The sequence below is a fragment of the Desulfofundulus luciae genome (assembly GCF_030813795.1).
GTDB lineage: Bacteria > Bacillota > Desulfotomaculia > Desulfotomaculales > Desulfovirgulaceae > Desulfofundulus > Desulfofundulus luciae.
Genome location: NZ_JAUSUX010000021.1, coordinates 1 through 47,573, shown reverse-complemented (window position 1 = coordinate 47,573; position 47,573 = coordinate 1). Strand labels below are relative to the sequence as shown.

52 protein-coding genes are annotated in these 47,573 nt (G+C 55.9%); 8 read left to right on the top strand and 44 right to left on the bottom strand.

Going from position 1 to position 47,573, the window contains the following annotated elements:
- Window positions 1-280: hypothetical protein (locus J2Z49_RS11570; RefSeq protein ID WP_307403115.1), on the top strand; the 280-nt coding region annotated here is incomplete at its 5' end.
- A gap of 152 nt (window positions 281-432) precedes the next feature.
- Here the strand turns inward: J2Z49_RS11570 and J2Z49_RS11565 are convergent.
- Window positions 433-696, bottom strand: coding sequence for a hypothetical protein (locus J2Z49_RS11565; protein ID WP_307403114.1), 264 nt, complete (start codon window positions 694-696; stop codon window positions 433-435).
- Between the two features lie 233 nt (window positions 697-929).
- On the opposite strand from J2Z49_RS11565, the gene J2Z49_RS11560 reads away from it, so the two are divergent.
- A complete protein-coding gene (locus J2Z49_RS11560) occupies window positions 930-2,126 on the top strand; it encodes a sensor domain-containing diguanylate cyclase (protein WP_307403113.1) in 1,197 nt (398 codons plus the stop codon).
- Window positions 2,127-2,770: 644 nt separating this feature from the next.
- On the opposite strand, the gene J2Z49_RS11555 is transcribed toward J2Z49_RS11560, so the two are convergent.
- The 8 genes from J2Z49_RS11555 to mtnP all read right to left on the bottom strand — a co-directional run bounded on the left by J2Z49_RS11555 (window position 2,771) and on the right by mtnP (window position 9,966).
- Entirely contained in the window at window positions 2,771-3,097 is a 327-nt protein-coding gene (locus J2Z49_RS11555) for a type II toxin-antitoxin system PemK/MazF family toxin (RefSeq protein WP_307403112.1), read from the bottom strand.
- On the bottom strand, window positions 3,081-3,254 hold the full coding sequence (locus J2Z49_RS11550; RefSeq protein WP_307403111.1) for a hypothetical protein: 174 nt from the start codon (window positions 3,252-3,254) through the stop codon (window positions 3,081-3,083). Before J2Z49_RS11550 ends, J2Z49_RS11555 begins: the two co-directional genes overlap by 17 nt.
- A gap of 283 nt (window positions 3,255-3,537) precedes the next feature.
- Window positions 3,538-4,713, bottom strand: a complete 1,176-nt coding sequence (locus J2Z49_RS11545; protein ID WP_307403110.1) for a class I SAM-dependent rRNA methyltransferase — start codon at window positions 4,711-4,713, stop codon at window positions 3,538-3,540.
- Between the two features lie 4 nt (window positions 4,714-4,717).
- Window positions 4,718-6,022 (bottom strand): amidohydrolase, encoded by a 1,305-nt coding sequence (locus tag J2Z49_RS11540; RefSeq protein WP_407650088.1) that lies wholly within the window; start codon window positions 6,020-6,022, stop codon window positions 4,718-4,720.
- A gap of 81 nt (window positions 6,023-6,103) precedes the next feature.
- Window positions 6,104-6,787, bottom strand: a complete 684-nt coding sequence (locus tag J2Z49_RS11535; RefSeq protein WP_307403109.1) for a class II aldolase/adducin family protein — start codon at window positions 6,785-6,787, stop codon at window positions 6,104-6,106.
- 39 nt (window positions 6,788-6,826) lie between these two features.
- The gene (locus J2Z49_RS11530) at window positions 6,827-8,080 is read right to left on the bottom strand and encodes an adenosylhomocysteinase (RefSeq protein ID WP_307403108.1); all 1,254 of its coding nucleotides are present in this window, start codon (window positions 8,078-8,080) and stop codon (window positions 6,827-6,829) included.
- A gap of 36 nt (window positions 8,081-8,116) precedes the next feature.
- Entirely contained in the window at window positions 8,117-9,163 is a 1,047-nt protein-coding gene (mtnA, locus tag J2Z49_RS11525) for an S-methyl-5-thioribose-1-phosphate isomerase (RefSeq protein ID WP_307403107.1), read from the bottom strand.
- A gap of 17 nt (window positions 9,164-9,180) precedes the next feature.
- Window positions 9,181-9,966, bottom strand: coding sequence for an S-methyl-5'-thioadenosine phosphorylase (gene mtnP / locus J2Z49_RS11520; RefSeq protein ID WP_307403106.1), 786 nt, complete (start codon window positions 9,964-9,966; stop codon window positions 9,181-9,183).
- 219 nt (window positions 9,967-10,185) lie between these two features.
- On the opposite strand from mtnP, the gene J2Z49_RS11515 reads away from it, so the two are divergent.
- From J2Z49_RS11515 to J2Z49_RS11505, 3 genes are read left to right on the top strand one after another with little or no spacing between them, the layout of a single operon-like run.
- Window positions 10,186-10,494, top strand: a complete 309-nt coding sequence (locus J2Z49_RS11515) for an ArsR/SmtB family transcription factor (protein WP_307403105.1) — start codon at window positions 10,186-10,188, stop codon at window positions 10,492-10,494.
- A 17-nt stretch (window positions 10,495-10,511) separates the two neighbouring features.
- A complete protein-coding gene (locus J2Z49_RS11510; RefSeq protein WP_307403104.1) occupies window positions 10,512-10,718 on the top strand; it encodes a hypothetical protein in 207 nt (68 codons plus the stop codon).
- 12 nt (window positions 10,719-10,730) lie between these two features.
- Entirely contained in the window at window positions 10,731-10,973 is a 243-nt protein-coding gene (locus J2Z49_RS11505; RefSeq protein ID WP_307403103.1) for a hypothetical protein, read from the top strand.
- 34 nt (window positions 10,974-11,007) lie between these two features.
- On the opposite strand, the gene J2Z49_RS11500 is transcribed toward J2Z49_RS11505, so the two are convergent.
- Both J2Z49_RS11500 and J2Z49_RS11495 read right to left on the bottom strand, forming a co-directional pair.
- Window positions 11,008-11,439, bottom strand: a complete 432-nt coding sequence (locus J2Z49_RS11500; protein ID WP_307403119.1) for a CBO0543 family protein — start codon at window positions 11,437-11,439, stop codon at window positions 11,008-11,010.
- Between the two features lie 266 nt (window positions 11,440-11,705).
- Window positions 11,706-12,158, bottom strand: coding sequence for a hypothetical protein (locus tag J2Z49_RS11495; protein WP_307403102.1), 453 nt, complete (start codon window positions 12,156-12,158; stop codon window positions 11,706-11,708).
- A gap of 268 nt (window positions 12,159-12,426) precedes the next feature.
- On the opposite strand from J2Z49_RS11495, the gene J2Z49_RS11490 reads away from it, so the two are divergent.
- Window positions 12,427-13,521, top strand: coding sequence for an NAD(P)/FAD-dependent oxidoreductase (locus tag J2Z49_RS11490; RefSeq protein ID WP_307403118.1), 1,095 nt, complete (start codon window positions 12,427-12,429; stop codon window positions 13,519-13,521).
- On the opposite strand, the gene J2Z49_RS11485 is transcribed toward J2Z49_RS11490, so the two are convergent.
- On the bottom strand, window positions 13,480-14,595 hold the full coding sequence (locus tag J2Z49_RS11485; protein ID WP_307403101.1) for a GerAB/ArcD/ProY family transporter: 1,116 nt from the start codon (window positions 14,593-14,595) through the stop codon (window positions 13,480-13,482). The two genes, J2Z49_RS11490 and J2Z49_RS11485, sit on opposite strands and share 42 nt — an antisense overlap.
- Window positions 14,596-14,725: 130 nt before the next feature.
- Here J2Z49_RS11485 and J2Z49_RS11480 point away from each other — a divergent pair, with 130 nt between their 5' ends.
- Window positions 14,726-15,826, top strand: coding sequence for an NAD(P)/FAD-dependent oxidoreductase (locus J2Z49_RS11480; protein WP_307403100.1), 1,101 nt, complete (start codon window positions 14,726-14,728; stop codon window positions 15,824-15,826).
- 36 nt (window positions 15,827-15,862) lie between these two features.
- On the opposite strand, the gene ftsY is transcribed toward J2Z49_RS11480, so the two are convergent.
- From ftsY to J2Z49_RS11405, 15 genes are all read right to left on the bottom strand, one after another.
- Window positions 15,863-16,774 carry a signal recognition particle-docking protein FtsY gene (ftsY, locus tag J2Z49_RS11475; RefSeq protein ID WP_307403099.1) on the bottom strand — a complete coding sequence of 304 codons (912 nt, stop codon included), beginning with the start codon at window positions 16,772-16,774 and terminating at the stop codon, window positions 15,863-15,865.
- A 2-nt stretch (window positions 16,775-16,776) separates the two neighbouring features.
- The gene (rnc, locus tag J2Z49_RS11470) at window positions 16,777-17,508 is read right to left on the bottom strand and encodes a ribonuclease III (RefSeq protein ID WP_307403098.1); all 732 of its coding nucleotides are present in this window, start codon (window positions 17,506-17,508) and stop codon (window positions 16,777-16,779) included.
- Window positions 17,509-17,521: 13 nt separating this feature from the next.
- Window positions 17,522-18,763 carry a beta-ketoacyl-ACP synthase II gene (gene fabF / locus J2Z49_RS11465; RefSeq protein WP_307403097.1) on the bottom strand — a complete coding sequence of 414 codons (1,242 nt, stop codon included), beginning with the start codon at window positions 18,761-18,763 and terminating at the stop codon, window positions 17,522-17,524.
- Window positions 18,764-18,841: 78 nt separating this feature from the next.
- Window positions 18,842-19,072: an acyl carrier protein gene (gene acpP, locus J2Z49_RS11460; RefSeq protein WP_013823343.1), complete on the bottom strand. Its 231-nt coding sequence runs from the start codon at window positions 19,070-19,072 to the stop codon at window positions 18,842-18,844.
- A 49-nt stretch (window positions 19,073-19,121) separates the two neighbouring features.
- Window positions 19,122-19,865, bottom strand: a complete 744-nt coding sequence (gene fabG, locus J2Z49_RS11455) for a 3-oxoacyl-[acyl-carrier-protein] reductase (RefSeq protein ID WP_307403096.1) — start codon at window positions 19,863-19,865, stop codon at window positions 19,122-19,124.
- A 1-nt stretch (window position 19,866) separates the two neighbouring features.
- Window positions 19,867-20,805: an ACP S-malonyltransferase gene (fabD, locus tag J2Z49_RS11450; RefSeq protein ID WP_307403095.1), complete on the bottom strand. Its 939-nt coding sequence runs from the start codon at window positions 20,803-20,805 to the stop codon at window positions 19,867-19,869.
- Window positions 20,802-21,755, bottom strand: coding sequence for an enoyl-[acyl-carrier-protein] reductase FabK (gene fabK / locus J2Z49_RS11445; protein WP_307403117.1), 954 nt, complete (start codon window positions 21,753-21,755; stop codon window positions 20,802-20,804). The genes fabD and fabK overlap by 4 nt, the downstream gene beginning before the upstream one ends.
- A complete protein-coding gene (locus J2Z49_RS11440; protein ID WP_307403094.1) occupies window positions 21,733-22,788 on the bottom strand; it encodes a beta-ketoacyl-ACP synthase III in 1,056 nt (351 codons plus the stop codon). Before J2Z49_RS11440 ends, fabK begins: the two co-directional genes overlap by 23 nt.
- On the bottom strand, window positions 22,788-23,798 hold the full coding sequence (plsX, locus tag J2Z49_RS11435; RefSeq protein WP_307403093.1) for a phosphate acyltransferase PlsX: 1,011 nt from the start codon (window positions 23,796-23,798) through the stop codon (window positions 22,788-22,790). The genes J2Z49_RS11440 and plsX overlap by 1 nt, the downstream gene beginning before the upstream one ends.
- Complete coding sequence (fapR, locus tag J2Z49_RS11430) at window positions 23,795-24,373, bottom strand: transcription factor FapR (RefSeq protein WP_307403092.1); 579 nt, start codon at window positions 24,371-24,373, stop codon at window positions 23,795-23,797. The genes plsX and fapR overlap by 4 nt, the downstream gene beginning before the upstream one ends.
- A 192-nt stretch (window positions 24,374-24,565) precedes the next feature.
- Complete coding sequence (gene rpmF, locus J2Z49_RS11425) at window positions 24,566-24,742, bottom strand: 50S ribosomal protein L32 (protein WP_307403091.1); 177 nt, start codon at window positions 24,740-24,742, stop codon at window positions 24,566-24,568.
- Window positions 24,743-24,768: 26 nt separating this feature from the next.
- A complete protein-coding gene (locus tag J2Z49_RS11420; protein WP_307403090.1) occupies window positions 24,769-25,305 on the bottom strand; it encodes a YceD family protein in 537 nt (178 codons plus the stop codon).
- A gap of 141 nt (window positions 25,306-25,446) precedes the next feature.
- Window positions 25,447-26,496, bottom strand: a complete 1,050-nt coding sequence (locus tag J2Z49_RS11415; RefSeq protein ID WP_307403089.1) for a phosphotransacetylase family protein — start codon at window positions 26,494-26,496, stop codon at window positions 25,447-25,449.
- Window positions 26,497-26,508: 12 nt separating this feature from the next.
- Complete coding sequence (acs, locus tag J2Z49_RS11410) at window positions 26,509-28,611, bottom strand: acetate--CoA ligase alpha subunit (RefSeq protein ID WP_307403088.1); 2,103 nt, start codon at window positions 28,609-28,611, stop codon at window positions 26,509-26,511.
- A gap of 245 nt (window positions 28,612-28,856) precedes the next feature.
- Window positions 28,857-29,588 carry a tRNA lysidine(34) synthetase gene (locus J2Z49_RS11405; RefSeq protein WP_307403087.1) on the bottom strand — a complete coding sequence of 244 codons (732 nt, stop codon included), beginning with the start codon at window positions 29,586-29,588 and terminating at the stop codon, window positions 28,857-28,859.
- A 249-nt stretch (window positions 29,589-29,837) separates the two neighbouring features.
- On the opposite strand from J2Z49_RS11405, the gene J2Z49_RS11400 reads away from it, so the two are divergent.
- Window positions 29,838-30,755, top strand: a complete 918-nt coding sequence (locus J2Z49_RS11400; RefSeq protein ID WP_307403086.1) for a selenium metabolism-associated LysR family transcriptional regulator — start codon at window positions 29,838-29,840, stop codon at window positions 30,753-30,755.
- A 184-nt stretch (window positions 30,756-30,939) separates the two neighbouring features.
- On the opposite strand, the gene J2Z49_RS11395 is transcribed toward J2Z49_RS11400, so the two are convergent.
- The 17 genes from J2Z49_RS11395 to J2Z49_RS11320 all read right to left on the bottom strand — a co-directional run bounded on the left by J2Z49_RS11395 (window position 30,940) and on the right by J2Z49_RS11320 (window position 47,433).
- Window positions 30,940-32,664 (bottom strand): NADH-dependent [FeFe] hydrogenase, group A6, encoded by a 1,725-nt coding sequence (locus tag J2Z49_RS11395; protein WP_307403085.1) that lies wholly within the window; start codon window positions 32,662-32,664, stop codon window positions 30,940-30,942.
- 16 nt (window positions 32,665-32,680) lie between these two features.
- Window positions 32,681-34,474: an NADH-quinone oxidoreductase subunit NuoF gene (gene nuoF, locus J2Z49_RS11390; RefSeq protein ID WP_307403084.1), complete on the bottom strand. Its 1,794-nt coding sequence runs from the start codon at window positions 34,472-34,474 to the stop codon at window positions 32,681-32,683.
- Window positions 34,475-34,493: 19 nt separating this feature from the next.
- Window positions 34,494-34,850, bottom strand: coding sequence for a (2Fe-2S) ferredoxin domain-containing protein (locus J2Z49_RS11385; protein ID WP_307403083.1), 357 nt, complete (start codon window positions 34,848-34,850; stop codon window positions 34,494-34,496).
- Window positions 34,825-35,403, bottom strand: a complete 579-nt coding sequence (locus tag J2Z49_RS11380) for an ATP-binding protein (protein WP_307403082.1) — start codon at window positions 35,401-35,403, stop codon at window positions 34,825-34,827. The genes J2Z49_RS11385 and J2Z49_RS11380 overlap by 26 nt, the downstream gene beginning before the upstream one ends.
- 18 nt (window positions 35,404-35,421) lie before the next feature.
- Window positions 35,422-35,904 carry an NADH-quinone oxidoreductase subunit NuoE gene (nuoE, locus tag J2Z49_RS11375; protein ID WP_307403081.1) on the bottom strand — a complete coding sequence of 161 codons (483 nt, stop codon included), beginning with the start codon at window positions 35,902-35,904 and terminating at the stop codon, window positions 35,422-35,424.
- Between the two features lie 116 nt (window positions 35,905-36,020).
- Entirely contained in the window at window positions 36,021-36,416 is a 396-nt protein-coding gene (locus J2Z49_RS11370) for a DRTGG domain-containing protein (protein ID WP_307403080.1), read from the bottom strand.
- The gene (locus J2Z49_RS11365) at window positions 36,400-37,737 is read right to left on the bottom strand and encodes a [Fe-Fe] hydrogenase large subunit C-terminal domain-containing protein (protein ID WP_307403079.1); all 1,338 of its coding nucleotides are present in this window, start codon (window positions 37,735-37,737) and stop codon (window positions 36,400-36,402) included. The genes J2Z49_RS11370 and J2Z49_RS11365 overlap by 17 nt, the downstream gene beginning before the upstream one ends.
- A 78-nt stretch (window positions 37,738-37,815) precedes the next feature.
- Window positions 37,816-38,229, bottom strand: a complete 414-nt coding sequence (locus J2Z49_RS11360; RefSeq protein ID WP_307403078.1) for an ATP-binding protein — start codon at window positions 38,227-38,229, stop codon at window positions 37,816-37,818.
- 17 nt (window positions 38,230-38,246) lie between these two features.
- Window positions 38,247-38,582, bottom strand: a complete 336-nt coding sequence (locus tag J2Z49_RS11355) for a DRTGG domain-containing protein (RefSeq protein WP_307403077.1) — start codon at window positions 38,580-38,582, stop codon at window positions 38,247-38,249.
- Window positions 38,583-38,931: 349 nt separating this feature from the next.
- The gene (gene hydG / locus J2Z49_RS11350) at window positions 38,932-40,344 is read right to left on the bottom strand and encodes a [FeFe] hydrogenase H-cluster radical SAM maturase HydG (RefSeq protein ID WP_307403076.1); all 1,413 of its coding nucleotides are present in this window, start codon (window positions 40,342-40,344) and stop codon (window positions 38,932-38,934) included.
- Complete coding sequence (gene hydE / locus J2Z49_RS11345) at window positions 40,341-41,405, bottom strand: [FeFe] hydrogenase H-cluster radical SAM maturase HydE (RefSeq protein WP_307403075.1); 1,065 nt, start codon at window positions 41,403-41,405, stop codon at window positions 40,341-40,343. The genes hydG and hydE overlap by 4 nt, the downstream gene beginning before the upstream one ends.
- Window positions 41,406-41,409: 4 nt before the next feature.
- Complete coding sequence (gene hydF, locus J2Z49_RS11340; RefSeq protein WP_307403074.1) at window positions 41,410-42,693, bottom strand: [FeFe] hydrogenase H-cluster maturation GTPase HydF; 1,284 nt, start codon at window positions 42,691-42,693, stop codon at window positions 41,410-41,412.
- Entirely contained in the window at window positions 42,690-44,129 is a 1,440-nt protein-coding gene (locus J2Z49_RS11335) for an aspartate ammonia-lyase (protein ID WP_307403073.1), read from the bottom strand. Before J2Z49_RS11335 ends, hydF begins: the two co-directional genes overlap by 4 nt.
- 129 nt (window positions 44,130-44,258) lie before the next feature.
- Window positions 44,259-44,510: a TM1266 family iron-only hydrogenase system putative regulator gene (locus J2Z49_RS11330; protein ID WP_307403072.1), complete on the bottom strand. Its 252-nt coding sequence runs from the start codon at window positions 44,508-44,510 to the stop codon at window positions 44,259-44,261.
- Between the two features lie 389 nt (window positions 44,511-44,899).
- A complete protein-coding gene (locus J2Z49_RS14860; protein WP_407650087.1) occupies window positions 44,900-45,022 on the bottom strand; it encodes an SWIM zinc finger family protein in 123 nt (40 codons plus the stop codon).
- A gap of 443 nt (window positions 45,023-45,465) precedes the next feature.
- Entirely contained in the window at window positions 45,466-47,103 is a 1,638-nt protein-coding gene (locus tag J2Z49_RS11325) for a hypothetical protein (protein ID WP_307403071.1), read from the bottom strand.
- Window positions 47,104-47,184: 81 nt separating this feature from the next.
- On the bottom strand, window positions 47,185-47,433 hold the full coding sequence (locus tag J2Z49_RS11320; RefSeq protein WP_307403116.1) for a transposase: 249 nt from the start codon (window positions 47,431-47,433) through the stop codon (window positions 47,185-47,187).
- Window positions 47,434-47,573: the final 140 nt, after the last annotated feature.

Below are 47,573 nucleotides of genomic sequence, written 5' to 3'. Positions count from 1 at the left end.
CAAGTCCTTAAGCGAACTGGAAGCCATTCAGCAGGCCCAGATGGCCCGGGTGCTTACTGAGGCCTACCTGCAGGGCGGTTTGCTGGCCCTGGTGGCCAGGGCTTTTTGCGCCGCCCTTGCCGTCAGGTGGCCGCCGTTCTTGCCGGGGAAAAGCCACTCCCCGGAAAGGCCCGAAAGATACCCGGCCAGGACACGCCTAGCCGTAGCGTTCAGGGGCACCTCCCGGTACTTGCCGCCCTTGCCACGCCGCACACCACGTGGCCGGAACGCTCCCGGATAACCACGTCCGCAGCCCTCAAGGACACCGCCTCCGAAACTCTAAGCCCGTCAGGGCGGAAAACGGGATATTTTGCCCCAAAATATACTTTCAATGTCCTGAAGAAAAGGGGTTTTTCAAGGGATGGACTCAGGGTGCAGGGTGTGTTTCACCCCCTAGCCTTTGCTGCGTTTCCCTTTACCCCGGTAAACCAGCCCGCTTTCAACCACCGCCCGCTCCACTGCGTCCTTCTTCTGCGGGTCCCACAGCCCGTTTTTCGTCCGGGTGTGGAAGTCTTCCGTGCTGACGCCGCACCCCGTGCAGCGGCAGTAACCCAGGGCGGGGTCGTACCCGTAGGGCATGGTCCGGTCGCAATAGGGGCAGAAGAGTTCCACCGGCCCCTGCCTCTGGCTTTTTCTTTTCTTTATGGTCCTGTCCATGACAAACAGCTCCTTTCGCAGCTTTACCTTAAAAAAATAAGAACCCTGCCGGTACAGGCAGGGTTCTTCCGGTTTTTTGTGGTGCTGTTTAAAATTTTGTCCATATAAAGCAGGAGATTCCGTTTTTTTGTCGAATAAAGTCCCCCCGTAAAAAGGTGAGCGATGAACTGCGGTCTGTAACGTGGGCGCTTGGACCGGAGTGAGCCAGTAGCGCAACCGCCGCCTGCCAGTTTGTGTTAAAACAGGGAGGGGGCTTTTTATTTATGCAGTCTTTTGTACACCATTCAGAAAATTACCAGATTCTCAAATCCCTTCACAGCCTGGTTCAAAACATAACTGAAAATCAGAAAGAGTTTTGTCAGAAAGTTGCAGAAATCAAGGACAATCACTACACGCTGGTAAAAAGCTACTACGAAGAATCGCAAAGACTGATTAAAATGTTGAAAGAGACGGCATTCCTGTGCTCCCTAATGTTCAGCATTGAAGACGAAAAGAGCATCTGTGTCAGCGCCATAAACATCCTGCGCAAATTACTCCAGGAACCGGTAACAATCAGGATTTTATGCGCTTCCAGCAGCCGTACCAAGTTGGAAACCGTTGCGGAAGAGAAATCTGCCGCACACGACATCAAAAACGTATGCTCGAAAAGCCCGCTCAACTGCATCGCAATTAAAACGTGCCGCCTTATAATCTACTCACCGCTGGAAAGCACCGTCCCCTGCCCGGAAATGCTGGACTCACCCGACCAGTACACGTATGCCTGTGTCCCGCTGGTCGCGGAGGGCGTGGCATTCGGCTGCATAAATATTCTCTTTGAACACGACACTAAGATGGACCGGTTGAAAGAGAACATAGATTTGATTAACATTCTAGCGGGCTATGCATCGTTGGCAATATACAATAACCGGCTCATCAAAACCGTGAAAAGAGAGGCACTGACAGATAAACTAACCGGTCTTCCCAACCGGCGTTTCGGTATGGAAGCCCTGCAAGGCGAAATCAACCGGAGCAAAAGATACGGCCATGTATTCTCTGTCGCTATGCTGGACATCGATAATTTCAAGCTGGTGAACGACAACTACGGCCACACCGAAGGCGACAAAGTGCTCACGCTGATGGCTGACCTGGCCCGCAAGTGTTTGAGAAATGTGGACCTGGTTGCCAGATTCGGCGGAGAGGAATTTTTAATTATCCTCCCGGAAACCGACATCAAGAGGGCATGCGCGGTCGTCGAACGATTCTGCAGGGTATTTAATGAAGCCAGTTTAACCGATGTCCTGTGCGCAAAGAACCTGACTCTCAGCGGCGGCATCGCTCAGTTTCCGCACGACGGAGAAGACGCCCTTTCGCTGTTAAAAAAAGCGGACGAGAGGCTCTACCTGGCCAAAAGCAGCGGGCGCAACAGGATAGTTGCCGATAAGCTGAACTAAATTCCCGGCTTTCAAGGGAAACCTATCGCACCCGGTTTTGTGTTCTAACGAAGTGAATAAACCGCAGGTACCCGGACAGCACTCCGGGAAAAGAAGCGGCGACCGGTGGTTCAGTTCGACGGCTCTCGCAAAACCACACAGCGATTAAGACAGAAGGCCCCACCAAGAAAACAAAAACACCCGGCAAGGGTCACTTATCTCTGCCGGGTTCAAAATTCTTATTGAAGCAGGAGGCGGGTTAACCAGGGCTCATATCCTGGAAACGATTTCTGCCGCCTGCTCCGGTGTTTCCGCGTCAAGCAATTCATCGTAAAGGAGTTCCAAGGGAGTGTAAATACTTCCCAAACATACATTCCCATGGTATAATATACCTGTGCTCTTTGACAATCGGTATAGGGTTGCAGCGGGTCAATGGGCCGCTGCGTAAAACTGATTCCCGAAAGAGATTGGTGCTTTGAAGTAAGCTCGTATCTACGTAACCGCATGGCGAAGTAGTAGACGCCTATAGACCGGGCCTGGTTGCGGTGACGCGGCCATGTAGCTCACGAGGAAAGCGTAAGACCTGCGGTTTTGCGGGCGGCTTTCCGACGACATGAGAAACCTTCGGGACGAAGCCCCCGGGCTTTATCCCGAGGGAGGTTCACTTAGACCAAAGCGTTTGCCAATAATTTTTTAACCTCGACAAAATCGCTTTCGCTTAACTTCCCTATTTTCTTAACTAAGCTCGAATTTACCGCAAATAACTTGCCCGCACAAACCTTAGAGGGTAGATTAAGACCAGCTTCCTTCCAGTTGTTTAAAGCGTACTCGAAAGCATTTTTCACCGGTTGCCCTGATATTGCCGCTACGACAACTAAGCCTGTCACCGCAGTAAATTCGGGTTTACTTACAACAAGAGCGGGCCGCACTTTCGCCCCGCTCAGGTTAGAATAAGCGAAATTAGTAACCACTACCTCACCAGGATTTGGCATAGGCTTTATCCACCTCCGGGTCATTCCAGTCGTCGAAAATTTCTTCCGGGTCCCGGAGTGGCGTCGCTATCCGCCGAAGTAATTCCTTGTAAAGAATTTTTGCTTCCTCAATCGAAAGCTGGTTTATTTCCTGAAGAAGCTCTTCTATCTTGCCCATAAGAATCACCCCACGACTATAATAACACAACGTTTTTATCATAGCCACTCCCTTCCAAAAAATGCCGGTCACCCGGACGCGGGCGTCGTTCAGCTTTTCCCGGAGGCTTCGCCAGCTCAGGGGAGTTTGCCCGCTGGTTCAGGGGCAGGGCGGCTTCCTGCGCCTTTAACTGACCGCAAAGTGCGCTTCCTCAAGCTCCGGAGCGCCCGGACAATGGAAGAAAACAGCTTCCCATTGCCGTTTGTTTGCTGACATCCCCCGCGCAACCGCAATTTTTCAGGCTTCAGAAGACCTGAAGCACGAAACATTTCAGGTAATACGTTTCCGGCGAAGCGAGAAGCATGGGGTGGTCTTTGGCCTGGCGGCGCATTTCCACCAGGCGCAACTGCCGCCCTGCATCCCGGGCAGCATCCAGCAATACTTCCAGGAAGAGATCCTCGGTCATATGGTAAGAACAGGAGCAGGTAACCAGAAAACCACCTGAAGGTAACAGCTTCATGGCCCGCAAGTTGATCTCCTTGTAGCCCCGGATGGCCCCTTCCAGCGCCTCTTTGGATTTGGTAAAGGCCGGCGGATCGAGAATAATTAAGTCAAACCTTTCCCCGGCCCGGTCCATGGCCCGCAGTTCATCAAAAGCGTTACCCTCCCGGAAGGTGCAAACCTGCCCGAACCCGTTCCGGGCCGCGTTTTCCCGGGCCATCTCCAGGGCGTCGCCCGCCACATCAATACCCAGCACCTCTCTGGCCCCGAAACGGGCGGCATAGACGGAAAAAGTGCCGGTGTGGCAAAAACAATCCAGCACCCGGGCTCCCCCGGCCAGCCCCTCCAGGGCCAGCCGGTTTTCCCGTTGATCTAAAAAATACCCTGTTTTCTGCCCTCCGGCCAGGTCCACCAGAAAGCGCAACCCATTTTCTTCTATCTCCACTACCGGATTAAAGGGGCCTTTAAGAAAGCCCGTCACCAGGGGCAGCCCCTCCAGTTCCCGTACCGGCACGTCGTTTCTTTCGTAAATACCGGCGGGATTCAATAGCTCATCCAGAAGCTCGACAATTGTATTTTTGTGCACGTCTATTCCCAGGGCCAGGGTCTGAACGGACAGGTAATCGCCAAACCGGTCCACGATCAGCGCGGGCAGAAAATCGGCCTCGGCAAAAACCAGGCGACAGGCATTAGTATGCCGCACCACCCGGCGGCGGTATTCCAGGGCCGCCACTAAACGCCGGCGAAAAAACTTCCGGTCAATCTTTTCCCCCTGCTCCCGGGTAAAGAGGCGTACCAGGATCTGGGAGGAGGGGTTAATGTAACCCCGTCCCACAAACCGCCCCCGGTGTTCCACCACTTCCACCACATCGCCGGGGTTAAAATGACCGTGAATATCTTCCACCTCGGTGCGGTAAACCCAGGGATGTCCGTTTAAGACCCGGTGATGCCGGCCCCGGGTTAGCTTCACTACTGCCATAAAGTCACCTCTTAACACCGCCTACCAATCTCTCCGACCGTTTCTGCACCTCGTGGTAAATCTCTTCCTCGTCCATGGTCAGCACCTGTCTTTTCTCCATAACCACCCGGCCGTCTATGATGACCGTTTCCACATCCGCCGACCGGGCTGCGTAAACCAGGTGGGCCACCAGGTCATGCCTCGGGTAGAAATGGGGTTGGTCAAGATTAATTAAAATAATATCCGCTTTATAACCGGGTTTAAGCAGGCCCACATCATGAAATCCCAGCACCCGGGCACCGTTTACTGTGGCCATGGACAGGGCATCAAAGGCAGCCAGGGCCGTGGGATCCATGGTGGCCACCTTCTGAAGCAGCGCCGCAGAACGCATCTCTTCCATCATATCCAGGTTATTGTTGCTGGCCGCCCCGTCGGTGCCCAGGCCCACCAGCGCTCCGGCAGCCAGCAAACGGGTCACCGGGGCAATACCGCTGGCCAGTTTCATATTGCTTTCAGGGTTATGGGCTACACCTACCTTCTTTTCGGCCAGAATGCGGATGTCGTTTTCATCGAGATGGACGCAATGGGCAGCCAGCACGGGAAACTCAAACAGGCCCACCTCATCCATGAGCACAACAGGTGTTTTGCCGTATTTCTGACGTATTTCCTCGATCTCAGCCCGGGTTTCCGCAATGTGGATGTGGATTCCCACCTTCAAATCGGCAGCAACTTCCATAACCCGGTTCAAAAAATCGGGCGGGCAGGTATAGGGTGCATGGGGTCCCAGCATGGTGGTAATGCGCCCGGCGGCCCGGCCATGCCAGTCACGGATAAAACGGCGGCTGTAGTCCAGGGCCTCCCCCGCCCCAAGGGAAAGCCCAATCATCCCCCGGGACAGGCTGGCCCGTAAGCCCGCCTTTTCCACAGCCCGGGCTGCCTCGTCCATATGGAAGTACATATCGGCAAAGGTAGTGGTCCCGGACCGCATCATTTCCAGGCAGCACAGCATGGTACCCCAGTAAACATCTTCGGGCTCGAGCCGTTCTTCCACAGGCCAGATTTTCTCCTGCAGCCACTGCATTAAGGGCAGGTCGTCGGCATAACCGCGAAATAAAGTCATGGCCGCGTGGGTATGGCAGTTCACGAAGCCCGGCATGGCCAGCATACCCCGGGCGTCGATTACCCGGTCAAAGGTGCGCTCCGGGGAAACGCTCCCGGCCGGACCTAAATGGGTTATATACTGCCCCTCAACAATTATTTCCCCGTTCGGCAGCAGAGACTCAGGTTTTTCCATGGTCAGCACGGCGGCTCCGCGGATCAACATACCCATTATTAACTCCTCCAAACCCCAAAAACTTTTCCAAACTTTCGCGGGCAGAACTTGATACCGTCCCGGCAGGCCGGCCATACTTTACCGGTCGTTCACGGCGTAATTCCGCACGGCGGCCTGGCTGTAACTGTTCAGGTAAGAATCCCTCAATGCCTGCACCTCGTCTGGCGGTAAGATGGCGGGCTTTCCCACCAGGTCGGCCCAGACATAAACCTTGGCCGATTTCTCTACTATCTGGCAGACCATAAATGCTTCTTCCAGGTTGCGCCCGACTCCGACAACGCCGTGGTTGGCCAGGAGCACCGCCCCCCGGTTTCCCAGAGCCTCCACTGCCGCCCGGGCCAGTTCCTCCGTACCAGCCCGGGCATAGCTGGCCACGGGCACACCATCGCCCACCGTCTGGGCCAGGTCCTCCAAAATAGGAGGGATAGGCTTGCGGGCCACGGCCAGGGCGCTGGCAAAAACACTGTGGGTATGCATCACGGCATAGACGTCGGGACGGGCGCGGTAAATGGCCAGATGTAACTGGAATTCCGTGGAGGGACGACGTTCTCCCTCCACCACCCGGCCGTTCATATCCATAACCACCATATCCCGGACCTGCAGGGTGGTATAGGGCAAGCCGCTGGGCGTGATCACCACCAGATCTTCCCTGGGAACCCGGGCGGAAAGATTGCCCCAGGTACCCGTCACCAGCCCGCTGGTGGCCATGCGCAGGCCCATTTTATATACCTGTTCTTTGTACTTTTCCGCTGCCACCGTCATGAAAAACCAATTCCTCCCCCAACTGGACGGTCCTTGAGTTCATTCAACTTGCCAGCTCTGGATATAGGCCTCCTGGTCCGGTGTCAACCGATCAATTTCAATGCCCAGGGAAGAAAGTTTCAGTTCCGCCACCTGCCGGTCCAACTCAGCCGGTACCAGGTATAGACGGGGCGCCAGGCGGTCTTTATTTTGCCAGATATAGCGGGCGGACAGGGCCTGCAGGGCAAAGGACATGTCCATGATCTCTGCCGGATGACCGTCCCCGGCGGCCAGATTCACCAGGCGACCCTCCCCCAGGAGGTAAATGCGTCGCCCGTCGGGCAGGGTGAATTCTTCGATGTTCTGCCGCACCACCCGGCGGGAAATGGCCGCTGCGGCCAGCTCGGGCTTGTTGATCTCCACGTCAAAGTGGCCGGCATTGGCGAGAATGGCCCCGTCCTTCATGCGCCGGAAGTGCTCACCCTTTAAAACATCGCGGCAGCCGGTAACGGTGATGAAGATATCCCCCACCCCGGCAGCCTGCTCGCTTTTCATCACCAGGTAGCCGTCCATATATGCCTCCAGGGCCCTGACCGGGTCCACCTCACAGACCACTACTCTGGCGCCCAACCCGGCGGCACGCATGGCCACCCCCCTGCCGCACCAGCCGTAACCCAGCACCACCACGGTCTTGCCCGCCACCAGCAAATTGGTGGTGCGCATGATACCGGCCCATACCGATTCCCCGGTCCCGTAGCGGTTATCAAAAAGGAACTTACACCGGGCATCGTTGACGGCAATCATGGGGAAAAGGAGTTTTCCTTCCCGCTCCATGGCTTTCAGGCGGGATACCCCGGTGGTGGTTTCCTCGCATCCCCCGGCTACCTCCGAGGCCAGTTCCCGGCAACGGGTATGCAGCAGGTGAACCAGGTCACCGCCGTCATCGATCACCACATGGGGGCGAATTTCCAGCACCTTAATCAGGTGATCTATATATTCCTGGGTGGTGGCGTCATGCCAGGCATAGACGTGGATACCTGCCGCTGCCAAAGCCGCGGCCACGTCGTCCTGCGTAGAGAGGGGATTGGACCCGGAAATGGCCACCTGTGCCCCGCCGGCTTTGAGTACCTCGGCCAGGTAAGCCGTTTTGGCTTCCAGGTGAATGCTCATGGCCACCCGCACTCCGGCAAAGGGCTTTTCCCTTTCGAATTCATCCCGGATGGCATTCAGAACCGGCATGTGAACCCGCACCCAGTCTATTTTCAGCCTGCCCCCGGGCGCCAGGTTGATGTCCCGTACAAGATAGTCCTGCATCTTCTGCTGCTCTCCTTCAATTTTTATGTTCTACGGTCACACTACACCATTACCCCGCACCAGCCCGGCCAGGCTTTCCCCGTATGGCGGCCGGGCCACCCCCCGGTCGGTAATAATGGCCGTCACCAGCCGGGCCGGGGTAACGTCAAAGGCGGGGTTCCACACCTTAACACCGGCGGGAGCCACCGGTACACCGGCCAGGTGGGTTACTTCTTCCGGCTCCCGCTCCTCAATGGGAATATCCTTACCGCTGGCCAGGGAAAGGTCTATGGTGGACAGGGGGGCAGCCACATAAAAGGGCAGGCCGTGTTCTTTAGCCAGTACGGCCAGGCCGTAGGTACCGATTTTGTTGGCCACGTCCCCGTTGGCCGCAATGCGGTCCGCCCCCACCACCACCAGGTCCACCATGCCCCGGGCCATAAGATAAGCGGCCATATTATCGGTGATCAGGGTAACCGGTATATTATCCTGGATCAACTCCCAGGTGGTAAGGCGTGCTCCCTGCAACAGGGGCCGGGTCTCATCGGCATAAACGCTCACCTGTTTTCCCGCTTCGTGGGCGGCCCGGATTACCCCCAGGGCAGTGCCGTAGCCGGCCGTGGCCAGCGCGCCGGCATTGCAATGGGTTAGAATCCTTGCCCCGTGGGGAACCAGCTCCTGGCCAAATTGCCCGATGCGCTTATTGCCCTCCAGATCCTCCCGGTAAATGGTGTGGGCCTCGCTAAGTAAAAGCCCCGTTAATTCTTCCGGTTCTGTGGCCGTGGAAGCCTCCAGCCGGGCCAGCAGGCGGTTTAAGGCCCAGGCAAGGTTGACGGCCGTGGGCCGGGTGGAGGCAAGAACACCTGCCACCTCCCGGGCCCGGGCAAGCAGTTGCTCGCGGTTTTTAGCTCCCGCCGCCAGCACCCCCAGTACCAGGCCGTAGGCCGCCGCCGCGCCGATGGCCGGCGCCCCCCGCACCCGCAAGCTACGAATGGCCTCAGCTACAGTTTCGTGATCCCGGCAGTGGATATATTCCACCATACCGGGCAATTTAGTTTGATCCAGGAGCACCAGCGTCCCGTTCTCCCAGCGCATAGTGTCCAAGGTGCCCACCCCTTCCTTTATTTCACGGCCGAGGGATCCAGCGGTGAATCGTGACACAGGCAGGTGCGATCCGGGTCCAAAAGCTCAATGGCCCGCATAACCAGCCGGCGCAGGTTGCCTGCATTTTCGGCCATCACATCCACCACTTCCTGGTGGGAGAGGCGGGTGGGCGAAATACCTGCAGCAAAATTGGTCACCATAGCAATGGTGGCGTAACAAATACCCGCCTCCCGGGCCAGGACCACCTCGGGCACGCTGGTCATGCCCACCAGATCTCCCCCCAGTTGACGGAACATGCGGATCTCCGCCGGGGTTTCGAAGCGCGGCCCTTCAGTACAAACATAAGTACCTTTGAAATGATACTCAAGGTCCAGTTCCTGTGCAGCCCGGGCTAAAGTCGACCGCAATTCCGGACAATAGGGGTCAGTCATGTCCAGGTGGACCACCCCTTTCTCCACAAAAGTCTGAACCCGGGACCTGGTGAAATCCAGAAATTGATCCACGAAAACAAACTGTTTGGGCTTCATTTCCGGATTCAAAGAACCCACAGCAGCCGTGGCAAAGACGTTTTTCACCCCCAGTTGCCTGAGACCCCAAATGTTGGCCCGGTAGTTAACAAGGTGTGGGGGCACCGAGTGGTCTTCCCCGTGCCGGGCCATAAAGGCCACCTCCCTGCCCCGGTAGGTACCGATTTTTACCCAGGCCGGACCAAAGGGAGTTTCCAGGCGTTTTTGGCTAACATCGCTTAAAATATTGGGATCGTACACTCCCGTCCCGCCAATGATGGCTATGCGTACAGTCATAATGAAAGCCCTCCGTAGCACTATTTCCCGCCGGAACAGCCATGCCATCCATCGGGTTTTTAATTAGCCTTCTTTTTAACCTTTCCTACTATTCGCCTTTCCTCCCCACTTTCCTTTCAGCTTTTAAAAATATTGAACCACCAACAAATCATTGACAGGGCAAGAAGGGCTACTTTAAAATAATCGTAATATATGGATAAAACGATAGCAGGTGATGCTATGAACAAAGTCCAGCAATACGAGGAAAAGGCCGAACTCCTGAAGGCCCTGGCCCACCCCATTCGCCTGTGCATTGTAGACGGGCTGATCAACAACGAATGCAACGTAACCAGAATGCGTGAATGCCTCGATTTGCCACAATCCACCGTTTCCCAACATTTAGGCATTTTGAAATCCCGCGGAATCATCAGGGGCCGGCGCAAAGGAACGGAAATTTGTTATACCGTGACCAATGAACTGGTCAAAGATTTGATGAAGGTCTTAATGAATGTTGGAGCGCATAACCGGAGCCTTGAAAGAAAAGACTAAATAATGAGGTGGTTGACTTGTCTTTGCTTACCGAAAAGGAAATTCTCAATAATGCCATTAAACTGGCCATGGATATGGAACAAAAGCGCCAGTCAAAATACGCGTTTTTAGCCCGCAACGCCCGGGATAAAAAGTTAAAGGAACTCTTTGGCCACTTTGCCGTGGCAAGCCGCCGGCGTGTTGCCATGCTTAAAAAGGAAATGAAGGAATTGAACATTCGTTGAGGTGGAAAAAACATGAATAAACTGGATTTACTGTACGATGTACTGATAGACAAGATGTGGAGCCAGACCTTTTACAATGAACAAATGCTGCTGATGGTTAACCCGGTTGCCCGGGAGCTTTTCATGCGTTTGAGGGACGAAGAAACACAACATGTACTTGTGCTGCGCACTGAAATAACAGCCATGGAAGCCAACCCCTTCGCTCCCGCTAAAATGCTGCCCGGGCTGGAAACGCGCCCCCGCTTCCGCCTGTAATTACACTCCGACTCACGCGGAAACTCCCTCACATTTACTCTCCCGGTTTAATCACCCCCAGCCACTCCCCCAGCCACAGAACCAGGATCATTCCAGTTACATTCAACATCAGGCTATACTCCAGCGTCCAATGCAGGTACCGGAAATTACCCGTAATGAACATCAACCGCTCCACAAATAAGAACAATGCCGCCACCACCAGCACGTACGGCAGGCGCAAGCGGCGCCGGGACGGGTAAAACCGGGACAAAATAATACCGTTGGGAAAAACGGATAAGAGGTACAGCAAGGGTAGCCCCCCCAAAGCCGGCACGCCGTAGTGATAGGAAAAAGCCCCTAAATCGATAAGGGTGCTATCCAGGATATAGGCAACTGCCAGGGCAACCAGACCCACAGGCCAGAACTGAAGCCAGCCTTTCTTTCCCACCGCTAATATAGATAATCCCAGTGAAAAGACAAACCACATCAACCAGGCCAAAGCCACATTCCCACCCTAACATTTCACGATTCCAGCCTTCTGATTACCAGCAGCCACAGGACCACGGCCAGGGCCACCCCAACAGAAAAAACGGTAAAAGTAAAGAGATTCACCCCATACCCCCCATCAGGTGGCAAACCCAATTTCTAAAAAAGCCGACTTAATTGCTGGGGAACCCGTGTAAATTTGATACCTACCGAATCCCCGGTATTGCAGCCCCGATCCAGAGAGAGGAACCCGGCTGGAACAAAGGATTAACCCGGGCTACCCCAGCCCACCCGCAGGCTTTCCACAAGCCAGGCCAGGCCAGCGAAGACCAGCGTATTCACAAGTAGACTGGCAAAATGATCCCAGTGGGTGTATACCAGAACGCCCGCCAGCATAAACATATGCTCTTCCAACAGGAACAGGCCGGTAAAGGCCATAATATGGAGCCCCTGGAGCCAGCGCAGGGAAGGAAGGTACTGGCCGAAAAGGGCACCCATGGTAAACACAGGTCCAAAGGTAAAAAACGCTGAAGAATAAAAGATAGAAAGCACGGGATCGGACACACGGTAAAGATTCAGGTAATGTCCTATATTATCTGTTAAAAGCTGCACAACCACAGCCGCCAGCCCCCCCACCAGCAGGGGCACGTATCTCCGGCGGTCCGCCAGGGCAAAAAAAACCAGCCAGCTAATCGTAAAGGAAATTACCCAGGGCACCATTGACTGCCTCCTCGGGATTAACTTTTATCCCTACCGCAAACGTGTCTTAACCCGCCTTTTTAAGCAGGGTTTCATTATACTAGCTCAAAAAACAGCTCAAAACATCAACTCATAATATCCCCTGCCGCAACCAACACTATGAGCACAGCCGAAAAAAGAAGCAGGCTTTTTTGTGAAGTCCCAAAACACCACTGTATCGCCGGACTCCTCCTTTACGAGCCCGAGCAGTCTTTTATAACTTATGCCCGGGAGAGGATAAATTTTGCGTGTGGCCATCATCGGAGCAGGCCCCAGCGGTCTGGCCTGCGCCCTGGAACTACAACGTCTGGGTATTAAACCGGTTATCTTTGAGCGTTATCACCGCGTAGGCCACCCGGTGGAGCGGGTGGATATGCTTTTACACCTGGCGTGGCTTCCCGTAAAAGACCAGCTGGATCATCTGGCCCGTAAATGCGGTTTTTATTTGCACCCCCTGGCTCCCCTGCGCTCTATTGTCATGCACAGCCCCGGCCACCAGGCGGTCATACGGTCACCGCGCCTGGGATATCTGCTTTCCCGGGGGCGTTCCCCCCTTTCCATTGAAAACCAGATGGCAGCCGGGCTCAGCTCGCCGGTAGTTTTTGAGACCATTGCCGATCCGCAGGACCTGGCCAGGGAATTCGATTGGGTGGTGGTGGCCACGGGAGACAGCAAACCCGCCCGCCAACTGGGCCTGTGGCAGGAATATTCCAATGTAGTTATCAAAGGAGCCCTGGTACTGGGGCAATTTGATCCCCATACCTTTCATATGTTCTGGGACACCCGTTACGCGGGTCACAGCTATGGTTATCTGGCTCCCTTCGACCGGGGTCGAGCCAGTATCCACCTCTGTGTAGGGGGGATTAAACCCGAAGAAATGGATGATTACTGGGAACTTTTTCTGGAAGCGGAGAAACTGCATTATCACACCATAGAGACTTATGAGCAACAATTTCACTGCGGCCGGATCACCCGTCACCAGGTGGGCAACATCCTTCTGGTTGGTAATAGCGGGGGCTTTGTCAGCAACCTCCTCGGCCTGGGCCTTTTTCCTGGGATGATCAGTGGAGTGCTGGCCGCCCGGGCCATTGCCGGCAATGATGATTATGAAAGGCTGGTGAAGCCCTTGACCCGGCGCATTAACGAACTGAACGAGTTGCGCTCAAAGCTTGACAAACTGGACAACCACGGTCTGGACCGCCTGGTAGGCATTCTGGGGATGCCCGGCATAAAGCATCTTATTTACCACTCCGGGTTGGATATAATCCCTAAAATTTATACCATCTTATCCGGGTTTAATAAATTAACCTTTCGCACCCCCTCCGCGCACCCACGCCACCACTAAAAGAAACAAGGGAATTAGAAATGTATGAAACAAAGCGTCTCCGGGAAATACCTTCTTTTCCAGGACCAGAAAATCGGCTAAGGAATGATAGGCGAACAGTGAGTAGACAACCATCCAGATCCCTACTGGCGCCAACAGGAATTGGTAACTGTTCAGGCCCAGCCACTGGGCCAGTCCCAAAGTCACCACATAGTAAAGCAGGGCTAGTTTTATAAAAATGCCTCCCACCCAAACGGCCACGATCACCACATCCAGATGGGTCATTAAGGGTCCCAACCTGATGGCCCGCACCATTTCCAGGGCCGGAAAGTTCATGGCGGCGGTAACCTCTGCGGTAAAAAAACCGATGGCCAGCACGCCAATTTGCATGGCTGCCCCCAGCCCCAGGAGCGCCCACAGACCATTTACCCCGGCCCGGGTCTGGTCACTTAAATATGGATAGAGCATCAGTACAATCACAAATTCGCCTAAGATACTGACCAGGACAACACCTCCCCAGTTCACCGGCCCCAGACCGTGTTCCATCACGGGCAAGAAGTTGCCAAAATCTACCTGAGGCAAAGAACCGAAACCAACAAAAATAAGTGCGGCAAGTCCCAGGGGGAGCAAAATTTCGTTTACCCGGGCTATAACCTCAAGCCCGCCGAAGGCTGCATAAGAGGCCACCAGCACAGCGCTCGTGGTAAAAACCACCAGAGGTGTGCCCGGCATAAAGGCCGTGGCCATTATATCTGCCAAAATACGGGTGACGCTGGCCCCCACAAAAAAGAAAAAAATAACCAGCAATAATCCAATAAGGCTCCCAAGAAAGGGTCCTAAAATTTCCCTACTGTAATGGATAACCGTCTGGCGGGGAAAACGGGCGGCCAGGGCTATGGCCACCGCCCAGATGATCAGGGCATAGAAAACCGCCAGGATTACTGCAATCCAGGCATCCCTTCCGGCTACACCGGCCACCACTGCCGGCAGGTAAACATCGATGGTCGATATGACCAGGGTAAAAAGCAACATGGCTAACTGGCGGGAGGAAATCCGTCCCTTTTCAATGAGGTTGCTGCTTCCACCCTGATTCACTGGCTGGCCCCCCTTTTGCTTCCATGATATTGTGTATGGATACGGGGGTAGATATGCATGGTTGGGGCTTGGATGAAAACCTCAAGGGTATACTAATGTAAAGGTTTGTTTGCGCATGGGAGGGACAAGCATGAGTCGCCACACGCCCCGGATTGCCATTATCGGCGCCGGTATTTCCGGCCTGGCCTGCGCCCTGGAACTGGAGCGCCACGGCATCGCCCCGGCTATTTTTGAGCAACGCTCCCGTGCGGGGGAAACTTTTAACCATGTAGGCGGGCTTTTACAACTTATGTCCCGGCCCATCAAAGACCAGATGGATTACCTGCAAAACGAGCTGCATTTGCCCATCAAGCCCCTGGCCCCCTGGAAAAGAGTAATCATGCATATGCCCAACGTCACCCGCACTGTCACCGGGCACCTGGGTTATTTCCTCCAGCGGGGGCAGGACGAAAATTCCGCGGAAAGCCAGCTCTACTCCCTTTTAAAAACGCCGGTATATTTTAACCGTTACGCCGACTGGCAGGTGCTGGCGCGCCATTACGATTACGTGGTGGTGGCCGACGGCACACCAACGGTCGCGCGCACGCTTGGCTGCTGGCAGGACTTCTTGGAAACCTGGGTGCGGGGAGCGGTGGTACTGGGGAACTTCGACCCCAATACCCTGATCATGTGGGTCAATACTAAATACTCACGCCATACCTACGCCTACCTCACACCTTTTAATGCTCACCGTGCCTCCCTGGTTTTAATAGTCAGCAATAGCAATGCCGATGAGATTGAAGAGAAATGGCGTCTCTTCTGGGAAATGGAAGAGCTTGATTACCAGGTATTGGAAAATTTTTCTCTACAACATATCAGCGGCTACTGCTACCCGCCGCAGGTGGGCAATGTATTAATGATCGGGAATGCCGGGGGCTTTATGGAGCCTTTTTTAGGATTCGGCGTCATGTCCTCCATCAGGAGCGGGGTTTATGCCGGCCGGGCCCTGGCCCGGGGGGAATCCTACACCAACCTGACCCGCGATTTGCGCCGGAAGATCACCCGCCTGGCAACTTTACGCCGGCTACTCAACAATATGAACAACACCGATTTCGACAACCTGGTAAAACTGGTCACCACCCCCGGGATAAAACAGCTCATTTACAATACCAACATTGACATATTACTATACGTCACGGGATTGCTCAACTTCTTGCAGCAAGTAAAGCAAAAAATCCGCCCCGGGATGTAAAAAGAAAACCAGGCCTCTTGCCCGGTTCGCGTTGACTTATTTCTCAAACAAGGCGGCTACAAACTCTTGCGGGTTAAAGGGACGCAGGTCCTCCACTCCTTCACCGATACCAATGAACTTAACGGGTATGTTCAGGATCCGGCGGATGCCGATAATCACCCCACCCTTAGCCGTACCATCCAGCTTGGTCAGAACAATGCCCGTCACACCGGTGGCCTCGCCAAAAAGGCGGGCCTGGGAAATGGCATTTTGCCCGGTAGTGGCATCCAGCACCAGCAACACCTCGTGGGGCGCCCCGGGCAGCTCCCGGCCCAGCACCCGGCGGATTTTTTTCAGTTCGTCCATGAGGTTGCTTTTTGTATGCAACCGGCCGGCGGTATCGATAATGAGCATGTCCATCTTCCGTGCCCGGGCCGCCTGCAGGGCATCATAGGCTACTGCTGCCGGGTCGGAACCTTCTTTATGCTTGATCACATCAACTCCTACCCGCTGCCCCCAGATCTCCAGCTGGTCGATGGCCGCCGCCCGGAAGGTATCCGCCGCCCCTAGAAGTACCCGCTCCCCCCGGGTTTTAAAGTAGTGGGCCAGCTTACCGATGGTGGTGGTCTTGCCTACCCCGTTAACCCCCACCACCAGGATTACCGTGGGGGGACCACCCCGGTTAAGGGAACTCTCGCCCGTACTCAAGATACCCTGGATGAGTTCCTGCAGAAGGGGCTTTAGCTGCTCAGGATCTTGTACCTTCCGTTCTTTAACCTGCCGGCGCAGGGTATCCATCAACTCCAGGGCCGTTTCCACCCCCACGTCGGCTCCGATTAGCGCTTCCTCCAGTTCGTCAAAGAGGCTTTCATCAATGGCCCGGCGTCCGGTAATGAGATTTTCGATTTTTTCCACCAGGCCCTGGCGGGTTTTGGTTAAACTCTCTTTCAGGCGGTTAAAAAATCCCATCCCTAAAAAACCTCCTGATGCTCCGTCCCGGGGAGATATCCCAGCCTGGCCAGTGCCCGGCACGCGGCCTGTTGCTCCGCTTCTTTTTTCGAACGCCCCTGCCCCCGGCCCATCTCCTTACCTCCAAAATATACCGCTGCAGTAAAGATTTTATGATGATCGGGACCTTCCTCACGTAAAATGGCGTAACTGATGCCCGCTTTACCTTCCTCTTGCAGGATTTCCTGCAATTCAGTTTTGTAGTCCCGCTCCACGCGACCTTCCAACACATCTCTAATGACCGGCTTAAGGTATTTAAGAGCAACCTTTTGGGCCATCGACAGCCCCTGGTCGAGGTAGACGGCCCCTAAAAGGGCCTCAAAGGCGTCAGCCAGGATGGAGGGGCGTTCCCGTCCCCCCGACCGTTCCTCCCCCCGGCCCATATAAAGGCACGGACCCAGCTCCAGTTCCCGGGCCGTCCGGGCCAGGGAAGGCTCGCACACTACTGCCGCCCGCAATCTGGTCAATTCCCCTTCACTGTGCCCAGGATAGGTGCGGTAGAGATAATCGCTGACCACCAGTTCCAGCACCGCATCGCCGAGGAACTCCAATCGCTGGTTGTTTTCCTGGCTCCGGAAATTTTTTTCGTAGGCATAGGAACTGTGGGTCAAAGCCAGGCGTAACAAATCCTCATTTTGCCAGCGGAATCCCAGCTTTTCTTTCAAGGCGCTGATCTTCTCTTCAACTTCCGTCATTTCATCACCCATTTTAACCTTGAAATTTGCGGAATACAAGGGTGGCGTTATGTCCCCCGAAACCAAAGGAGTTGCTTAAGGCCACCTCCACGGGCGCCTTGCGGGCCTGGTTGGGTACGTAGTCCAGGTCGCATTCCGGATCCGGTTCCTCGTAATTGATGGTCGGGGGGATTACCCCGTGGTAAATGGCCAACACGCAGACGACCGCCTCCAGGCCACCCGCCGCTCCCAGGAGGTGACCGGTCATGGACTTGGTGGAACTGACAGCCAGCCGGTAAGCGTGGTCACCAAAGACACGTTTAATGGCCACTGTCTCCAGCCGGTCGCCCAGAGGGGTGGAGGTACCGTGGGCGTTGATATAATCCACCTTTTCCGGCGGCAGGCCAGCATCCTTGAGGGCCAATTCCATGGATAAAGACGCCCCGCTGCCCTCAGGGTCGGGCGCCGTAATGTGGTAGGCGTCGCAACTGGTACCGTAACCCACCACTTCGGCGTAAATGCGGGCCTTTCGTCGTTGGGCGTGCTCCAGGGTCTCCAGGATCAGGATAGCCGCCCCTTCACCAATGACAAAACCGTCCCGCCCGGCGTCAAAGGGCCGGCTGGCTTTCTCCGGCTCGTCATTGCGAGTGGAAAGGGCCTTCATGGCCGAAAAACCCGCCACCGCCAGGGGGGTAAGAGGCGCCTCGCTGCCGCCGGTGATCACTATATCCGCATGTCCCCACTGGAGCAGGCGAAAGGCGTCACCCACGGCATGACTGCTGGAGGCACAGGCGCTGGTGACAGTTAAATTACACCCCCGCAGCCGGTGGGTAATGGCAATCTGGCCTGCCCCCATGTTGGCAATCATCATGGGGATGAAAAAGGGGCTCACCCGTCCCGGGCCGCGTTTAAGAAGGACCTGGTGCTGCTCTTCCAGTGTCTCAATACCGCCAATGCCCGAACCCAAAATAACGCCAACCCGGTCCCGGTTCACCTGTTCCAGGTCAAGACCGGCGTCCTCCAGGGCCATATTTGTGGCGGCCAGGGCAAACTGGGTAAAGCGATCCATGCGCCGGGCTTCTTTTTTGTCTATGTACCGGGTGGGGTCAAAATCCCGTACCTCGGCGGCGAAGCGGGTATCGTAGGCACTGGCATCAAAGCGGGTAATGGGCCCAACGCCGCTTTTCCCCGCCGTAATATTGGCCCAAAAGGTTTCGACACCGGTACCCACCGGAGATATTATGCCCGCACCGGTTATCACAACTCTATTGGACAAAACCTTACCTCCTTAAGCGATTCATGAAAGCTTATTTCAAAAAGTCCCGCGTGGTGATCGCGGGACCTGGGATTTTACTTATAAATGCTCCTGAATATATCTGACGGCCTCACCCACAGTGCGGATCTTTTCCGCATCCTCATCGGGAATAGTCAGGTCAAATTCCTCTTCCAGGGCCATCACCAGTTCCACAATGTCCAGGGAGTCAGCCCCCAAATCCTCAATGAAGGAGGCTTCCATGGTCACTTCGGATTCATCTACCCCCAACTGTTCCACAATGATGGCTTTAACCTTCTCAAAAACGGACAAATGTTTCACCCCCTTCCACTGCTATTCACACTAACTTTATGTAACCAGCCTATATAGTTAGACCGCCATCAACGACAATGGTTTGCCCGGTAATATACCCCGCAGCATCGCTGGCCAGGAAAACCACTGCCGCGGCTACCTCTTCAGGCTGCCCGAAACGGCCCAGGGCCACCCGGCTTAACATCTTTTCCCTGACGGCCCCGGAAAGGGAGCCGGTCATATCCGTAAGGATAAACCCCGGTGCCACCGCGTTAACAGTGATGTTCCGGGAGCCCAGTTCTTTAGCCACCGCTTTGGTCAGACCAATGAGCCCGGCCTTGCTGGCGGCGTAATTGGCTTGGCCGGCGTTGCCCGTGATGCCGACCACCGAACTGATGTTGATGATGCGACCCCAACGGGCTTTCATCATCAACCGGGAAGCTGCCTTGATGGTGTTGAAAGCACCCTTCAAATTTACCTCCAGCACCCGGTCCCAATCTTCATCCGCCAGGCGCATCACCAGGTTATCCCTGGTGATCCCCGCGTTATTCACCAGGATATGCAGTGCACCCAGTTGCTCGGCGGCCACATTAACCAGTTTTACCGCCTCGGAAGGCACGGAAACATCCGCCTGGCAGGTTACCGCCTGCCGGCCCATCTCACGAATGCGGGCAACTACTTCCTCGGCGGCAGCGGCCTGACCGTTAAAATTCACCACCACGTCCGCCCCGGCCCGGGCTAAAGCCAGGGCAATGGCCCGGCCGATGCCCCGGGAAGCGCCAGTAACAATGGCCTTTTTACCGTCAAGTAACATTTTAGCTAACCTCCTTAAGGCATGCAAGGACTTTTTCCAGGGACTCCGGGTCCTGGACCGACCAGCAGTTTACCTGACGGTTAATTTTGCGCAAAAGGCCGCATAATACCGTCCCGGGACCCACCTCGATAAAGGCCTGGACGCCGCCGGCAATGAGCCGCCGCATGCTTTCCTCCCAGCGCACGGGGCTGTAAACTTGCTGTACCAGGAGCCTTTTTACCTCCTCTTTGGAGGTCACGTAGTCAGCGGTAACATTGGCCACCACGGGAAACCGGGGATCGGCCATGGCCACCTGTTCCAGTTCCCGGGCCAGCTTCTCCCCGGCCGGGAGCATCAGGCTGGAGTGGAAAGGGGCGCTTACGGCCAGGGGAACGCACCGCCTGGCTCCCGCTTCTTTGGCCAGCCCACAGGCCCGTTCCAGAGCCTGCGTTTCCCCGGCAATGACCACCTGACCGGGACAGTTGAGGTTAACAGCTTCCACCAGCCCGGCATCGGATGCCCGGCGGCAGATCTCCTGAACCGTGGGAACATCCAGTCCGAGAACGGCCATCATCCCCCCGGCTCCCAGGGGTACCGCCTCCTGCATGAACTGGCCCCGCTTGCGCACAATTTTTACCGCATCGGCAAAGGTTATGGCCCCCGCCGCCACCAGGGCGCTGTATTCCCCCAGGCTGTGGCCAGCAGCCACGTCCGGTACCACTCCCTTTTCCTGGAGCACCCGTAGACAGGCCACACTTACCGTGAGAATGGCCGGCTGGGCGTTCACGGTATGCTGCAGTTCCTCTGCGGGACCTTCAAAACACAAGCGGCTTAAGGTAAAGCCCAGAGAGGCGTCGGCCTCTTCAAAGGTGCGCCGGGCGGCTGGAAAGCACTCGTACATCTGGCGGCCCATGCCCACGTACTGCGACCCCTGGCCGGGGAAGATAAAGGCCAGCTTCATTTGCCGGACACCACCCACCGGGATGCGTCCGATAGCAGGGCCGCCGCGCCCTGCACTACGTCCAGAATAATTTCCCGGGCGGGCTGAATTTCCCGCACCATGGCTGAAACCTGCCCGGCCATCACTGAACCGTATTCCACATCGCCTTCAACCATAGCCGCCCGCAGTTTCCCTACTCCCAGCCTCTCCAGTTCTTCCGGCGGGGCGCAGCGGCTTTCTAGTTCCTCAAATTGTCTACTTAATTTATTGCGTAGTACCCGCACCGGGTGGCCTGTGGGCCGGCCGGTGACCACCGTATCCCGGTCCCTGGCCTTAATTACCATCTCCTTTACGGCTGGGTGAATGGTACATTCCGCCGCGCACATGAAACGGGTACCCATCTGGACACCCTGCGCCCCCAGCATGAGGGCGGCGGCCAGACCCCGGCCGTCGTAAATACCGCCGGCGGCAATGACGGGAATATCCACCGCGTCCACAATTTGCGGGACCAGGGGAAAAGTACACAGCTCACCCACATGGCCGCCGCTCTCCATGCCCTCGGCAATAAGGGCATCCACACCGCTTCTGGCCAGGCGCCTGGCCAGGGCTACCGAAGATACAACCGGAATTACCCGGATGCCCGCCGCCTGCAGGCCGGGCAGGTATTTTCCCGGGTTACCCGCCCCGGTGGTAATTACCGCAACCCGTTCCTCCAAAAGTACCTGCATCACTTCGTCCACGTAAGGCGAGCGTAACATCACATTTACTCCGAAGGGTTTGGACGTCAGTTTCCGGGCCAGGCGTACCTGCTCCCGCACCCATTCCGGGGGAGCCTGGCCGGAACCAATAATCCCCAACCCGCCTGCCTCACTAACTGCGGCCGCCAGTTCGGCCGTGGAAACCCAGGCCATCCCACCCTGGATGACGGGATATTCGATTCCCAGCAAATCACAAAGCTTCGTGCGGATAATGGTTATCCGTCTCCCTTCTCAAAGGTTTTGAACGGTAATCGTACCAGCGCAGCAGGGTGGCTCCCCAGGTGAGACCTGCGCCAAAGGCCACCAGCACCACGTGATCGCCGTCCTGGATCCGTCCTGCCTCCAGGGTCTCGTGCAAAGCCAGGGGAATGGAAGCAGCGGAAGTATTACCGTAACGGTCCACATTGATCCATACCCGTTCTAAAGGCAGGGCCAGCCTTTTAGCGGCGGCCTCGATAATGCGGGTGTTGGCCTGGTGGGGAACTAAAAAATCCAGCTCTTTTGGATCCAGACCGGCTGCCTGCAAGACCTCCCGGCAGCCCTCTTCCATCACCTTGACGGCAAATTTAAACACTTCCCGGCCGTTCATATGTATGAAGTGCTGTTTTTTAGCCAGTGTTTCCTCAGACGCCGGGTAACGGGAAAGGCCCGCGGGAAGGGATAAAAGAGGCCCCCCCGATCCTTCCGCACCCAAACGGGTGGCCAGGATGCCGTAGCCCTCAGGCACCGGCCCCATAACCACTGCCCCGGCGCCGTCACCAAAGAGGACACATGTGTTGCGATCCTGCCAGTTCACCAGGCGGCTCAGAACTTCCGCACCAATGACCAGAACGATTTTGGCCGCCCGGGCGGCGATAAACTGGCTGCCGCAGGCCAGGGCGTATATAAAGCCGGTGCACCCCGCCTGAACATCAAAAGCCCCGGCCTTTTTTGCCCCCAGGGCATGCTGCACCAGACAGGCCGTTGCCGGGAACAGCATGTCTGGACTGTTGGTAGCGACGATAATTAAATCAATTTCTTCCCCGGTAACCCCAGCATTCTCCATGGCCTGCCGGGCGGCCCGAACGGCCAGGTCGGAAGCTGCCTCGTGATCCGCAGCAATATGTCTCTCCCGAATGCCCGTGCGGGTGCGGATCCACTCGTCACTGGTATCTACCATACGCTCCAAATCCGCATTGGTAAGCACCCGTTCAGGCACATATATGCCCGTACCCCAAATTCCCACGGGCAAAATTTGTTTGGACATTAACTTATCCCCACTTTCTGGTGCTCAGCGATGTCTTCAATACTGCTCCGGATGGCGCTTACCAGCCCGGTTTCAACTGCTTCCCTGGCCCTTTTAATGGCGTTTTTGATCGCCCGGGCAGTGGAGCTGCCGTGACAGATAATGGATACCCCGTTGACTCCTAAAAGCGGTGCTCCACCGTACTCCGCATAATCGATGCGCCTTTCAAAGCACTTTAAAGCAGAGATGGCCATGGCCGTACCCATTTTGGCCAGCCAGCTCCTGGTAACTTCCTCCTTGATCATTCCCAGCAGTGCCGCCGCCAGCCCTTCTCCGGCCTTCAAAACAATGTTCCCCACAAAACCATCGCAAACTACCACGTCTACCGTACCGGCGAAGATATCCCGCCCCTCCACGTTGCCGATAAAGTTTATTTTTGCCTGGCGCAGGAGGGGAAAGGTGGCCAGGGTGAGTTCGTTGCCCTTTGTTTCTTCTTCACCCACATTTAAAAGGCCAACCCGGGGCCGGGGAACGCCAAGGATTTTTTCGGCGTACAGGGAACCCATAATGGCAAACTGAAGTAAATGGTGGGGTTTGCAGTCCACGTTGGCTCCCGCATCTAAAAGGACGGTGGTTCCCCCACTCCGGGGTAAAATACTGGCTATGGCCGGGCGGTCAATCCCCTGGATGCGTCCCAAACCTAAAAGGGAAGCCGCCATGGCCGCTCCCGTGCTGCCGGCAGAAACCATGGCCGCTGCCTCCCCTTCCTTGACCAGCCTGACAGCCTGCACAATGGAAGACTGTTTCTTTTTCCGGACCGCTACGGCCGGCTGTTCCCCCATGGTAATAATTTCCGGGGCGTGGAACACCTCAATATGATCCGGGGGCGACTGACCCAGCTCGGTCAGAATTTTTTCCCGGTCCCCCACCAGAATGATCTCCTGGCGGTATTCCCGGGCCGCTTCCACTGCCCCCCGCACGATTTCTGCCGGCGCATGGTCGCCGCCCATGGCATCAACGGCAATTTTCACTGCCGCCAGACCTCCTCTGCTATGGCGAAGATGAGAAATTTTCCTTCCAGTACTACCTCATTATTCACTCTTGAGGCAACCCTTACCATATATTTATTGCCCTTTTTGCGCCTTACAAACGCCCTGGCTACCACCTTTTCCCCGCAAAACACCGGCCGGCGGAAACTCACCTTGGTGGTGCCGGTTAGGGCCACCTCGGCATCGCATAAAGCCACCGCCAGGGAGTTGGCCTGGGCAAACAAATAATGTCCCCGGGCCACGCGGGTGCGTTTGAGGGTCATCTCATCGGTGATGGTGAGTATAGAAACGCCCGATCTGCCTATGTTCAGCTCCACCAGCTCACCCACCAGATCGGTCTCACTTAAAGCCCGGAGCCGGCCGTAAACACCCCGGGCCACCTGCTCCAAACGCTCACGTTTTTCCGGAATATGTAACTCATTACGATCCAGCCGGATGGTCTGCACGCTGACCCCGAGGATAGCGGCGAGATCCTCATCGGTGAGGAAAGGGTTGCCGGTGAGATAGCGGGCGACCAGTTGCTGGCGATTCAGTTTTCCCGTATGACCTCTGGACATTGCCCTATCACCAAAAATTTAGCACCAGGTACTAAAATAAGTATAGCGGGAATGCCAAAATAAAGCAACTCCTCCAAGGCAAAAAAATTTTCCGGCGCAGGCAGGGCAAACATTCCCGCCTTTACCGGAGCCGCTTGTGCTGAAAATTGATTATAGAAGATCTATTTCTATTAAACTTTTGCAACCGGTCGACTACTGAACTTTCACCACTTCTTTTGCCTTGTAATACCCGCATTCCGGGCAAACCCGGTGAGGCACAATCAGGGCACGACACTGGGAACAACGCACCAGCACCGGGGCCTCTATCTTCCAGTGGGCCCGCCGCATTCTGGCCCGCCGCTTGGAAGTTTTCCTTTTCGGAACACCCATACCACTCCACCCCCTTTAACCAAAGGTTACCGGTTGCTGTCCTTAAATATGTCCTTGAGTATCATCAGGCGCGGGTCCACATCTTCCCCGGAACAGGCACAGGGTGCCATGTTCAGGTTCTGGCCACACCAGGGACAGAGACCGCGGCAACCCTCATCACAGAGGAAACGCATGGGCAATACCAGCAAAATACTCTTAAGCACTTCCGGCGTAATATCCAGGACATCGCCGGAAAAAGGGACCCATTCCTGGTACTCTTCTTTAGCCGGATCTGCAACAACCACCTCTTCACTGTCCGCAGGATAGTATACCTCGCTCAGCGTGGCCTCCACCGGCAAGCGAAAAGGCTCCAAACAGCGGGCACAACGGACTTCCAGGGTACCCTTGACCTCCCCCTTCACTAAAAGGGCTTTCCCGGTATTACTGATCTCCAGGAACGCCCGGGCGGGACCGTCAAAGCTCAACCTGTCCCCGTGGAATTCCAGTCCCGGCAATGGAGAAGAAAGTTCCACCTTTATGCTTTCCCCGGGGCTTCTTTTTAAGTCCGCCACATCAATACGCATGTCAAACACCCCTTAATTTAACAAAACTCATTATATAGGGGTGTCGCCCCTTTGTCAAGGTAAATACCTGGGCAGCCCGCCCCCAGCGGCATTAAAAACACCGCCGGTTGCATGGCCGGCGGTATAACTGCTGGCCTACAGTTAGCGCAATGCCTCCACAATGGCCTCCCACTGGCAATACTGTTCCACGTTTTCCAGGGCTACTTTAATTCCGGTGGTATCGCCCGGTTTTAAACGGCGGGACAACTGGCTGATCTTCTCGATGGTAGTATAGGTATCGTAATGAACCAGGATCAGGGGTACTCCCTTTTCCTGCGCCCGGGCAATTACCTTCACGTCGGGATAAAGGCCGCCGGTCAGGATGAGCACCGAGGTACTGGTCTCCAGGGCGGCCAGGGCAACATCGGCCCGGTCGCCACCCAGAATCACCGCCTTATCGGCAGTGCGGCGGAAATAGCTCAGGGCGCTCTCGGCGGTCATGGCGCCGACCACCACATCTTCCACCAGGCGCTTGAGATTCTCGCTGCCGGTCACTATTTCTCCGCCAAGAACTTCATAGAATTCTTCCACGGTAGGGGAAGCAATTTCCGGACGGCGCGGGATCACACCCAGAGTGCGGTAACCGTTTTCTGCTAAAATGGGCCGGTAGATCCCTTCGATCTTGGCCAAAAGGGGACGGGGAATATTATTGAAAATATCGCCCAGCAGATTTACCCCCACCGCGGTAAGGCTGCGGTTAAAGAACAGGGCCTGGTCAAAGCCAAAATCATTTTCAATGTTTAACACCAGCAATACCTGAGCGTCCAGTTGTCTGGCCAGGGTAATATCGTCCAGCCCGCAGGCGGCGTAAGCGTAGGGGTAGGCCGCCCCGCCGATAATCACCACATCGGCGCCTGCTGAAACTTGTTCGTAAGCCTCGCGAACCCTGGAAAGGGCGTCTTTACAACCGTTTCCGGACAGGTAGGACGGTCCGACAATCAGGGGAACTATTAGTTCCAGGGGCACGCCCATTCCCAGTACTTCCCGCATTAAAACGGCATCTTCATCCACCCGTTCCGCTCCCCGGGAAGGGCTCCCGATGGGTTTAAAGTAGGCGACCCGAAACCCTTCTTTCTGCAATTTTTGAGCCAGGCCCAGGGCAAGGGCCGTTTTACCGCTAGCTGGAGTGCCCATAATGTACAGATTTCTCATCAGGCCAACACCTCACGATATGGTAATTTTGATATCAAGGGCACTTAAGCCCTGGTTATAGACAAAGACAGGGTTAATATCGATTTCATTGATCTCCGGGAAATCCAGCACCAGCCGGGCCGTGCGTCCGATGGCTTCCACCAGCGCTGGCAGATCGGACGGCTTCTCGCCCCGGTAACCCCGCAAGAGGGTATAGGCCTTGGTTTCAGAAAGCATGGCCTCAATCTCCCGCAGGGTGAGCCCCTGGGCCAAACGGAAGGAAACATCTTTAAGCAGGTTGACGTAAATACCGCCCAGACCGCAGGCAATCATGGGGCCAAACTGGACATCCCTGGTCATGCCGATGATCAGCTCCACGCCCCTGGGCATCATTTTCTGTACTTCTATGCCGTAGACCACAGCCTGGGGCAGCAGGCGATGGACGTTCTCCATAATCTCGATGAAACCTTTGCGTACTGCTTCAGGAGAATCAAGGCCGATTTTTACGCCCCCCACATCGGTCTTGTGCAGGATCTTGGGAGAGGCTACCTTGAGCACCACCGGGTAGCCCATCTTTTCGGCTTCCTCCACCGCCTCCTCGGGGGTGGTGGCCAGGGAAATGGGAGCGGCCGGAATACCGTACGCCCTGGCAACGGCTGCCGCTTCGCTGCCCAGCAGTACCAGGCGGTTATCCCGCATGACATCGTAAAAAACGGCCTTGACCGCTTTTTTGTCCACATCGGAATAGTTCAGATCACTTTCCCCTACGGGAGCATTGCGAAATTCACCGTAACTAACCAATCCGTTGATCGCTGCAATAGCCGGTTCGGGGAAAGTAAAACAGGTCATGCCGGCTTCGGACATGAGCCGTGCCCCTTCGGCCATGGATTCGCCGCCCAGGTAAACGCCCATAATTGGCTTGTGGGGATATTTCTTTTGCAGCTCAATCACAGCCTGGGTAGTTTCCAGGGGCTGGGCCACGGCAGTGGGACACATTAAAACCACGACACTGTCCACATTGGGGTCGGCAAGAACCCTCTCCAGGGCAAAACGATAACGGTCGGCCCTGGCATCACCCAGCACGTCCACCGGGTTGTACAGGGCGGCCTCGGCGGGTAGCCCCCCGCGCAATTCTTCAATGGTTTCCCTGGTAAACCGCGCCATGGTCAGGGACCTGGCTTCCACATTATCCGTGGCCACAATGCCCGGACCCCCGGAGTTGGTCACAATGGCCACCCTCTTGCCGGCCGGAACCGGGCAACGGGAAAAGGCAATGGCCAGCTCAAAGAGCTCGGTCATGGACCGGGCGCGGATTACGCCGCACTGCCGGAAGGCCGTGTCGTAAGCCAGGTCACTACCGGCCAGGGCACCGGTGTGGGAAGAAGCGGCCTGGGCACCGGCCTGGCTGGTACCGGACTTGAGAATAATTACGGGTTTTTTACGGGTGGCCTCGCGAACCACTTCCAGGAAACGAGACCCGTCGGTCACATCCTCCAGATAGCAGGCGATTACACGGGTATAGGGGTCCTCGGCAGCTTCGGCAATGAAATCTATTTCCGAAAGATCTCCTTTATTGCCCAGACTGACCATCTTGCTGAAACCAAGACCAACGGAGCGGCTCCAGTCCAGGATGGCAATCAGGGTGGCACCGCTCTGGGAGAGGAAGGCTATGTCGCCTTTCAAGGGGGAAGTTTTGGTAAAAGAAGCGTTGATGGGCGTATGGGTGTCCATCATGCCCACGCAGTTTGGCCCCAGCATACGCATGCCATACTGGCGGCAGATGGCCACCAGCTCTTTTTCCAGATCCAGACCCTCTTTGCCGATTTCCTTAAACCCGGCAGTGACCACTACCAGGTTTTTAACACCCTTTTCTCCACACTCTCTGGCTACATCCAGCGTTCTGGCCGCGGGAACGGCTACAACGACCAGGTCCACCTGCTCCGGAATGGCCGTAACCGATGGGTAAACCGTTAAACCCTCAATTTCCTCCTCCCTGGGATTAACCGGATAAATTTGCCCCGGAAATCCTGACTCGATCAGGTTCTTCACTATGGAGTGGCCCACTTTACCGGGTTTTTTTGAGGCACCGACAACGGCTACCGCATTCGGGTTGTAAAAGTTGTTCAATAGTCCCACATTCTCACCCCTTCTTGGAGCAAATTGAGCGAAAACTCAAAAACTAATTATACAGCATACAATGCACAAAAAGTTTCTTTTTCTTCATTATAAAGGGGTGAAAAGTGTGAGTAAATAGCTACTTTCAACCCTAATCAAAATAGTAATTTTGTAAATTGAACGAAAATGAGATTTTAATGTTTTGCAGCATTTTTCAAATAAAAAAGATATACTAACAGTTACACCCCAAGCCAGAAAAGGGCTTTTTACTTTGTTACCGGCCACAGGTTGCGTAAATCTGCCGTCTTAAGAGCGTTGAGAAAGCGCAGGTGTAATTCGGGATATCTGGTAAGTAGATTTGCCACGAACTCCCTCATTTCCTGCCGCTTGGTCCTGCCGTTAACGGGACAGGGATTTTCCAGTATGGGGAGGTTTTTTTGCCGCGCCATCTCCCGCACCTGCTCCTGGGTCAAATAAATTAACGGACGGATCATGGTGACATCGCTGCGGCTTAAATAAGTAATGGGAGAAAAAGTACGAAACTGCCCGGTGTAAAAAAGGCTCATGAAAAAGGTTTCAATCACATCATCCAGGTGATGTCCCAGGGCCACTTTGTTACATCCCAGGTCCCGGGCGGTATTGTTCAAAGCCCCCCGGCGCAGGTTGGCACACAGGGCACAGGGATTTTTCTCCTGCCGGATATCGAAAACTACTTCGGCAATGTTGGTGGGTTTATAGTAAAAAGGAACCTCTTCGCGCTCACAAAACTCCCTTAACACGTTTACTTCCATGTCCCATCCGGGGTCCACATAAATGCCGTGCAGGGAAAATTTAATGGGTGCCACCCGCCGGACAAGGTTCAGGATGTGCAATAGCACGCTGCTGTCCTTGCCCCCGGAAAGCCCTACCGCCACCCGGTCCCCGTCTGCAATCATGCCGTAATCAACAATGGCCCGCTTTACCCGGGTTACTACATACCGCTGAAACTCTTTGCTCAAGTTTAAACCGCTCCTTAAATTTTTAAGAGTCAACCCTCGAGTGCATACACCCTAAATTATATTTGCCCTTACCGATCTGTCAAAGGTAAATAACAACAACGGGCCTGCGGCAGGATTTTCACATTATTATATAGAAAGAACACGTTTAAATAATTTTTCGACGAGGGGCACGTATGCGGGAACCAGACACTTTTTGCCTTCGTCTGAATATTCTTGGAAATAATCTCCCGAAAGGTGCTGTAACTTTCCATGAACATAAAACAGTTGGAAGCCTTTTTGCTGGTCGCTGAGCTGCGTAATTTTACCAAAACCGCCGGACAACTGGGGATGAGCCAGCCGGCGGTAAGCTTTCAGATTAAAGCGCTGGAGGAAGAGCTGGGCGTCACCCTTCTGGAGCGCAATGAAAAAAAGGTGCTGCTTACCGAGGCCGGACGGCTTCTCTACCCGGAAATCAAGCAAATGGTACGCCATTACCGGAAAATCCGGGCCATGGTCAATGAACTCCAGGGTTTGAAAAGCGGTCATCTCATGCTGGGAGCCACCAGCATGCCTGCCGAATGCCTGCTCCCCATTTTTATCGGCGGTTTCCGGGAGCAGTACCCTGGAGTCCGGGTAAGCCTGCAGGTGGGCAATAGCGCCGCCGTGGCACGCTGGTTACAGGACCGGGAGATCGACATCGGCGTTCTGGGAACGGCGATGGGTGGTGAGAGTATCGAATACCACCCCTGGTTGGAAGACGAATTGATTTTTATCGTTCCCTCCTGGCACCCCTGGGCAGGCAACAATATCTCCCTGGAGGAGTTGACCCGCGAGCCACTGATTATCCGTGAAGCCGGTTCGGGCACCCGGCAGGCCCTGGAGGTCAAACTGGCCGAACACAACATTAACGTGGAGCATTTTCCCAGCATACTTGAACTGGGCAGCAGCCAGTCCATGGTGCAGGCGGTCCGGGCCGGGCTGGGGATAGCCGCGGTTTCCCGCCGTGCGGCCCACGATGCCCTGGAAGCAGGCAAAGTGGCCCGGGTAATTATCCCGGGACTGCAAATCCGTTACTACCTGTACCTGGCCTGGCCCCGGCAGGTCAGCAACGGCCTCTCAGCAGCCATTTTCAAAAGTTTCCTCATGGACCGGGAGCTCTGCCGCCGTTTACTGGGGAAAACGGGCTGACACCGGGGATTTCAACCACATGGTTGGATGGCAGATTCCCTTTGCCTCCAATGTCGTCCGGGTAGGAGAAATGTTATGGCCGGCAGGTCAACGCTCGTGCCCTGCGCACATAATTAGAGTCCCGGAAGTCCGGGACTCTCGGTTTTTTGATGAACCCCCTGTTCTGGGAGCTTACGCTGGGGTTTTAAAACCGCTCCCTGGGAGTGTATTGAGTGTGCAGAAGCTCGTGGGACTTGTGGCTCAAGGGCTCGCCCAGGAACTCCCTGTACAGGGCCTGTACGGCCGGGTTTTCGTGGGATTTACGCAGCGGCATCTGCCGGTCGACCTGGTAGATGGCCGCGATACGCCTGGCCCGGATCTCGTTGTCCACGGGGACGGGCTGGCCGCCGCCGCCGATACACCCGCCGGGGCAGCACATGATTTCGATGAAATGGTACTCCTTTTCCTTGTTCACCACGGCATCCAGGACCTTGCGGGCATTGCCGAGCCCGTGGGCCACGGCTACTTTCAACTCCGTTCCGGCCAGGTTGACGGAAGCTTCCTTCACCCCTTCAAGCCCGCGGACCTCCTCAAAGTCGAGGGAAAACAGGGTGGCACCCGTGACCAGTTCATAAGCGGTGCGCAGGGCCGCTTCCATCACCCCACCGGTGGCTCCAAAGATGACTCCCGCTCCGGTGGAAATACCCAGGGGTGCGTCGTAATCTTCCTCGGGAAGGGACTCGAAATCAATACCCGCCTGCTTGAGCATCCTGCCCAGTTCCCGGGTGGTGAGCACCACGTCCACATCCCGGTAGCCGCTGGAGTTCATCTCCGGGCGGCCTGCTTCGTATTTTTTCGCCGTACAGGGCATGATGGAAACCACGAAGATCCTGGCCGGATCGATACCTTCTTTTTGCGCATAGTAGGTCTTGGCCAGAGCACCGAACATCTGCTGCGGCGACTTGCAGGTTGATAAGTTAGGCAGCAGGTTGGGGTAAAAGTGCTCAATAAATTTGATCCACCCCGGGCTGCACGAGGTAATCAGGGGGAGCCTGCCGCCGTTCTGCAGGCGGTGAATTAACTCGTTACCCTCTTCCATAATCGTTAAATCAGCGCTAAAATCAGTATCAAAGACCTTATCAAAACCCAGGCGTCTTAAAGCGGCCACCAGCTTGCCCGTAACGATACTTCCCGGTTCCAGGCCGAACATCTCGCCGATGCTTACCCGCACGGCAGGGGCAGTTTGCACCACCACGTGCTTTTCCGGGTCGGCCAGGGCGGCCCAAACTTTGTCCGTTTCATCCCGTTCGTGAATGGCCGCCGTGGGACAAACCAGCGAGCACTGGCCGCAGTTGACACAGTTTACCTCGCCCAGCGGGGCCAGGAAGGCCGGTGCCACCACGGTATCAAAGCCCCGTTCCTGGACGGCAATGGCGCTGACCCCCTGTACCTTCTCGCACACCGACACGCAGCGGCGGCAAAGAACGCACTTGCGCGGGTCACGGATTATCGAGGGGCTGGAATCGTCCACCTCGTAGGGAGACATCTCCCCCTGGAGGCGAATTTCTCCCACTCCCAGTTCGGCCGCAAGCTGCTGCAGCTCGCAGCTGGTATTGCGCAAACAGGTCAGGCACTCCTGCGGGTGGTTGGACATGATAAGCTCCAGATTAAGCCGGCGCGCGTGCCGTACCGCCGGTGTGCTGGTATGAACCACCATCCCCTCGCCGGCCTGTGTGACACAGGCGGCCACCAGCGCGCGGGCTCCCTCTACCTGCACCAGGCACAGGCGGCAGGCACCGATGATGTTCAACTCCTCCAGGTAACAGAGGGTGGGGATTTTTACCCCAGCCTGCCTGGCCGCCGCCAGAATGGTAGTGCCGGGCGGCACCTGAACCTGTCGCCCATCTATAGTAAGCGTCACCAGGGACATGTCTCTCCCTCCAGCTTTAAATGGTATAGATAGCACCAAACTTGCACTTTTCCATACACGTGCCGCACCGGAGGCATTTTTCCAGGTCTATCCGGTGGGGCTTCTTTTTCTCTCCGTAAACGGCCCCGGCCGGGCACACCAGGGCGCAGCGCCCGCAACCGTTGCATTTTTCTTCGTCTATAGCGTACACCATCAAGGCGCGGCAAACTCCGGCGGGACATTTCTTGTGGTATATATGGGCCTCATATTCGTCACGGAAGTGGCGGATGGTGCTGAGCACGGGATTGGGTGCGGTTTGTCCGAGGCCGCACAGGGCGGAAGACTTGATGCCGTGCCCCAGCTCTTCCAGAAGCTCGATATCTCCATCCCGGCCTTCGCCCCGGGTGATCCGCTCCACAATCTCCAGCATGCGCTTGGTGCCGATGCGGCAGGGGGAACACTTGCCGCAGGACTCGTCCTGGACAAACTCGAGGAAGAACCGGGCCAGGTCCACCATACAGGTATCCTCATCCATGATAATTAAGCCGCCGGAACCCATGATGGCTCCCAGCCGGGTCAGCGACTCGTAATCCACCGGCACGTCCAGGTAACGGGCCGGGATGCAACCGCCGGAGGGGCCTCCCGTCTGCGCGGCCTTGAATTGCTTGCCTCCCGGGATGCCACCGCCAATATCAAAGATAATTTCCCTCAAGGTGGTACCCATGGGCACCTCAACCAGACCGGTGTTGTTTACTTTACCGGCCAGGGCGAAGACCTTCGTTCCCTTGCTCTTCTCCGTACCGATCGAGGCAAACCATTCGGGCCCTTTCAGGATAATGGGCGGAATGTTTGCCCACGTTTCCACGTTGTTGATCACCGTGGGCTTTCCCCAGAGGCCTTCCTGGGCGGGAAAGGGAGGTCTGGGCCTTGGTTCACCGCGGCGGCCTTCAATGGAAGCCAGCAAGGCCGTTTCCTCGCCGCAGACAAAGGCGCCGGCTCCCACCCGGATTTCTACGTCGAAACTAAAGCCCGTGCCAAAGATGTTTTCTCCCAGCAGGCCGTATTCCCGGGCCTTTTCGATGGCCAGGCTCAATCTTTGCACCGCCAGGGGGTATTCGGCCCGGACATAGACATAACCCTGGTTGGAGCCGATGGCGTAACCGCAAATGGCCATGGCTTCCAGCACGCTATGGGGGTCCCCTTCGAGAATACTTCTATCCATAAAGGCGCCCGGATCGCCCTCGTCGGCGTTGCAGACCACGTACCTGGGCTTCCCCGGTGCTTTGGCCGAAAACTCCCACTTCAAGCCGGTGGGAAATCCTGCGCCGCCCCGCCCCCGCAAGCCGGATTTTTTGATGCACTCGATGACTTCTTGCGGGGTCATGGTGGTAAGCACTTTGCCCAGAGCCCGGTACCCGTCCCGGGCAATGTATTCTTCCACCGATTCAGGGTTGATGATTCCCGTGTTGCGCAGGGCAATGCGGGTCTGCTTTTTAAAGAAATCTATCTGATCGGAGGTCACCGCCGTCTTGCCGTTTTCGGGCGCCTTGTACAGCAGGCGCTCCACTACCCGCCCCTTTAACAAATGTTCTTCGGCGATTTCCACTGCATCCGCGGGTTTTAACTGGCGGTAAAACACTCCCTCGGGATAAACCACAATTACCGGGCCCAGGTCGCAGGGACCCATACAGCCGGTTTCAACCACCTTCACTTCGCGCTTTAAACCCAGCCTGTCTATGCTCTCTTCCAGGGCAGATTTTACTGCCTGGCACCCCGAGGAAATACACCCGGCCCCGGCACAGACCAGAACATGAGCCCTGTAAAGTTCCATACCAACCCCCCCTACTTATCTACTTAATAGTCCACTCTTTAATTATCTGGCCGTTGACCAGGTGGGAAACCACAATTTCCCGCGCTTTTTTCTCATCCACGTGGCCGTAGGTAACCTTATCCCGGCCGGGCCTTTCCACTTCCACCAGCGGCTCGCAATGACACAGGCCGGCACACCCGGTCTGGGTTACCGTTACACCCTTCAGTCCCCTCTTGCTGATTTCCTCTAGGATGGCAGTGAGCACCTCCCGGGCCCCCGAGGCAATCCCGCAGGTGCCCATGGTCACCACCACTTTAACGTCCTCCTTGCCCTCCCGCAGGCGCATCTCCTCCTGCAGCTTCTCCCTGAGTTTATCCAGCTCGGCGAGCGACTTCATACCCACCACCTCCGCTTAGGATGTTTAAATTTTCGGCAAGGTACTGGCGCAGCCAGAGCAGTACCTCCGGTGTATCCAGGGGTATCCCTTTGAGGCGAGACCGGATTTCCCCGGTATCCAGCTCAAAGCTCTGACCGTTGAAAATGTGACGGTAGCACAGGTCCAGATGGCCATTGCCCACCAGCAGGCTGACGATGGTCCGGGGCATATCCCCCAGGGGGGGACGGTCCCAGCAATAATAAGGGAATGTAGCTACAACCGTTGTACCGCGTCCAACATCACTCCTTATTTCCAGGTTGCCGCCGCACCGCTCCACCGCCGCCTGCAAAAAGGGCAACCCGAGACCCACCTTTTTACCGCTTTTGGTGGTAAAAAACGGGTTGGCCAACTGGCGCTGGACGTATGGAGGAATCCCGGAACCGTTGTCAACCACGGAAAAACGCAACAGGTCGCCGGTCGGATCTTCTTCGACGGTAATCTCCACCCGGGTAGCCCCGGCCTCCAGGGAATTCCTGGCGACGTCCAGGATGTGGTGAGCCAGTTCTTCCATCATGGGAATCCCTCCCATCACTTATTGCCGGTAAGCCGCCAGGATATCGGACAGGCGCTCCGGTTGAACCCGGGCGTGAACGTCTTCATCCACAGTGATCACCGGTCCCAGGCCGCAGGCCCCGAGGCAGCGCACTACTTCCAGGGAAAACTGGCCGTCTTCGGTGGTTTCCCCGGGCTTGAGGCCCAGTTCTTCTTTGATGCGATCCAGGAGCTGCCCCGCTCCCCGCACGTAGCAGGCCGTACCCTTACACACGCTGATCTGGTGCTTGCCTTTGGGATGAATGGTAAAGAAGGAGTAGAAAGATACCACGCCATAAACCTGGCTTAAGGGTACATTCAGCGCCCCGGCTACCCTTTGCAGCACTTTTCTGGGCAGGTAGCCATAGATCCCCTGGGCCTGGTGCAGCACCTGAATTAACGCCGAGGGCTGCCCGCGATATTGCTCAAGCAGCGCATCCATTCTACTGTTCAATTCCCCGCTACACTTGCAAGCAATGGACATCACAACAACCTCCTTGCTCATGGTCTATCTATGCTGGTAGCGGACCCCAAAAGGATACATCACCTCCCTTCATGTCCTGGTCTTCAATCTACCGGAGCGGGCGCAGCCGTCCTCGTTCATTTTTGTGGGTCGGCGATACTATTTTCCCCCGGGTTGATCAAACCGACCCTGGTGAGCAGGTAATATAACCTGCCGGCGGCGTGGAAACTATCAAGGGGTGTGGAGAAAAGGGGCACACCTTCTTTTTCCGCCAGGGCAACGGTATCCGGTGGAGGAACCCGGCCTCCGGAAATAACAACCCCGCTTAAACCCACCAGGGAAGCCACGGCGATCACATTGCGGTGGCGCTGGATGGTAATCCACAGGCTACCCCGGCGGGCACGGGCCAGCACGTCGCTCATCATATCACCACAGTAGGCACCGTACACCGGGGGAAGGGCCAGGGCATTGTGGTGATGGGCTGTCAGTTCCAGTTCAGCAATTATTTCCCGCCAGTCAATCAGTTTCACCACCCCCGTCCCTTGTCTGTTTCCAATCCCGTCCCATGGCCGGCGGCTGTTTCTGGGCCAGTTCGACCATCTCTTCCGCCAGCTGCTGCAGGCGCTCCCGCAGTTCAAAGATGCAGTAGCTGCGGCGGGCATACCCCTGCACTATATCTTCAGCCAGGGCGCGGCAACTGGGGGAACCGCAGGATCCGCAGTCCAGCCCGGGGAGTTCGGCGCAAATTCGCTCCGCCTCTTCCAGCCGGGCCAGGGCCACCTGGGGGTCTTTGGCCAGGGTTAAGGCCGGGCGGGCCGGAATGGGTGTTTTCAGGCGATAGTAGTCGAAATCCCGGGGAAAGTCCCCTGGTTCCCCGGCAGAGTACAACTTGACCAGATTACCCATGCGCACCCGGGCCACAAAGGGATTCTGCGGCACCAGGGGGCCGCCGATACAGCCTCCCGTGCAGGCCTGGGCCTCCAGGTAATCGATGTCCGTAAGGCCTCCCCTTTCTATTTCCTCCAGAACGCTAATCACGCTGTGGATACCGTCAACGGCCAGCAGCGACCCGGCTTTAATGGCCTCGTTTTCTCCCCCTGCCCGGCCCCAGCCAATGCCCACTCCTGAAGCCCGGGGAGCCACCGGGTATGGTGCGGGCATTTCCAGGCGTTTAAGCAGAGCACCATAAACCACGGCCATGGAGATGGCCCCATCGACACTGGATCTACCTTCGGAAGGTTGTTTTACTTCCGTCACTTTGGCGGGACATGGAGTAATGAAAAAGGTTCCAATCTCGTCCGGTTCAAGCCCGGTCTTCCGGCAGGCCTGCTCCCGGGCCATACGCCCGGCTATTTCCATGGGAGATTCTATGGGAATGATGTGTTCCAGCAGGCTGGGAAAGCGCACCTGGATTAACCTGACTACCGCAGGACAGGCTGATGAGATCAACGGCCGGGGCCTGTCAACACATACTTCCATATAATGCCTGATTGCCCACGAAACCGCTTCAGCCGCCAGGGCTACTTCAAAAACATCATGAAAGCCCAGGGCCAGCAGGGCACTTAATACCCGGGAGGGGGTAACTTCGGGTTTAAACTGACCGTAAAAGGAAGGAGCAGGGAGGGCAACGGTATATTTAAAATCTTTTAGTTTTTCCAGGCAATCGGTGATGGCCAGCTTGGCCTGGTTGGGGCAGATGCGAATACACTCACCGCAGTCAATACAGCGCTCCTCGATAATGCGGGCTTTACCCTTGCGTACCCGGATGGCTTCCGTAGGGCAGTGTTTGATGCAGTTGGTGCACCCTTTGCATTTTTCTTCGTCGAGACGCACTGAATGGAAATATTGCTGCATTTTTAATCACCACTTCTGGATATTGTCGCATACCCCGGCAGCGGTCGTCTCCCGTCGTTCCGTTCAACTCTTACCTTACTAATTGTTGAAAACTGCCGCCCACAGTTTGGTGCCTTTATTTACTTCCGACTGGATATCCAGTTCATCGGCGCTTTTCTTGATGTTGGGCAGGCCCATGCCTGCTCCGAAGCCCATCTCCCGGATGTGGGGCGGGGCGGTGGAATATCCTTCCTGCATGGCCAGGGGGATATCGGGAATACCCGGGCCTACATCTTCGGCGATGATTTCCACCTTATGGGGAGTGATATTGGCCGTCAGGGTGCCATGATAGGCATGGATGACGATGTTCATCTCCGCCTCGTAGGCAATGATGATGGCCTTGCGCATGGTCGCGGGGTCCATACCGGCCAGTTGTAAGGCTTTTTTGATCTTTGTTGCGGCCTGGCCTGCCCGGCTGAAATCCATCCCCTTCACCTGAAACTTCAGCTGCAAGGCACCTTACCCCCGTTTCAGGAACTCCGTAGTCCCGCCTGGTAGAGGATGCCGCAACTTTCAAACAGGAACAGATCGGTCGCCAGCAAGGGAAGGCCCTTTTCCCGCGCCAGCTTGATTACGTCTTCACCGGGCTTCTTACCCCGTACAAAAACGATGGCCCGTGCCTCCACCATTTCTGCAAGACGAATGATCTGTACATTGGTAAGCCCGGTAAGCAAAAGGCAACCCGGCCTGGCAAAACACAAAGAGTCACTGATCAGGTCACAGCCAAAGCCGCAGGTGACCTCTGTGTCAAGCAGATCGGCACCACAGAGCACATCGGCATTGAGCATTTTTTTAATGACATGCAACTTGATTGTCGTTCACCTGCCATAAAAAGCTTTTTTGATCATTCGCCCTATTCAATAATTTTACGTTATCGATAGTCATCAAAATCGTTTATTACAACAGAATAATACTTTTTTTCAAAAAAGCAATACAAGTTTGCTAAAAGGTCATTTGAAAGGGATAAGCGGTCATATAAAACGGCCTAACGGCAGTATCGCCGCTTTTTAACAAAAATCTCTTTTTATCACCTCCCAACGTATTCCACAAAAAAATCCCCCTTTGCTACCAAAGACATTTTCAATGATCAGGGTAACAAAGGGGGACTTGATGAACCGCCGGATGCGGACCAGCACAAGGCATGTTAAATACAAACTAAAAGTACAGGTCCCGTTGTCCTTTTTCGATCATTTCCAAACGGGCTACGGTTTCTTCACGCACGGTGGAATTTTCGATCAACTCCAGGTGTTTCTGGATGGTCTCCTCACCCACCCGCCTGGTTTCCGGAGAAGCATAGTCCAGGAGAAATTCCTTGAAGGTGAGAATGGCGTTGGGCTGGCAGACGTTCTGGATCTGGCCGGTTTTAGCTAAAGACATAAACCGGTCGCCGGTGCGCCCCTTGCGGTAACAGGCCGTACAGAAGCTGGGTATGTACCCGGATAAACAAATGCTGCGCAGCACTTCGTCGGGGCTCCGGTGATCCTCCACCTGGAACTGGGCAGTATCTCCCTCTTCCCGGTGCTCGCCCATCAAAGCCATGTGGTAGCCTCCCACGCCCGTACACGAACCGGCACTGATCTGGGAAATGCCCACCGAGATCAATTCATCCCGGAACCCGGGCCGTTCCCGGGTGGAGAGAATCATGCCGGTATAGGGTACGGCCAGGCGCAAAATGGCGATGATTTTTTTGAAGTCCCGGTCGGAAACCAGGTAAGGGAAGTTCTCCAGATTGATATTCAAGGCCGGGCGCAGCCGGGGAACCGAGATGGTGTGGGGACCTACGCCAAAGCGCTCTTCCAGATGCAAAGCATGGAAAAGCAGGCCCAGCACTTCAAACTTATAGTCATATAAACCAAATAAAACGCCCAGGCCCACGTCATCAATGCCGGCCTCCATGGCCCGGTCCATGGCCGTGGTGTGCCAGTCGTAATCCCGCTTGGGGCCGGAGGGATGCATGGCCCGGTAGGTATCACGGTGGTAAGTTTCCTGGAACAAGATATAGGTACCAATGCCAGCTTTTTTCAAAAGCCGGTATTCATCCACCGTGGTGGCGGCGATATTCACGTTCACCCGCCGGATGCTGCCGTTCCTGTCCTTAACGGCGTAGATGGTCTCGATGGCTTCCAGCACGTAATCAATGGGGCAGTTGACGGGGTCCTCACCCGTTTCCAGGGCCAGCCGCTTGTGTCCCATAGCTTCCAGGGCAATCACTTCATCCCGTATTTCCTCCATGGTCAGGCGGCGCCGCACCAGTTCTTTGTTGTCCCGGCGGTAACCGCAGTACCGGCAGTTGTTGATGCAGTAGTTGCTGATATAAAGGGGGGCAAAAAGAACCAGCCTTTTGCCGTAGATCCTTTCTTTAACCCGGTAGGCAGTAGCAAACATCAGGTCCAGGGTATCCTGGTCCTCCACATGCAGCAACACGGCCACTTCAAAGGGGGAAAGTCCCTTCGCCTCTTCCGCCCGGGCGATGATCTCCCGGGCCGTGGCAGGAGTCGCCCGGCGGCCTTCTTCCAGCAGGCCGTTAATCTGCTCTTCGTTGATAAAGGTAGCCGGTTCACACTTCACTGTTCCATCCCTCCTTGGATTTTCGGGGAATGCCCCGGTCCGCTCCCTACCCGCCGGTTTAAGGAAAAGATCAGGTTCTTCAACGAAACCAGTGTTGTTTCCATTTCCTCGTGCAGTCCCGCCTTTCCGGGATAAATCTGGTAATAGTAGCGATAAGGAGGAGGAGTTACGTCCGGCATAATCACATTGGCCCCAAAGCAAAGCCCCATACGCCGCCCCTGGGGATGGATGGTACCCAGGGCCGTGGTGGCGGGTAAATGGGCCCGGGGAAGGAGCAACCTGGACACGGCCAGCACCTTCAGGGTGAGTTCCAGCTCTCCGGGAGGCTCTTTGGCCAGGGGTGTTTGCGGATGGGGTATGAAGGGGCCAATGCCCGCCATCTCTACGTCCAATTCCCGCATGAGCAGGATGTCGGCGGCCAGGGTTTCCAGAGTCTGGCCAGGAAGGCCGACGATGTTTCCCGACCCCACCTGGTAGCCCAGCTCCCGCAACCACTTCAGGCGCAGCAACCGGTCCTGCAAGGTGGTACCCGGCCGCAGCCGGGCAAAAAGGGTGGCGCCGGCGGTTTCGTGCTTCAAGAGGTAGCGGTCGACCCCCGCTTCCCGCCACAGGCGGTAATCCTCAAAGGAACGCTCGCCGACGGAAAGGGTTACCGCTCCCACCCCCACCTCTTCTTTTAAACGCCTGATTATATCCGCCAGAACCGGGGCCGTGTAATGAGGATCCTCCCCCGATTGCAAAACAATGGTCGGAAGACCCAGCCCGGCGGCCTTACGGGCAGCGGCCAGGATTTCCCCGGGAGTTAAGCGGTAACGCCGCAACTTCCGGTTGTCCCGGCGCAGACCGCAGTAAAGGCAGTTCCGGCAGCAGTAGTTGGAAAACTCAATGATGCCCCGTAAGTGCACCTCATCTCCCAGGTACTTTGCTCTCACGGCATCGGCCGCCCGGCCGAGGGCATCGACCTCCTCGCCCCGGGCCTGGAGGAGAATGAGGATTTCCTGGTGCTCAAGGCTATGGGCTTCTCTGGCTTTGGCCAGCGCTTCCATGAACTCGTGCCGCATAGGATCACCTGTGTTCGCGATACCTGCTCAACAGGGCCAGCTCGTCTTCAAATTCCACCTGTTCCTCTTCAAGAACGGCTAAAGCCTGGGGGAAGGGGGATAATGCCCGCTTTAAAACGCCGTGAATGTGGGCCATGAGCACACCGTAGTTGACAATGGGCACCCCGGCTTCCTGGGCCTGCATGATCCGGTAAAGCATTTCCCTGCGGTTGAGCATACAGGCCCCGCAGTGCACGATCAGCTTGTAATCCCGGAGATTTTCGGGCAGGGTGCTCCCGCCGCTGGCCACGTCAAATACCAGTTCCCCTCCCACCGCCTGCCGGAGCCAGCGGGGGATCTTCACCCGGCCGATATCATCCTGGATGGGGTGATGGGTACAGGCCTCGGCAATGAGGATTTTGTCCCCGGGCTTTAAATCTTTGACGGCCCTGGCCCCGGCCACCAGGGTGGGCAGGTCTCCTTTATAGCGGGCAAACAGGATGGAGAAGGAGGTAAAAAGCACATCCGGCGGTGTGTCGGCCACGGCCTTGAGATAGGCCGAGGCATCGGTAACCACCAGCTTCGGCTTCACGGCCATGCTGGCCAGGGCGTGCTTCAGCTCCCGCTCCTTGACCATCACTGCCACGGCGTCGTTTTCCAGCACGTCCCGGATTACCTGCTGCTGCGGGAGGATGAGCCTCCCCCTGGGAGCGGCCTTGTCGATGGGGATGACCAGTACGACCAGGTCCCCCGGTTCAATCAGGTCCCCCACAATGGTGGGAAGAGACCAGTCCCTGGGGGCGGCCTTTACGACGGCCATTTTCAGCTCATTGATGCCCCGGCGGGTCAAAGCGCTGACTGCCACAAAGGGCACATCCAGTTCCTGCTGCCACGGGCGGTTAACCGCTTCGGGGTAGAGGTCGATTTTATTGATTACTCCCAGCACCGGCACTTTTTGTTCCCGGGCCCGGTTCACCACATCCCTTTCATATTCCCCAATTCCCCGCCCGGGATCCACCACCAAAAGGGCCAGGTCGGTTTTGTTAAGCACCTCCAGGGTTTTCTGCACCCGCAGGGCGCCCAGTTCCCCGGTATCGTCCAACCCCGCCGTGTCGATAATCATCACCGGCCCGAGGGGGAGGAGCTCCATGGCTTTGGCTACGGGATCGGTGGTTGTGCCGGGGATGCCGGAAACGATGGCCACTTCCTGGTTAGTTATGGCGTTAATTAAGCTGGATTTGCCTGCATTGCGCCGGCCGAAAAGGGCAATATGCAGCCGCTGCCCCCGGGGGGTAGCATTCAGGCTCATGGCTTATCACCTTCCCTGGTTAAAAAGCGCTTTAAATGCCGCACGCCGGCCACACCCGGTGTGGTCAGCTCTTCCGGCTTCAGGATTGCTTCGATTTCCTCCCTGGTGAACAACCCCTCCTCCACCAGCAGTTCCGTCACCGGCCGGCCGCTCCGGACCGCCCGCAGAACCATGGCGGTAGCCTTCTCGTAGCCCAGGTAAGGGACAAAGGCGGTGATCACCCCCTGGCTGGCTTCCAGCAACTGCCGGCAGCGGGCCTCATCAGCTTGAATGCCCCGGACGCATTTTTCCGCCAGCAACCTGGCCGCCCCGGTCATCATTTCCAGGGAGTGGAGCAAATTGTGGGCAATCAGGGGAAGGAAGGCATTTAACTCCAGCTGCCCGGAAGCCGCGGCCATGTTAATGGCCACATCGCCGGCCATCACCTGGTAGGCCACCTGGGTGACCATTTCAGGTATCACGGGGTTGACCTTGCCGGGCATGATCGATGAACCGGCCTGCACCTCAGGCAGCACGATTTCCCCCAGTCCCGCCCGGGGGCCGGAAGATAACAGGCGCAAATCCCCGGCTATCTTGGCCATGTTGACGGCGGCGGTCTTTACAAAGCCGGAGACCTCCGCGAAAATGTCGGCATTTTGCGTGGCTTCTACGGTATTTTCCGCCCGGGCCAGGCCAAAACCGGTCAGCTCCCGCAGTATCTCCACCACCCGGAAGATATAACGCCGGCTGGCGTTGAGTCCCGTCCCCACGGCTGTCCCACCCAGGTTAACCTGCCGCAGGCGTTCCTCTGCCTTGTACAAACGCCACCAGTCCCGGGCTACAGCCTCGGCGTAGGCGCTGAACTCCTGGCCCAGGGTAATGGGCACTGCATCCTGCAGCTGGGTGCGGCCGATCTTGAGTATGGAGGCAAACTCCTTTTCCCTGGCCTGCAGGGCCCCCTGCAGAACGGCCATGGCCTGGCTCAACTGCCGCACCAGTTTGATGGCCGCCACCCGCAGGGCCGTAGGGTAAACGTCATTGGTGGACTGGCCCAGGTTTACGTGATCCAGCGGATGGACCAGTGAGTAATCTCCCTTCGTCCCCCCCAGGATTTCAATGGCCCGGTTGGCAATGACCTCGTTGACATTCATGTTGGTGGAAGTGCCCGCCCCGCCCTGAAAGGCATCGACGACAATTTGATCATGCCACTGCCCCCGGGCCAGTTCTTCCGCCGCCTGCACTATGGCCCCGGCAATGCGGGGTTCCAGCAAACCAATCTCCCTGTTGGCCATGGCCGCGGCTTTTTTGACCAGGGCCAGGGCCCAGATGAGCTCACGATGAACGGGAATCCCGGACACGGCAAAATTTTCTTTGGCCCTTAAAGTATGGATGCCGTAGTAGGCCTCCCGGGGGATTTCCCTTTCACCCAGCAAATCTTTTTCTACCCGGTAGGACACCTCAACCCAACACCCTTTAAAGTAAATATTCAGTGAACCCGGTTGGATGCGGCGTTGTCCCCGCTCACTCCGGTGCTCCGCGCCGACAGCACCGCATCCTCCTCTTAGCGGTTTTACTGAATAACTATGTTACTTGCGGGACACCAGGGCGCTTTTCACCTGCACACCCCTGATACTGCCCAGTTTTCCCGTCATAGCCCCGATTTCGTCGGTGGTGCCGTCAACAATCAGGGCGATGACCGAAAGGTTCTTCTCACGGTAAGGTATGCCCATGCGCCCCACAATAATCTCCGCGTACTCACTTAAAATGCTGTTGATCTTCCCCGCGGCATGCTGGCGGTCTTCGACCAGGATGCCGACCACCCCAATGCGCCTTTCCACACTTTCACCTCCCAACGCCGCAGCTTAAACGCACCCCGCAATTCGTTCACAAATGAGCGCACCATGCCCTTTTTAAAAGACGCTATTAATGTAAACAAAAAAGCCTGCCTTTCTCCCACGAAAAGCAGGCTGCTGCCCAGTTCTTCGCTGCCCCCTTGAGTACAGGAAAAACCCTTTTCGCAGGGAAGGCTGCTATGCCGTTTTTACACCCCTCTGGAAAAGCGCCATCAGGCCCCCATCCGTCAGGGTACTTATGAAAGATTATACTGTAAAATCAGTAATTTGACAATAATTTTTTCCCCGCCGGCCGTCCGGCCGGCCCGAATTTGCCGCCCCCTGGTTAAGCTGCCGGTGCCCTGGGGGCCCGGGCGGCAGCGGCCAGCCCATAGTCAGGGGCCGCAGCCGCAAACGCCGATGTGCTTGCAGAACAGCCCGCGGGCTGCGAAATCCGCGCAGCTGCACCGCGCCCGGCGGCCGGAGTCAAGAGCCGGGCGCCGGCCCAGGCGGAGCAAAAAAATTTTGAGGCCCTTTGGGCCGGGCCGAAGGCCAAAATTTTTTTGCGGAGCGCACCCTTGACGAGGCTATGAGGGGCCGCGGCCCCGAAAGGCAGCGGTACAATGGGAGAGCTGGAGGTGGCGGGCAGCGGCGAAGCCCTTTAAAATTAAGCCGGAACAGGCCCGATGGGGGTCCGGAGGGAGGCGCTTCCCGGAATTAGACCCCCCGGCCCCCGTGGGGGCGGGGGTTGGGGGCTGGGGGTACACTGGGTGGCCGAGCGAGTGGCATCCCACACCGAGGTCGCCTTTGGCCCGGACCGCGGTAGCTGCACCGGACCAGGGCGAGGGTGTTCAGGCAAGAAGGGCATCCTGTCGCCGACAGCATGGTGATCTGTCCCCGAGTAAGAAAGAGCGACCCATCCTGTACCAGCTCTGGCCAACTGGACTCGCTTCTTCAATAGCTATGAATTAGGGAATGTGGGGGGTTCCTCTCCTTCGATCAAGGCTAAAATTGCTGCACATTTTGCCCTCTGGTCAGTATCTTCTTGCTGGATAATCTGTTGTAAAATGTTTAATTCATTTCTGGCCCGTTCTTCTACCTTAGTCCCGTGTTCAAACCATAGCTTAACGCACATATCATTACAGACGTTCATTGCTCTTAGCAGGTCGTCCCCATTAACACGTAACCCTCGTGCAAAGTACGGATCCGTAACGAACTTGCGTGGATACTCGGCAATATCTTTCAACAGTCGCAAGGCCTGAGCCCAGGGACTTGTCCATTTAGAGTCACTTTCAGGCGAAAAGCGGACTTCAGCATAAGCTACCTGGGGCAGCAACCTCTGGCCGCCAAGCTTTTGTAACCTTTCACCTCGCGCCTTTAAAATTTCTCTTTTCGCATGCTGGGGCAAGGACCCTTGAGGATAAAACTCTCGATACATATCTTCAACATCATCAAATATTTCCTCTTTGCGAGCTTCAATGAATTCCTCTATCTTATCACCCACTATCTTTTTAACCTGCTCTATGCCTTCACTGTTAATCCGCTCCAATTCCTCTTCGAAAAGCCGGATGGCATCGACCGGAATTAACCACTGGCCATCCGCCAGAGAAAAACTAAAACGCCGCAATAAGTTCTGAGCTGCTTTCTTTTTATTATCAATGATCCGTATCTCTTTATCACGAAACACTGACACCTTATATGAAACACGGCGTGTAACTGATCCTACACGGCGAAAGGATTCGATGCCGAACCATTCAGGCCTTATTGGAATCTCTAGAGGCGGTATGCGGCTGTACTTATCAATGCTTACCAGCTTGCCCTTTTGAAAAATGCGGTCTATTTTTTCTGCCAGCGGATCAAGGCGGGGTATCCCCATTTCGGCGGTCACCGAAAATTCTACCCGATCGCTTTGTGCCATAGCCGGCCTGCTCTCTTCCCTCACCACCGCCTCCTCCAACTGTACATCTTTTCCCTCTTCGTTTAAAAGACCATAGCATGCCTGCACGTACTCCGCCCACAGCCTTGCGGCCTCTTCTGAGCCTTTTGCCGGCACAAGGGGAGGGATGGCGGCGGATTCTACCGTAAGGGGTACGGAAGCATGCCAAAGCAGCTCAAACCATCTGCGCCAGTTTTCAAGGAGAATACCATCCGGCAGAAAGAATAAATTAAGTAGCCCGGGATACGTCCCGTCGGCTCCCAAATTAGGCGCAGCCCCAACCGCCATTACCCACCTGTTTTTGTGCAACAGCGCCAACACGGTCAGGGGCCGTGTGTTTACCGGTAGCAAGCGTGCCTCAAAGCGACCCCCGTAAGAATCTTGCCACCAGAGCATGTGCTCAAGGTGCTCCTTTCGCGTGGCACATGCAGGGTAAAGCAGTAAAACCAGACGGCACTTAAATTCTTCTTTCCCCAGAAGACCGGCTATCCAGTTTATACCGCGGTCATCTAAATCGTACGTCACACCCAAAAAACGATCGACAATGAAATCGGAAATCCACGGCGCATGAGGAGAATAATTACATTCGGTTAGCCTTGGTACGGTTGCCGGCCAGATGAGAGGGCCGTTGTAATCCCATACGTTACCCGCCACCATTTTCACCTTCCTTCCAAAAATCCTTTTGCGCAGGTATGATTATGCTATTATGACGTGAGAGCAAACTCTTTAAAAAATATTTGACGATTACGTGTCCGCCGGTACCGCCACATTGGCAATGATGTGGGTGGAGTCTACGCACTTCTTTTCCTTTTCTTTAACCAGCCCTTCATCTACCAAAAGCCCAAGCAGTTTGAAAAAGGCTTCTTTGTGTTTTTCCGACTGGAGGAGGCGGTCCCGGGAACGGCCGAAAATGCTGTGGTCAAAACCCATGTCATCCAGCTCTAAAACAAGGATGTATTTGAAACGGAGGTCGAACCGGCAGGCTTCTTCCAGTTTCGGTCGGACAGGTCGAACAGCCGCTGCAGGATGAGGGCTTTGAACTCAAGTTTGAAACTTTAGCGCCCCATACATTTCCAACGAAGCTGGAAACCCAGTAAAATCAAGGATCTTAGTTAGCGGAATACTTAAAAATT

What these genes read in the sequence shown, in the direction of transcription:
- J2Z49_RS11565 (WP_307403114.1), bottom strand. Translation starts at nt 696, where the DNA reads ATGGACAGGACCATAAAGAAAAGAAAAAGCCAGAGGCAGGGGCCGGTG.
- J2Z49_RS11555 (WP_307403112.1), bottom strand. Translation starts at nt 3,097, where the DNA reads ATGCCAAATCCTGGTGAGGTAGTGGTTACTAATTTCGCTTATTCTAAC.
- J2Z49_RS11550 (WP_307403111.1), bottom strand. Translation starts at nt 3,254, where the DNA reads ATGGGCAAGATAGAAGAGCTTCTTCAGGAAATAAACCAGCTTTCGATT.
- J2Z49_RS11545 (WP_307403110.1), bottom strand. Translation starts at nt 4,713, where the DNA reads ATGGCAGTAGTGAAGCTAACCCGGGGCCGGCATCACCGGGTCTTAAAC.
- J2Z49_RS11540 (WP_407650088.1), bottom strand. Translation starts at nt 6,022, where the DNA reads ATGGGTATGTTGATCCGCGGAGCCGCCGTGCTGACCATGGAAAAACCT.
- J2Z49_RS11535 (WP_307403109.1), bottom strand. Translation starts at nt 6,787, where the DNA reads ATGACGGTGGCAGCGGAAAAGTACAAAGAACAGGTATATAAAATGGGC.
- J2Z49_RS11530 (WP_307403108.1), bottom strand. Translation starts at nt 8,080, where the DNA reads ATGCAGGACTATCTTGTACGGGACATCAACCTGGCGCCCGGGGGCAGG.
- mtnP (WP_307403106.1), bottom strand. Translation starts at nt 9,966, where the DNA reads ATGACTGTACGCATAGCCATCATTGGCGGGACGGGAGTGTACGATCCC.
- J2Z49_RS11515 (WP_307403105.1), top strand. Translation starts at nt 10,186, where the DNA reads ATGAACAAAGTCCAGCAATACGAGGAAAAGGCCGAACTCCTGAAGGCC.
- J2Z49_RS11505 (WP_307403103.1), top strand. Translation starts at nt 10,731, where the DNA reads ATGAATAAACTGGATTTACTGTACGATGTACTGATAGACAAGATGTGG.
- J2Z49_RS11500 (WP_307403119.1), bottom strand. Translation starts at nt 11,439, where the DNA reads ATGTGGTTTGTCTTTTCACTGGGATTATCTATATTAGCGGTGGGAAAG.
- J2Z49_RS11495 (WP_307403102.1), bottom strand. Translation starts at nt 12,158, where the DNA reads ATGGTGCCCTGGGTAATTTCCTTTACGATTAGCTGGCTGGTTTTTTTT.
- J2Z49_RS11480 (WP_307403100.1), top strand. Translation starts at nt 14,726, where the DNA reads ATGAGTCGCCACACGCCCCGGATTGCCATTATCGGCGCCGGTATTTCC.
- ftsY (WP_307403099.1), bottom strand. Translation starts at nt 16,774, where the DNA reads ATGGGATTTTTTAACCGCCTGAAAGAGAGTTTAACCAAAACCCGCCAG.
- rnc (WP_307403098.1), bottom strand. Translation starts at nt 17,508, where the DNA reads ATGACGGAAGTTGAAGAGAAGATCAGCGCCTTGAAAGAAAAGCTGGGA.
- fabG (WP_307403096.1), bottom strand. Translation starts at nt 19,865, where the DNA reads ATGTTACTTGACGGTAAAAAGGCCATTGTTACTGGCGCTTCCCGGGGC.
- fabD (WP_307403095.1), bottom strand. Translation starts at nt 20,805, where the DNA reads ATGAAGCTGGCCTTTATCTTCCCCGGCCAGGGGTCGCAGTACGTGGGC.
- J2Z49_RS11440 (WP_307403094.1), bottom strand. Translation starts at nt 22,788, where the DNA reads ATGTCCAAACAAATTTTGCCCGTGGGAATTTGGGGTACGGGCATATAT.
- fapR (WP_307403092.1), bottom strand. Translation starts at nt 24,373, where the DNA reads ATGTCCAGAGGTCATACGGGAAAACTGAATCGCCAGCAACTGGTCGCC.
- rpmF (WP_307403091.1), bottom strand. Translation starts at nt 24,742, where the DNA reads ATGGGTGTTCCGAAAAGGAAAACTTCCAAGCGGCGGGCCAGAATGCGG.
- J2Z49_RS11420 (WP_307403090.1), bottom strand. Translation starts at nt 25,305, where the DNA reads ATGCGTATTGATGTGGCGGACTTAAAAAGAAGCCCCGGGGAAAGCATA.
- J2Z49_RS11415 (WP_307403089.1), bottom strand. Translation starts at nt 26,496, where the DNA reads ATGAGAAATCTGTACATTATGGGCACTCCAGCTAGCGGTAAAACGGCC.
- J2Z49_RS11400 (WP_307403086.1), top strand. Translation starts at nt 29,838, where the DNA reads ATGAACATAAAACAGTTGGAAGCCTTTTTGCTGGTCGCTGAGCTGCGT.
- J2Z49_RS11395 (WP_307403085.1), bottom strand. Translation starts at nt 32,664, where the DNA reads ATGTCCCTGGTGACGCTTACTATAGATGGGCGACAGGTTCAGGTGCCG.
- nuoF (WP_307403084.1), bottom strand. Translation starts at nt 34,474, where the DNA reads ATGGAACTTTACAGGGCTCATGTTCTGGTCTGTGCCGGGGCCGGGTGT.
- J2Z49_RS11385 (WP_307403083.1), bottom strand. Translation starts at nt 34,850, where the DNA reads ATGAAGTCGCTCGCCGAGCTGGATAAACTCAGGGAGAAGCTGCAGGAG.
- J2Z49_RS11380 (WP_307403082.1), bottom strand. Translation starts at nt 35,403, where the DNA reads ATGATGGAAGAACTGGCTCACCACATCCTGGACGTCGCCAGGAATTCC.
- nuoE (WP_307403081.1), bottom strand. Translation starts at nt 35,904, where the DNA reads ATGTCCATTGCTTGCAAGTGTAGCGGGGAATTGAACAGTAGAATGGAT.
- J2Z49_RS11365 (WP_307403079.1), bottom strand. Translation starts at nt 37,737, where the DNA reads ATGCAGCAATATTTCCATTCAGTGCGTCTCGACGAAGAAAAATGCAAA.
- hydE (WP_307403075.1), bottom strand. Translation starts at nt 41,405, where the DNA reads ATGCGGCACGAGTTCATGGAAGCGCTGGCCAAAGCCAGAGAAGCCCAT.
- hydF (WP_307403074.1), bottom strand. Translation starts at nt 42,693, where the DNA reads ATGAGCCTGAATGCTACCCCCCGGGGGCAGCGGCTGCATATTGCCCTT.